Source organism: Rhodospirillum rubrum ATCC 11170 (genome assembly GCF_000013085.1).
GTDB classification, from domain to species: domain Bacteria; phylum Pseudomonadota; class Alphaproteobacteria; order Rhodospirillales; family Rhodospirillaceae; genus Rhodospirillum; species Rhodospirillum rubrum.
In genome coordinates this window covers 2,287,178-2,342,365 of record NC_007643.1, presented here as the reverse complement: position 1 = coordinate 2,342,365, position 55,188 = coordinate 2,287,178, and the positions used below count along the sequence as shown (strand labels likewise).

General features: G+C 65.9%; 54 protein-coding genes, 2 tRNA genes, 1 pseudogene and 1 riboswitch (2 of these 58 only partly in view). Of the genes and pseudogenes, 39 read left to right on the top strand and 18 right to left on the bottom strand.

The window, feature by feature from the left end; translation table 11 throughout:
* The 6 genes from cysE to mnmA all read left to right on the top strand — a co-directional run.
* Positions 1 to 570: the 3' portion of a serine O-acetyltransferase gene (gene cysE / locus RRU_RS10520; protein ID WP_269147104.1), read on the top strand. Its footprint begins 210 nt before the window's first position; only the last 570 of its 780 coding nucleotides appear in the window; its start codon lies off the left edge, out of view; the stop codon is at positions 568 to 570.
* A gap of 78 nt (positions 571 to 648) precedes the next feature.
* A complete protein-coding gene (locus RRU_RS10515) occupies positions 649 to 1,113 on the top strand; it encodes an Rrf2 family transcriptional regulator (RefSeq protein ID WP_011389781.1) in 465 nt (154 codons plus the stop codon).
* Positions 1,110 to 2,216 (top strand): cysteine desulfurase family protein, encoded by a 1,107-nt coding sequence (locus tag RRU_RS10510; protein ID WP_011389780.1) that lies wholly within the window; start codon positions 1,110 to 1,112, stop codon positions 2,214 to 2,216. Before RRU_RS10515 ends, RRU_RS10510 begins: the two co-directional genes overlap by 4 nt.
* Positions 2,217 to 2,296: 80 nt before the next feature.
* The gene (locus tag RRU_RS10505) at positions 2,297 to 2,626 is read left to right on the top strand and encodes a ferredoxin family 2Fe-2S iron-sulfur cluster binding protein (RefSeq protein ID WP_011389779.1); all 330 of its coding nucleotides are present in this window, start codon (positions 2,297 to 2,299) and stop codon (positions 2,624 to 2,626) included.
* A gap of 11 nt (positions 2,627 to 2,637) precedes the next feature.
* Complete coding sequence (locus RRU_RS10500; RefSeq protein ID WP_011389778.1) at positions 2,638 to 3,336, top strand: TenA family protein; 699 nt, start codon at positions 2,638 to 2,640, stop codon at positions 3,334 to 3,336.
* A 55-nt stretch (positions 3,337 to 3,391) separates the two neighbouring features.
* Entirely contained in the window at positions 3,392 to 4,525 is a 1,134-nt protein-coding gene (gene mnmA / locus RRU_RS10495) for a tRNA 2-thiouridine(34) synthase MnmA (protein ID WP_011389777.1), read from the top strand.
* 21 nt (positions 4,526 to 4,546) lie between these two features.
* On the opposite strand, the gene RRU_RS10490 is transcribed toward mnmA, so the two are convergent.
* Positions 4,547 to 7,018, bottom strand: coding sequence for a methyl-accepting chemotaxis protein (locus tag RRU_RS10490; RefSeq protein WP_011389776.1), 2,472 nt, complete (start codon positions 7,016 to 7,018; stop codon positions 4,547 to 4,549).
* Positions 7,019 to 7,469: 451 nt separating this feature from the next.
* Entirely contained in the window at positions 7,470 to 7,682 is a 213-nt protein-coding gene (locus RRU_RS10485; RefSeq protein WP_011389775.1) for a hypothetical protein, read from the bottom strand.
* Between the two features lie 169 nt (positions 7,683 to 7,851).
* Here RRU_RS10485 and RRU_RS10480 point away from each other — a divergent pair, with 169 nt between their 5' ends.
* From RRU_RS10480 to RRU_RS10470, 3 genes are all read left to right on the top strand, one after another.
* Positions 7,852 to 8,628: an endonuclease/exonuclease/phosphatase family protein gene (locus RRU_RS10480; RefSeq protein ID WP_207187480.1), complete on the top strand. Its 777-nt coding sequence runs from the start codon at positions 7,852 to 7,854 to the stop codon at positions 8,626 to 8,628.
* 443 nt (positions 8,629 to 9,071) lie between these two features.
* On the top strand, positions 9,072 to 9,353 hold the full coding sequence (locus tag RRU_RS10475) for a type II toxin-antitoxin system RelE/ParE family toxin (RefSeq protein WP_011389773.1): 282 nt from the start codon (positions 9,072 to 9,074) through the stop codon (positions 9,351 to 9,353).
* A gap of 13 nt (positions 9,354 to 9,366) precedes the next feature.
* A complete protein-coding gene (locus RRU_RS10470; RefSeq protein ID WP_011389772.1) occupies positions 9,367 to 9,666 on the top strand; it encodes a HigA family addiction module antitoxin in 300 nt (99 codons plus the stop codon).
* A 188-nt stretch (positions 9,667 to 9,854) separates the two neighbouring features.
* Here the strand turns inward: RRU_RS10470 and RRU_RS10465 are convergent, their stop codons facing one another.
* Positions 9,855 to 10,244, bottom strand: a complete 390-nt coding sequence (locus RRU_RS10465) for a type II toxin-antitoxin system HicB family antitoxin (protein WP_011389771.1) — start codon at positions 10,242 to 10,244, stop codon at positions 9,855 to 9,857.
* A gap of 141 nt (positions 10,245 to 10,385) precedes the next feature.
* Here RRU_RS10465 and RRU_RS10460 point away from each other — a divergent pair, with 141 nt between their 5' ends.
* Entirely contained in the window at positions 10,386 to 10,568 is a 183-nt protein-coding gene (locus RRU_RS10460; RefSeq protein WP_207187479.1) for a hypothetical protein, read from the top strand.
* Positions 10,569 to 10,694: 126 nt separating this feature from the next.
* Here RRU_RS10460 and RRU_RS10455 read toward each other — a convergent pair.
* From RRU_RS10455 to RRU_RS10445, 3 genes are all read right to left on the bottom strand, one after another.
* Positions 10,695 to 10,771 (bottom strand) — tRNA-Met (locus RRU_RS10455).
* A 73-nt stretch (positions 10,772 to 10,844) separates the two neighbouring features.
* Positions 10,845 to 11,183 (bottom strand): chaperone modulator CbpM, encoded by a 339-nt coding sequence (locus RRU_RS10450; RefSeq protein WP_011389769.1) that lies wholly within the window; start codon positions 11,181 to 11,183, stop codon positions 10,845 to 10,847.
* Positions 11,180 to 12,181, bottom strand: a complete 1,002-nt coding sequence (locus tag RRU_RS10445; RefSeq protein ID WP_011389768.1) for a DnaJ C-terminal domain-containing protein — start codon at positions 12,179 to 12,181, stop codon at positions 11,180 to 11,182. The genes RRU_RS10450 and RRU_RS10445 overlap by 4 nt, the downstream gene beginning before the upstream one ends.
* A gap of 298 nt (positions 12,182 to 12,479) precedes the next feature.
* Here RRU_RS10445 and RRU_RS10440 point away from each other — a divergent pair, with 298 nt between their 5' ends.
* From RRU_RS10440 to RRU_RS10420, 5 genes are all read left to right on the top strand, one after another.
* On the top strand, positions 12,480 to 14,084 hold the full coding sequence (locus RRU_RS10440; RefSeq protein WP_011389767.1) for an ABC transporter substrate-binding protein: 1,605 nt from the start codon (positions 12,480 to 12,482) through the stop codon (positions 14,082 to 14,084).
* 65 nt (positions 14,085 to 14,149) lie between these two features.
* Positions 14,150 to 15,130 (top strand): ABC transporter permease, encoded by a 981-nt coding sequence (locus RRU_RS10435; protein ID WP_011389766.1) that lies wholly within the window; start codon positions 14,150 to 14,152, stop codon positions 15,128 to 15,130.
* A gap of 4 nt (positions 15,131 to 15,134) precedes the next feature.
* Positions 15,135 to 15,965 (top strand): ABC transporter permease, encoded by an 831-nt coding sequence (locus tag RRU_RS10430; RefSeq protein ID WP_011389765.1) that lies wholly within the window; start codon positions 15,135 to 15,137, stop codon positions 15,963 to 15,965.
* Positions 15,962 to 17,644, top strand: coding sequence for an ABC transporter ATP-binding protein (locus tag RRU_RS10425; RefSeq protein ID WP_011389764.1), 1,683 nt, complete (start codon positions 15,962 to 15,964; stop codon positions 17,642 to 17,644). The genes RRU_RS10430 and RRU_RS10425 overlap by 4 nt, the downstream gene beginning before the upstream one ends.
* 7 nt (positions 17,645 to 17,651) lie before the next feature.
* Positions 17,652 to 18,818: a pyridoxal-phosphate-dependent aminotransferase family protein gene (locus RRU_RS10420; RefSeq protein ID WP_011389763.1), complete on the top strand. Its 1,167-nt coding sequence runs from the start codon at positions 17,652 to 17,654 to the stop codon at positions 18,816 to 18,818.
* A gap of 7 nt (positions 18,819 to 18,825) precedes the next feature.
* Here the strand turns inward: RRU_RS10420 and glpK are convergent, their stop codons facing one another.
* Together glpK and thiC are read right to left on the bottom strand one after the other, a co-directional pair.
* Positions 18,826 to 20,313 carry a glycerol kinase GlpK gene (glpK, locus tag RRU_RS10415; protein ID WP_011389762.1) on the bottom strand — a complete coding sequence of 496 codons (1,488 nt, stop codon included), beginning with the start codon at positions 20,311 to 20,313 and terminating at the stop codon, positions 18,826 to 18,828.
* 124 nt (positions 20,314 to 20,437) lie between these two features.
* Positions 20,438 to 22,303: a phosphomethylpyrimidine synthase ThiC gene (gene thiC / locus RRU_RS10410; RefSeq protein WP_011389761.1), complete on the bottom strand. Its 1,866-nt coding sequence runs from the start codon at positions 22,301 to 22,303 to the stop codon at positions 20,438 to 20,440.
* A 73-nt stretch (positions 22,304 to 22,376) separates the two neighbouring features.
* Positions 22,377 to 22,509: riboswitch (TPP riboswitch) on the bottom strand.
* A gap of 138 nt (positions 22,510 to 22,647) precedes the next feature.
* Here thiC and RRU_RS10405 point away from each other — a divergent pair.
* A complete protein-coding gene (locus tag RRU_RS10405; protein ID WP_011389760.1) occupies positions 22,648 to 23,685 on the top strand; it encodes a DMT family transporter in 1,038 nt (345 codons plus the stop codon).
* A 114-nt stretch (positions 23,686 to 23,799) separates the two neighbouring features.
* Here RRU_RS10405 and RRU_RS10400 read toward each other — a convergent pair whose 3' ends face one another.
* Complete coding sequence (locus RRU_RS10400; protein WP_011389759.1) at positions 23,800 to 25,023, bottom strand: CaiB/BaiF CoA transferase family protein; 1,224 nt, start codon at positions 25,021 to 25,023, stop codon at positions 23,800 to 23,802.
* Between the two features lie 12 nt (positions 25,024 to 25,035).
* Positions 25,036 to 26,223, bottom strand: a complete 1,188-nt coding sequence (locus RRU_RS10395; RefSeq protein ID WP_011389758.1) for an acyl-CoA dehydrogenase — start codon at positions 26,221 to 26,223, stop codon at positions 25,036 to 25,038.
* Positions 26,224 to 26,350: 127 nt separating this feature from the next.
* Between RRU_RS10395 and RRU_RS10390 the strand changes: the two genes are divergently transcribed.
* The gene (locus tag RRU_RS10390; RefSeq protein WP_011389757.1) at positions 26,351 to 27,265 is read left to right on the top strand and encodes a LysR family transcriptional regulator; all 915 of its coding nucleotides are present in this window, start codon (positions 26,351 to 26,353) and stop codon (positions 27,263 to 27,265) included.
* Positions 27,266 to 27,424: 159 nt separating this feature from the next.
* Positions 27,425 to 29,548, top strand: coding sequence for a YgiQ family radical SAM protein (locus RRU_RS10385; protein ID WP_011389756.1), 2,124 nt, complete (start codon positions 27,425 to 27,427; stop codon positions 29,546 to 29,548).
* Positions 29,549 to 29,559: 11 nt separating this feature from the next.
* On the opposite strand, the gene RRU_RS10380 is transcribed toward RRU_RS10385, so the two are convergent.
* Positions 29,560 to 30,483 (bottom strand): 2-hydroxyacid dehydrogenase, encoded by a 924-nt coding sequence (locus RRU_RS10380; protein WP_011389755.1) that lies wholly within the window; start codon positions 30,481 to 30,483, stop codon positions 29,560 to 29,562.
* A 288-nt stretch (positions 30,484 to 30,771) separates the two neighbouring features.
* Here RRU_RS10380 and RRU_RS10375 point away from each other — a divergent pair, with 288 nt between their 5' ends.
* On the top strand, positions 30,772 to 31,812 hold the full coding sequence (locus RRU_RS10375) for a lipid A deacylase LpxR family protein (protein ID WP_237703751.1): 1,041 nt from the start codon (positions 30,772 to 30,774) through the stop codon (positions 31,810 to 31,812).
* A 150-nt stretch (positions 31,813 to 31,962) separates the two neighbouring features.
* Here the strand turns inward: RRU_RS10375 and RRU_RS10370 are convergent, their stop codons facing one another.
* Positions 31,963 to 32,433 carry a 1-methylthio-xylulose 5-phosphate sulfo-lyase gene (locus RRU_RS10370; RefSeq protein ID WP_011389753.1) on the bottom strand — a complete coding sequence of 157 codons (471 nt, stop codon included), beginning with the start codon at positions 32,431 to 32,433 and terminating at the stop codon, positions 31,963 to 31,965.
* Between the two features lie 315 nt (positions 32,434 to 32,748).
* Here RRU_RS10370 and RRU_RS10365 point away from each other — a divergent pair, with 315 nt between their 5' ends.
* Together RRU_RS10365 and RRU_RS10360 are read left to right on the top strand one after the other, a co-directional pair.
* Positions 32,749 to 33,042, top strand: coding sequence for a BrnT family toxin (locus RRU_RS10365; protein ID WP_014626284.1), 294 nt, complete (start codon positions 32,749 to 32,751; stop codon positions 33,040 to 33,042).
* On the top strand, positions 32,984 to 33,298 hold the full coding sequence (locus RRU_RS10360) for a BrnA antitoxin family protein (protein WP_011389752.1): 315 nt from the start codon (positions 32,984 to 32,986) through the stop codon (positions 33,296 to 33,298). The genes RRU_RS10365 and RRU_RS10360 overlap by 59 nt, the downstream gene beginning before the upstream one ends.
* A 69-nt stretch (positions 33,299 to 33,367) precedes the next feature.
* On the opposite strand, the gene rlp is transcribed toward RRU_RS10360, so the two are convergent.
* The 3 genes and pseudogenes from rlp to lipB form a co-directional block, all read right to left on the bottom strand.
* Positions 33,368 to 34,492: a 5-methylthioribulose-1-phosphate isomerase gene (rlp, locus tag RRU_RS10355; protein ID WP_011389751.1), complete on the bottom strand. Its 1,125-nt coding sequence runs from the start codon at positions 34,490 to 34,492 to the stop codon at positions 33,368 to 33,370.
* A gap of 108 nt (positions 34,493 to 34,600) precedes the next feature.
* A complete protein-coding gene (locus RRU_RS10350) occupies positions 34,601 to 35,458 on the bottom strand; it encodes an alpha/beta hydrolase (RefSeq protein WP_014626283.1) in 858 nt (285 codons plus the stop codon).
* Positions 35,459 to 35,526: 68 nt separating this feature from the next.
* Positions 35,527 to 36,186: pseudogene (lipB, locus tag RRU_RS10345) on the bottom strand (lipoyl(octanoyl) transferase LipB); the annotation flags it as partial.
* A 169-nt stretch (positions 36,187 to 36,355) separates the two neighbouring features.
* Here lipB and RRU_RS10340 point away from each other — a divergent pair.
* The 11 genes from RRU_RS10340 (at position 36,356) to RRU_RS10290 (ending at position 46,535) form a co-directional block, all read left to right on the top strand.
* Positions 36,356 to 36,442 (top strand) — tRNA-Leu (locus RRU_RS10340).
* A gap of 89 nt (positions 36,443 to 36,531) precedes the next feature.
* On the top strand, positions 36,532 to 37,962 hold the full coding sequence (gene mgtE / locus RRU_RS10335) for a magnesium transporter (RefSeq protein WP_011389748.1): 1,431 nt from the start codon (positions 36,532 to 36,534) through the stop codon (positions 37,960 to 37,962).
* Positions 37,963 to 38,046: 84 nt separating this feature from the next.
* Complete coding sequence (locus RRU_RS10330) at positions 38,047 to 38,454, top strand: MerR family transcriptional regulator (RefSeq protein ID WP_011389747.1); 408 nt, start codon at positions 38,047 to 38,049, stop codon at positions 38,452 to 38,454.
* Between the two features lie 14 nt (positions 38,455 to 38,468).
* Entirely contained in the window at positions 38,469 to 38,906 is a 438-nt protein-coding gene (locus tag RRU_RS10325; protein WP_011389746.1) for a hypothetical protein, read from the top strand.
* A 24-nt stretch (positions 38,907 to 38,930) separates the two neighbouring features.
* Positions 38,931 to 39,350 carry an arsenate reductase (glutaredoxin) gene (gene arsC / locus RRU_RS10320; RefSeq protein WP_011389745.1) on the top strand — a complete coding sequence of 140 codons (420 nt, stop codon included), beginning with the start codon at positions 38,931 to 38,933 and terminating at the stop codon, positions 39,348 to 39,350.
* Between the two features lie 76 nt (positions 39,351 to 39,426).
* Entirely contained in the window at positions 39,427 to 40,269 is an 843-nt protein-coding gene (locus tag RRU_RS10315) for a TIGR02587 family membrane protein (protein WP_011389744.1), read from the top strand.
* Positions 40,270 to 40,280: 11 nt separating this feature from the next.
* Entirely contained in the window at positions 40,281 to 40,685 is a 405-nt protein-coding gene (locus tag RRU_RS10310; RefSeq protein WP_011389743.1) for a hypothetical protein, read from the top strand.
* 199 nt (positions 40,686 to 40,884) lie between these two features.
* On the top strand, positions 40,885 to 42,660 hold the full coding sequence (locus tag RRU_RS10305) for an N-acetylglutaminylglutamine amidotransferase (RefSeq protein ID WP_011389742.1): 1,776 nt from the start codon (positions 40,885 to 40,887) through the stop codon (positions 42,658 to 42,660).
* Positions 42,661 to 42,665: 5 nt separating this feature from the next.
* Complete coding sequence (gene ngg / locus RRU_RS10300; RefSeq protein WP_011389741.1) at positions 42,666 to 44,354, top strand: N-acetylglutaminylglutamine synthetase; 1,689 nt, start codon at positions 42,666 to 42,668, stop codon at positions 44,352 to 44,354.
* A gap of 83 nt (positions 44,355 to 44,437) precedes the next feature.
* The gene (locus RRU_RS10295; protein WP_011389740.1) at positions 44,438 to 45,601 is read left to right on the top strand and encodes an osmoprotectant NAGGN system M42 family peptidase; all 1,164 of its coding nucleotides are present in this window, start codon (positions 44,438 to 44,440) and stop codon (positions 45,599 to 45,601) included.
* A gap of 214 nt (positions 45,602 to 45,815) precedes the next feature.
* Positions 45,816 to 46,535: an Abi family protein gene (locus tag RRU_RS10290; protein WP_011389739.1), complete on the top strand. Its 720-nt coding sequence runs from the start codon at positions 45,816 to 45,818 to the stop codon at positions 46,533 to 46,535.
* Positions 46,536 to 46,665: 130 nt separating this feature from the next.
* Here the strand turns inward: RRU_RS10290 and RRU_RS10285 are convergent, their stop codons facing one another.
* Both RRU_RS10285 and RRU_RS10280 read right to left on the bottom strand, forming a co-directional pair.
* A complete protein-coding gene (locus tag RRU_RS10285) occupies positions 46,666 to 47,097 on the bottom strand; it encodes a DUF7606 domain-containing protein (RefSeq protein ID WP_011389738.1) in 432 nt (143 codons plus the stop codon).
* Positions 47,094 to 47,453 carry a NifB/NifX family molybdenum-iron cluster-binding protein gene (locus tag RRU_RS10280; RefSeq protein ID WP_011389737.1) on the bottom strand — a complete coding sequence of 120 codons (360 nt, stop codon included), beginning with the start codon at positions 47,451 to 47,453 and terminating at the stop codon, positions 47,094 to 47,096. Before RRU_RS10280 ends, RRU_RS10285 begins: the two co-directional genes overlap by 4 nt.
* 211 nt (positions 47,454 to 47,664) lie before the next feature.
* Between RRU_RS10280 and RRU_RS10275 the strand changes: the two genes are divergently transcribed.
* The 3 genes from RRU_RS10275 (at position 47,665) to RRU_RS10265 (ending at position 49,669) form a co-directional block, all read left to right on the top strand.
* Complete coding sequence (locus RRU_RS10275; RefSeq protein WP_011389736.1) at positions 47,665 to 47,871, top strand: DUF3126 family protein; 207 nt, start codon at positions 47,665 to 47,667, stop codon at positions 47,869 to 47,871.
* A gap of 105 nt (positions 47,872 to 47,976) precedes the next feature.
* On the top strand, positions 47,977 to 48,477 hold the full coding sequence (locus RRU_RS10270) for a YchJ family protein (protein ID WP_011389735.1): 501 nt from the start codon (positions 47,977 to 47,979) through the stop codon (positions 48,475 to 48,477).
* 58 nt (positions 48,478 to 48,535) lie between these two features.
* On the top strand, positions 48,536 to 49,669 hold the full coding sequence (locus RRU_RS10265) for a succinylglutamate desuccinylase/aspartoacylase family protein (RefSeq protein ID WP_011389734.1): 1,134 nt from the start codon (positions 48,536 to 48,538) through the stop codon (positions 49,667 to 49,669).
* Here RRU_RS10265 and RRU_RS10260 read toward each other — a convergent pair.
* Positions 49,659 to 50,663, bottom strand: a complete 1,005-nt coding sequence (locus RRU_RS10260) for a mitochondrial fission ELM1 family protein (protein WP_011389733.1) — start codon at positions 50,661 to 50,663, stop codon at positions 49,659 to 49,661. The genes RRU_RS10265 and RRU_RS10260 overlap by 11 nt on opposite strands.
* 159 nt (positions 50,664 to 50,822) lie before the next feature.
* Between RRU_RS10260 and RRU_RS10255 the strand changes: the two genes are divergently transcribed.
* From RRU_RS10255 to RRU_RS10240, 4 genes are all read left to right on the top strand, one after another.
* Positions 50,823 to 52,181, top strand: a complete 1,359-nt coding sequence (locus RRU_RS10255) for a TrpB-like pyridoxal phosphate-dependent enzyme (protein WP_011389732.1) — start codon at positions 50,823 to 50,825, stop codon at positions 52,179 to 52,181.
* Positions 52,182 to 52,483: 302 nt separating this feature from the next.
* Complete coding sequence (locus RRU_RS10250) at positions 52,484 to 54,346, top strand: thiamine pyrophosphate-dependent enzyme (protein WP_011389731.1); 1,863 nt, start codon at positions 52,484 to 52,486, stop codon at positions 54,344 to 54,346.
* A gap of 3 nt (positions 54,347 to 54,349) precedes the next feature.
* A complete protein-coding gene (locus RRU_RS10245) occupies positions 54,350 to 54,967 on the top strand; it encodes an indolepyruvate oxidoreductase subunit beta (RefSeq protein WP_011389730.1) in 618 nt (205 codons plus the stop codon).
* Positions 54,968 to 55,021: 54 nt separating this feature from the next.
* Positions 55,022 to 55,188 carry the beginning of a phenylacetate--CoA ligase gene (locus RRU_RS10240; RefSeq protein WP_011389729.1) on the top strand. The gene runs 1,147 nt beyond the window's last position, so only the first 167 of its 1,314 coding nucleotides appear in the window; the start codon lies at positions 55,022 to 55,024; the stop codon falls past the right edge of the window.

The following is a 55,188-nucleotide window of genomic DNA, read 5'->3' as shown; positions in this document are numbered from 1 at the left end:
AAGATCGTCACCGGCGTCGAGATCCATCCGGGGGCGACCATCGGCCGACGGTTGTTCATCGACCATGCGACCGGGGTGGTGATCGGCGAGACCGCCGAGGTCGGCGATGATGTGACCCTTTATCAGGGGGTGACCCTGGGGGGCACCTCGCTGCTGCCGGGCAAGCGCCATCCGACGGTTGAAGACGGCGTGATCATCGGCGCCGGGGCCCAGATCCTCGGGCCCTTGCGTGTGGGCGCCGGCGCCCGGGTTGGCGCCAACGCCGTGGTGGTGACCGAGGTGCCCGCCGATGCCACCATGGTCGGCATCCCGGCGCGCATCGCCAGCCGCAGCCTGCGCAAGGAGGATGGCGAATTCTGCAGTTACGGCATTCCCGAGGGGGTGCCCGATCCGATCGCCGGAACCCTGAACGGCCTGATGGACGATGTGCGCCGCCTGAACGCCCGCATCGCCGAACTGGAAGGCCGGCTTGACGAGACGGGGTCCGGGGTGGGGGACCCCCCCGCCGAACGCCGGGGCCCGGCCCTGGTCGAAGACCGCCTCAAAGACGGAGCGCGGGTTAATGGATAACAACGAACGCACGCCCAAGCGTGTGGTGAATGGCACCGCGCATCCATGCGCGCCCGACGTCTGAGAGGAATTTAAGTCATGAGGTTGAGCACGAAGGGTCGCTATGCGGTGATGGCCATGGCCGACCTTGCCGCCCATTCCGGGGGCAAGCCGGTGGCTTTGGCCGATATCGCCGATCGCCAGGAAATTTCCCTGTCCTATCTGGAGCAGCTGTTTGGCCGCTTGCGCAAGGGCGGGCTGGTCAAAAGCGTGCGCGGCCCCGGCGGCGGCTATCTTCTGTCGCGCGAGGCCGGAGATATGCGGATTTCCGATATCATCCTGGCCGTCGACGAACCGATCCAGACCACCCGCTGCTCGCCGGGCTCGCCGGCCGGCTGCCACAACAACAAGGGCCGCTGTATGACCCATGACCTGTGGGAAGAACTGGCCAATCAGATCTATCTTTATCTCAGCAGCGTCTCGCTTGAAGATGTCACCCAGCGCCGGGTCCTTGGCACCAGCGGCCTGATCGGCGAGATGCCCCCCATCGTCGCGGTGCAGTGACCCACGCCGGCGTCTATCTCGACCACAACGCCACCACGGCGCTGCGCCCCGAAGCGGTCGCGGCGATCACCGCCGCCCTGGAGGTTCTTGGCAATCCGTCGAGCATCCACCGCGACGGACGGCGGGCCCGCGCCCTGATCGAGGATGCCCGCGACGCCGTCGGCGCCCTTGTCGGCGCCCGGGCCGAGCGGGTGATCTTCACCTCGGGCGGTAGCGAGGCCAATGCCCTTGGTCTGCTGGGAAGCGGTCGTCGGCTGATCGTCGGGGCGACGGAACATCCTTGCGTGCTGCGCGCCGATCCGGCCGCCCTGCGCATCCGCGTCGATCGCCACGGCGTTGTCGATCTTGGCCATCTCGAGGCCTTGCTGCAGGCCGAGCGCAACCCGGCGGTGGTCGGGCTGATGCTGGCCAATAATGAAACCGGCGTCGTCCAGCCGGTGGCCGAGGCGGTGGCCCTGGCCCATGCCCATGGCGCCCTGGTCCATTGCGACGGGGTTCAGGCGCCCGGGCGCATGGCGCTGTCGCTGGCGGCGCTGGGCTGTGACTCGCTTGCGCTCTCGGGTCACAAGATCGGCGGGCCGGCCGGATCGGGCGCCCTGATCCTGGCCGAGGGCCACGAGGTGAGCCCCGGTTTGCGCGGCGGCGGCCAGGAGCGCGGCCGGCGGGCCGGAACCGAGAATCTGCTTGGCATCGTCGGTTTTGGCGCCAGCGCCGCCACCCTGGGCGCCCAAACGGCGGCCGAGTCCACGCGCCTTGGCGCCTTGCGTGGGCGTTTGGAGGCGGCGGTGACGGCGGCAGTCCCCGGGGTAGTGATTTACGGCGCCGGCGTCGCCCGCCTGCCCAACACCACCTGTGTCGGGCTGCCCGGCGTCGGCGCCGATCGTCAGGTGATGGCCCTGGATCTCGCCGGGCTGCGGGTCAGCGCCGGCAGCGCCTGTTCCAGCGGCACCCTGTCGGCCTCGCCGGTGCTGCTGGCGATGGGAGTGGGCGAGGACGCCGCCCGTCAGGCGATCCGGGTCAGTCTTGGCTGGACGACCACCGAGGACGAGGTGAGCGGCTTTATCGAGGCTTATGGGGCGATGGCCGCTCGTCTGACCGCGTGATTTCGTCCCCGGGGCCTTGCTCCCCGGGCTTGGGAGAGGTATATCGCCGGGCAACCTTTCGCATCCGCTCAGGAGTTGACATGCCCAAGGTCATTTTTATCGATCCCGATGGGGTTCGCCACGACGTCGAAGTCGCGGTCGGCTTGTCGGTTCTTGAAGCCGCCCACCAGAACAATATCGAGCTGGAAGGGGCCTGCGAGGGCTCTTTGGCCTGCTCGACCTGCCATGTCGTCGTCGATCCCGACTGGTATGGCAAGCTGCCCGAGGCCACCGAGGAAGAGGAAGACATGCTCGACATGGCCTTCGGTCTGACCCGCACCTCGCGTCTGGGCTGCCAGCTGATCATGACCGAAGAGCTTGACGGTCTGGTGCTGCGCCTGCCGACCGAAACCCGCGATAGCCGGGGCTAGGGACGCGGCCGATGAAGCGCTATCCAGGCGAGGCGGTGCCGGGGCTTATTCCCCAAGACAGCTTGTTCGCCCGCCTGCGCGGCGCCTGCGCGACGGAGTGGCAGGCCTATACCGGCCACGCCTTCGTGCGCCAGATGGGCGAGGGGTCGCTGCGCGAAGAGTGTTTTCGCCATTATCTGGGTCAGGACTATCTGTTCCTGATCCAGTTCGCCCGCGCTTACGCCCTCGCCGCCTATAAGGCCGAGGCGCTGGCCGATCTGCGGACGGCCGGCCTGGGAATGGCCGCCATCCTTGATGAAATGCGCCTGCATGTGTCGTTGTGCCAGCGCTGGGGGCTGGGCCCGGCCGATCTGGAAGCCCTGCCCGAGGCGCGGGCGACGATCGCCTATACCCGCTATGTGCTCGACAAGGGGCTGGCGGGCGACCTGCTTGATCTCCATGTGGCGTTGAGCCCCTGTGTGGTCGGCTATGCCGAGATCGCCCTGACCCTTCGCCAGAGTCTGAGCGAGGATCACCCCTACGCCGAATGGATCGGCGAATATGCCGGCGAGGCTTATCAGGGCGTCGCCCGTAGCGCGGTGGCAACCCTTGATCGCCTGCTGGTCGAGCGCGGCGGCATCGGCCGCATGCCCGCCCTGATCGCCACCTTCCGTCAGGCGACGCGCCTGGAAGCCGATTTCTGGCAGATGGGCCTGACTTTGAGCGCCTGACCCGTGACGAAGGGCCGCCGGTCGTCCGGCAAAACGCCCGCAAAGGATCAAGACCATGTCCCAGACGCCCCTTTCGCCCCCGCCGGTCGGCGGCCGTGTGGTCGTGGCCATGTCGGGCGGCGTCGACAGCTCGGTGACCGCCGCCCTGCTCAAGGAACAGGGGCACGATGTCGTCGGGCTGACCATGCGGCTCTACGACCACGGCAAGCCGCTGGGGCCGGGGGCGCGCACCTGCTGCGCCGGTCAGGATATCCATGACGCCCGTCGCGTCGCCGATCGCCTCGGCATCGCCCATTACGTGCTCGACTATGAAAGCCGCTTCCGCGAAGACGTGATCGAGCCCTTCGCCGCGTCCTATGGCCGGGGCGAGACGCCGATTCCGTGCGTTTTGTGCAATCAGACGGTCAAGTTCCGCGACCTGCTGGCGGCGGCCTTGGATCTGGGCGGCACAGCTTTGGCCACCGGCCATTACGTGCGCCGCCTGGATGGCCCCGAAGGCCCCCGGCTCTATCGCGCCGTCGATCCCGGCCGCGACCAAAGCTATTTCCTGTTCGCCACGACAAAAGGCCAGCTTGGCCGCCTGCTGTTTCCCTTGGGCGCCATGGCCAGCAAGGACGAGACCCGGGCCATCGCCCGCCGTCTGGGGTTGGCGGTCGGCGACAAGCCCGACAGCCAGGATATCTGTTTCGTGCCCGATGGCGATTATGCCAAGGTCGTCGAGCGCCTGCGCCCCGGCGTGGTCGAAGCGGGCGAGATCGTCGATCTGGACGGCACCGTGCTTGGTCATCACCCCGGGCTGATCCATTTCACCGTGGGCCAGCGCCGGGGCGTCGGCATCGGCGGCTCGGCCGAGCCGTTGTATGTGATCGCCTTGGATACAGCGACCCACCGGCTGGTCGTTGGTCCCCACGCCGCCCTGGCGCGGCGCGAGATCGCGGTCTCGGGCCTTAACTGGCTGGGCGAGGGCGAGGGGCCGGCCAGCGCCGGAACCCGGGCCCGCATCAAGATCCGCCACGCCTCGCCGCCCTTTCCCGGCCAGATCTTCCCCGGCGCGGCGGCGGGCGAGGCCCGGGTGGTGCTTGACGAACCCGCCCACGGCGTCGCCCCCGGCCAGGCCGCCGTCTTCTACGGCCTTGACGACAACGACGCCCGGGTGCTGGGCGGCGGCTGGATCGGCGCCAGCCGCTAGACCAAACCGCAGCCCCTCCGCCTATACCTCGCGCAGGTGGCTGAGGAAGCCGTCGACCTCCTTTTCCAACTGGCGGGCCGAGGCCGACAGGTCGTCGGCGGCGGCTTTGATGCCCTGGGTGTTTTCAAGGGCCTGCATGGCTTCGCTGGCGACCGAACCGATATGCAGGCCGACCTCGCGCGAGGCGATCGAGGCCTGTTCGACGTTGCGGGTGATTTCCGAGGTGGCCGAGGTTTGCTGTTCGGTGGCCGCCGCCGCGCCCGAGGCCTGTTCGCGCATGCCGATGACGATGTCATTGACTTCGGTGATCGAGTCCACGGCCTGACCCATCCATTGCTGCATATCGACCACCGTCGCCCGGATGGTATCGGTGGCCCGCGCCGTTTGATTGGCCAGGGCCTTGACCTCGCCGGCGACCACGGCGAAGCCCTTGCCGGCTTCTCCCGCCCGTGCCGCCTCGATGGTGGCGTTGAGGGCCAGCAGATTGGTCTGGCTGGCGATGTCGGTGATCAGGGCGATCACCGCGCCGATATCGGCGGCGGCTTTTTCCAGGCCGCGCACCCGGTCCACCGCCGTCGTCACCGATTCGGCGGCCTTGGTCGCCCCATTGGCGGTGAGCGAGATGGTGCGGGCGATTTCGCCTTGCGAGGCGGTCAGTTCGTTGGTCGCCGCCGCCACCGTCTGCATGTTGATGCCCATTTCCTCCGATGCCGCGGCGACGTTTGAGCTTTTCTGGCTGACGCCCTCGGAGATGCGGCGCATGTCTTCGGAATCATGGGACAGTTTCTGCGCCGAGTCGCTGACGGCCGAGGCCACCGAGCGCACCTTGCCTTCGAAATCATCGGCCATGCGCACATAGCGCGTGACGTCGGTCCAGTTCAACATCGGCCCGAGGAAGGCCCCGCCCTGATCGAAGATCGGGGTGACGTTGCTTTCGATGATCACGCCATCAAGGGTGAAGCGCTCTTTGAAGGGCATGGCCGACGGGGTGGTGGCGCGGCGGCGCATTTCGCCCGGCGACGGGTGGAACTCGTTGGCCGGGTGGCCCATCGCCTGGGCCGCCGACAGGCCGCGTCCCTTGAGAACATGATCAAGCAGCGTCCGCCCGGCGGCGTTCATATAGGTAATGGTCAGATCGGCGGGATGGCAGAGCAGGGTGGGGGTGGGCTGCAGCTCGACCATCTGCTTGAGCTTGAAGGCCTCGTCGACCGAGGTGCGCAGGGCGTCGGTCGCCCGCGCCATGGTGCCCAACTCGTCCTTGCGGGTCAGGCCGACGATCGTAATGTCGGTCTTGCCCCCGGAGATCTGGGAGATCGCCTGGGCGACGCGCACCAAAGGCCGCGAGATGCCGCCCGCCGACAGCCAGACCAGCCCGATGCCAAGAATGGCGACGACGACGCCAACGCCAAGCTGGGTGCTGATGGTATCGTTGGTGCGGCTCTGGATCTCGGTTTCAAGGGCGATGGCTTGTTCAAGCACGACGGCGCGTGGCACGCGGATGACCACCGCCCACGAGGTTCCCGTGCGGCCCATGGCGATCGGCGCCATGGCGACCAGCGATTTGGTCGCTCCATCGTCAACAGTCACCGCCTTGGTCGGATCGAACTTGGGGAAGAGCGCCGCCGCATCGGGATCGTTCTCGCCCAGCGGCTTGCCGATCGATTGCGGGTATTTGCTGTGGGCGACGACCAAGCCGTCGCCATTGACGATCATCACATCGTTATGATCGTCAAAGAGCGAGGCCGAGACGCTGACCGCCAGCTTCTGCACAAAAGACAGATCGTAATCCGCCCCGGCGACGCCTTGGAAAACCCCGCCGACGACGACGGGAACCGACATGGTGGCGAGAAAAACCGGCTTGCCCTGAACGATATAGGGCAGCGGCCCAACGATGCTTTCCTTGCCGGTGCGCTGCGGCCCCAGATACCACGCCCCCTTGACGATGCCATTGGGATGGCGGGCCTCGCTGTCGTATTCGACCAAGGGCTGGATGGCCAGGGTGCCATCGGCGCCGCGCGTCCAATAGGGCAAAAATCGCCCGGTCTTGTCCGATCCGGTCGCCGTGCCGTCAACGAACAGGGCGTCTTGGCCATCAAGCCCATCAGGCTGCCAAGCCGAATAAGTGCCGTTGAATTCCGGATTGTCCTTCAAGACGTTCAACAAGATGGCGTTGAACGCCTGACGTTGCGCCCGGGCCTGATCGGGGCTGTTGTTGGGGCCGTCTTCCAGGGCGCCGAAGGTGTTGGCGGTGGTGCGCGCGGCATCAAAAGCGCCGTTCAGCGTCGCCTTGATCGAGGCGGCCTGGGTGGTCGCCAGATTGCGCAAGATATCCTCGGCATTGGCGAGGCTCAGCGCGCCGGTGCGCTCGCCGACATAGGTCTGGGTGGTTTTCGACGAGTAAATGGAAAAAGAAATCAAAGTGGCGGCGGCGATGATCAGGCAGGCCCCCGACAGGCCTGAGATCTTCATCTGAATGGAATGGAGTTTTATCATGATTTCCCGCGCCTTTTTATGAGACAGACAGGACGGTATCCTGTGCTGGCGACCGGGCTTGCGAGAGCCCCGGGCGATCTCACGCATGCGCGATGCCACGGGAAAGGGCGGGTTATAACAGAGCGGTACTCAGCGCGCCCCTTTCGGCGCCTCGCCGAAAGCAAGCTTTCTTGCAAAATGCATCGCACTCTGGAGAAAGGCGGGAGCGGCGGCGGCGAGGCCGCCGCGACCGGGGTCGGGGGTTAGGGGGCGGCCGCGGAGGGTTGGCTTTCATACTCGGTCATCAGATGCGCGGGCTGAACCTTGAGCGCCGCGTCGCGGTCAAAGCGCAGCTACAGGGCGCCCAGACCGGGCAGCGAGAGGGCGGCGCCCTGCTGTTGGCCGTCTTGCATCAGCATGTAATCGGCCCCTCGTTCTGAATGACGTAATCGATGCGGCCCTTGGGCCCCGATCACACCTCGGCGAGGAAGACCTTGCCATCCCAGGGATGGTTGACCCCATGGCTTTTGATCAGCACGTGATCGCCCTTGGCCGTCGGCGCCACCTCGACCGTCAAGGTCTTTGGTCCCTGATAGGACTCGCCGTAAGCGGCCATCGGTTCGCCGGCCACGGCGGGAAGGGCGAGGGCGCAGAAGGCGAAGGAGAGGGGGAGGGGGGATCGCATGAGGGGGGCTCCTGTGGGGGATGGTCGAAACACTCGCCCATAAAAAGCCCCCCAAGCCCCCTTCGTCCATGTCTTTGCGGCGAAGGGGCTGGTTGATTTTCCCGAGACTCTCCCCTTCCGTGGCGGTAGGGACCAGAATAAGGCCTATGAGGTAGACGAAGATCTCCTCTTGGGTGATGGTGACCGCACGAGCGAAAGGATCTTCGTGCGCAAAATCGGAGAAAAGACCCCGCCCCTGATCCGGGTGGTCTGTTGGAATATCCTGCATGGCGGTGGGCGGCGGGTCGACGCCATTCTGACGCGGATCGTTCGTCATCGGCCTGATGTGCTTATTCTCACAGAGTTCCGTAACGATGCCTCGGGCCAACGGCTGCGGGCCGGTTTGAGAGACATTGGTCTTTGGTATGAACACTTTGTTCCTACTCATAAGACCTCCAATGGCGTGCTGATCGCCGCCCGGGACTATGTCGATGCGGTGCAGCCCCTCGATACCACGGTGCGAAAGCCCCATCTTTTGCTGGAAGGGCTGGTTGCGGGACTCTCGGTTATTGGCGTGTACATGCCGATGGGCGAGGCCAAGACGCCTTACTGGGAGGCGGTCGTCGCCGCCGCGCGGCGGCGCGAGGCCAGCCCGACGCTGGTCATCGGCGACTTCAACACCGGCAAGCACTTCATTGATGAGAAAGGGACCTCTCTGGTTTCCGCCCCTTTCATGAACCGCATGGAAGAGGCCGGGTTCGTCGATCTCTGGCGTGCCCGAAATCCCGAGGGCCGCGAGTTCACTTGGTTCAGCCACAAGGGAAACGGCTTCCGCCTTGACCACGCTTTCGCCTCGCCCTCGCTGGCCGCAAGGGTCACCGACGTCTTCTATTCCCATGCCGAACGCCTCGACCGCATTTCCGACCACTCGGCCCTGATCTTGGATATTCAGGCTTGGACCGAATGAAAAGGGGTCTAAACCGGGTCTGACCCCTTTTTCTTTGACCCCTTTTTCTTTGCGGCCCAAGCCGATTGGTCGGCCCTTCAGCGCGGGCAATTCTCGCTGCGCCTGTCGCTCGCCCTCGGCCGGGCCGACATCGTTGCCGGTCAACCCTTCGTCGTCACCGGCTTCCGCCCGGAAATCACCGCGGTGCGCTGATGGGCCCACGAGGTGAGCCACACCGTTGACGGGTCGGGCGGGTTCACCACCAGCATCACGGCCGAAAGCGCCGAGCCGGATAGCAAAGACAAGGGCGCGGACAAGGACGACGACGACGATTTCTAGCGGGCTGGTGAAAATCGATAAGGGTATGGAAACCCAATAAGGGTGCGGGAATTGATCTGTTTGAAACAACCCGCGCCGCGTATACACGCGTTGCAGTCTGAACCCGAGGCGGGTATAGTTGGCGCATGATCCGATCGTTCGCAGACAAGGATACCGAGGGGCTTTTTCACGGGCGTTTTGCCCGTAAGCTGCCCCACGATATCCAACGCATCGCCCAGCGCAAGCTGCGGCAGATCCATGCCGCCGAAGTGCTGACCGACCTGCGAGCGCCCCCGGGCAACCACCTGGAGGCCCTGCAACGGGACCGGGCCGGGCAGCACAGCATCAGGATCAATGACCAATGGCGCATCTGTTTTGTTTGGAAAGACGGCGGTGCCGAAGATGTTGAAATCGTCGACTACCACTAAGGAGATCAAGAACATGACCATCAGGGATCTCTCCCCCGTCCATCCCGGCGAACAGCTTCGGGAGGAGTTCATGAAGCCGCTGAAAATCAGCGCCTATAAGTTGGCCAAAGACATCGACGTTCCGGTTAGCCGCATCCAGGATCTGGCCGCCGAGCGGCGGTCCGTCACCGGCGACACCGCTCTGCGCCTCTCCCGATATTTCGGCACCACCCCGGAATTCTGGCTGAATATGCAGCGAGATTTCGACCTGGAAGTCGCCGAGATCGCCGTGGGCGATCAGATCATCGCCAAGGTGCAGCCCCGCGCCGCCTGAGGGGAGCGGAGCGAAGCGAATCACCGGCCTTGCCATCCTGATCCCGCGCGATCGTCCCTGGCCGACATTTCTCATTGCCGCATCGTAACCACTATCCGACATGCCGTGCTCCCTCCCGCAATGGCATGTCGGAAAGCTACCCGTAGGAATAAAGTTCGAGTCGTTTCAACCGCTTCGACGCTGAAACGTTACCCCTGGCGCAGCGCGCGATCCGCCGCCTGGGCGAGGAAGGCGCTGCGGCCGCGCGGGCCGGCCGTGCGATCGATGCGCGCCAGCAGCCCTTCTTCCAGCGTGACATTGACCCGCACCATGCGCCCCGGGCGATCGGCCGGGATCATCACCAAAGCCACGCGGTTCACCTCGGGGGCGTCAACCACCGCATCCGCCGGCGTCGGGTCGGCGATCGGTTGGCCAGCCTCGGCCAGTCCTTCCAGGTGCAGGGCCAAAGCGTCCTCGGCCATGGTGATCGCCTCGGCCACGGTTTCCCCACCGCTGACGCAGCCGGGAAAGTCGGGGAAGCTCACGCCGTAATCGGACTCGGGGTCCTTGTCGATAACGGCCAGATAAAAGGTTTTCATGGCACGTCTCCCTTAACGCAGCTTCAGGCCGGTAATGGCTTCGATACTTCGAAGGACACCGATGGAGAGGGCGAGTTTAGGGTGGGGGAGTTACCACCTGCGGGTGACGGGGCCCTGCGCGGCCGTCTGCTGTCGCCCGAGATGGTCGCCCTGGTGGTCGAGACTTACAACGCGGAGCGCCTGCGCGCGGAAGGCATGCTGCAGCGTGACAAGATGCGTGACGCGTTGCGGCGCCTCGAGCGCAAGATCAAGGCTACGGAAGGCTACGGCGGAGCTGGCGGGGCGCGAATACCGCGCTGGCGGTGGAGCATCTACGCGCCTTGATCGCCTGCATCGAGGTTTTCCCCGGCGAGGGGCGAGGGCAGAAAAACCTGAAGCTTCACGGGCACTTGGCCCAAATAGTAAACCTCGCCCGGCGTAAACCGGGCGAGGCTCTTCACACTGTATTGGTGGTAGCGGAGGAGGGACTCGAACCCCCGACACGCGGATTATGATTCCGCTGCTCTAACCAACTGAGCTACTCCGCCGTCGCTGTGGAGGACGGCTATTTACAGGGGGGCTGGCGGGGTGTCAAGGGTGACGTGCGGGTTTTTTGCGAAATCATCCCTCGCCCTGGCGGCGCTTGCCCAGGGCGCGTCGCAGGTGGGCGCGGCTGTCGGCGGGCAGGTCGTCGACGGCGCCGGCCAGGGTGCGCAATTCCTGGCGCAGGCCGTGGATCTGGTCGATCAGCGACAGCACCACCGGGATCGCCTCCTCGTTCAGGTCCATCTCGCTGCGCAGCTGCCAAATCAGGCGGACGCGGGCGAGGTCGATCTCGTCGAAGGCCGGGCCGGCTTCGCCCTGGGCGGGGGCGACCCAGCCCTCGCTGACCCATAGGCGCAGGTGGGTTAGGGAAAGCTGGCCGACGCTCGCCACCACGTCGCGTTCACTTAATCTCATGATGTCTTACTCCGACCCGCATGGGCCGTATGGGCGGCAGGGGTTGTTTGGGCCATGAGGGGGGCGCGGGGATCATAGGGGTGATCCTTGCGCCATTGGCTAAGGAAGTTCGCCAGGGCGCCGTCGATGGCCGGGGGCAGGGCGATTTTCAAGATCACCCGTTGATCGCCGGCCGGGCGATTGGCCGGATGAATGCCCTTGCCGCGCAGGCGCAGCACGTCGCCGCTGGTCGTCCCGGGGGGCAGGGTCATCGCCACCTTGCCGCTGATGGTTGGAACCTCGATTTTGCCGCCCAGCACCGCCTCGTCAAGAGTGATCGGCACCTCGATCACGATATCGTCGCCGTCGCGCTGGAAGGCGGGGTGAGGGGGCACGCTGATCTCGACCAGACCGTCGCCGGCCTCGCCGCCGTTCAGGCCCGGCGCTCCCTTGCCCTTCAGGCGCAGGATCTCGCCGTCGCGGGTTCCGGGCGGGATGGTCAGATCCAGCACCGGCCCATCGGGCAGGGTGACGCGCTTGCGCAGGCCATTCGCCGCGTCGAGGAAATCGAGGGTGAGGTGAAAGCGCAGGTCGCGTCCCGGGCGCGGCCCCTTGCGCCCGCGTCCCAAGCCGGCGGAAAACAGGTCGGAGAGGTCTTCGAAATCCTCAAAGCCGGCGGTGGTGCCATAGCCGCCGGTGGCCCCGGCATCGGCGTAATCGCGGTAATAATAGCGCGACGAGGCGCCGGAACCCGGCCCCCCTGGCGCGGAGGAGGGCCGCTCGGGGGCGCGTTCGGCGCCGCTGGCGTCGATCTCGCCGCGATCGAAGCGCGCCCGCTTGGCGCTGTCGCCAAGAATGTCATGGGCGGCCGCCAGCTCGCGGAAAGTGGCCGCGGCCTGCGGGTCGCCGGGATGGAGGTCGGGGTGCGAGGCCTTGGCCAGTTTGCGGTAGGCCTTGCGAATGTCATCGGCGGTGGCGTCCTTGCCGACGCCGAGAATGCGATAGGGATCCTTGCTCACGGCCGAGGCCTTGTTGGTTGCATCCGTGCCAACCGCGCCATGCGGGGACTTCGTCGTTCAATGTGGGCGGTGATACCGGCCTGTCAAGGCGGCGTCCCCGGGGGAACGCCCCCGACGTTTTTGCATTTTGAAAAGGGTTGCATCGGCGGCGGCGCATCGTCAGTATATAAAGATCATAGATTTTTAGCATTTAAAACTGGGGTGCCGTCCTCCCCCGCGATCGCCGACCGAATCATCCCCTTCCCCTGTCCCTCTCTCTGCCGCTTTTCCTTCTCTCTTTGTATGAAGGTTCCCCCCTATGTCCCTGTCCCGCAGAAGTTTTCTTGCCTCAACCGCCCTTCTGGCGGGAGCGGCGGCCCTGCCGCGTTTCTCCTGGGCGCAGGGCGCCCCGGCGCCGGTCGCCGGCGGCGTGTTGACCGCCCATCTCAGTTCCGAGCAGCGCATCCTCAATCCGGCGCTGCGCGCCTCGACGGGGGTCTATGTCATCACCAGCAAGATCATCGAATCGCTGGTTGATCTTGGCCCCGATGGCGCGCCGACGCCGGTTCTCGCCACGCGTTGGGAGGCCGCCGCCGATGGCAAATCGGTGACCTTCACCCTGCGCGAGGGGGTGAAGTGGCACGACGGCAAGCCCTTCACCTCGGCCGACGTTCAGTATTCGGCGATGGAGCTGTGGAAGAAGCACCTGAATTACGGCACCCAGCTTCAGCGCTATCTGGAAGCCGTCGACACCCCCGACGCCACCACGGCGATCTTCCGCTATAGCCGGACCATGCCGCTGCCCCTGTTGCTGCGCGCCCTGGCCGATCTGGGCTATGTCGTGCCGCGCCATCTGTTCGAGGGCACCAACGTTCTGGAAAACCCGGCGAATACGGCGCCGATCGGTACCGGTCCGTTCAAATTCGTCGAATACCAGCGCGGCCAGTATATCGTCGCCGAGCGCAATCCCGAGTATTGGCGGAAGGGCGAACCCTATCTCGACCGCGTCGTCTGGCGCTTCATCACCGATAAATCGGCCGCCAGCGCCGCCCTGGAAACCGGGCAGGTGCAGATCAGCGCCTATACCCAGCTCGCCCTGTCGGACATCGAACGCCTGGCCAAGGATTCGCGCTTCGAGGTGTCGTCGCGCGGCAACGAGGCCAATTCGTTCAACAATACGGTCGAGTTCAACCATCGCCGCAAGGAACTGGCCGATGTCCGCGTCCGCCGCGCCATCGCCCATGCCGTCGATGTCGATTTCTTCGTCGAGAACTTCCTCTATGGGCGCGGCAAGCGGGCGACCGGCTTCATCCCGTCGATTTCCCAGGCCTTTTATCCGGGCGGCGCCTTCCCCTATCCGTTTGACACCAAGAAGGCCGAGGCCCTGCTCGACGAGGCCGGCTATCCGCGCCAAAAGGGCGGCGAGCGCTTTTCGCTGCGCCTGTTGCCGATCCTGAACGGCGAGGATGTGCCCCAGTTCGCCACCTTCCTTCAGCAGTCGCTGGCCGAGGTCGGCATCAAGGTCGAGATCGTCCAGCTTGATGTCGCTGGCGCCCTGTCGGCGATCTACAAGGATTGGAACTTCGATCTGGCGACCGGCTGGCACCAGTATCGGGGCGATCCGGCGGTGTCGACCACCGTGTGGTTCCGCTCGGGTAGCCCCAAGGGCGCGCCGTGGACCAACCAGTTCGGTTGGGAATCGGCCGAGGTCGATACGCTGATCGACGATGCCGCCGCCGAGATCGATCCGGTCAAGCGCAAGGCCCTTTACGCCCAATTGGTCGATGTGATCAACGAAGAGTTGCCGGTGTGGTTCGCCACCGAGCGGCAATTCGTGTCGGTCACCAATAAAGTCGTCCAAAACCACCATAATATCCCGCGCTGGCCGTCCAGTGACTGGCATGATACCTGGATTGCCAAGTAGGATTTACCATCGGGGTCGGCGGGCCGCTTTCGGGTGGCCCGCCAGAGTGAAAATCGGACGATTTCATGAGCCTTTTCCTGTTCGCCCTGCGCCGGTTGGCGACAAGCATCCCCAGTTTGCTGATCATTCTGGTCGGCGTTTTTCTGCTGTTGCAACTCGCCCCGGGCGACACGGTCGACGCGCTGTTGGCCCAGATGGGCGGCGGCGATGCCCAGATCATCGAAACGCTCCGCCACTTCTATGGGCTTGACGCCCCGGTGGCGGTGCAGTTGGGGCGCTATCTGCTGCGCCTCGTGCAGTTCGACCTGGGCTATTCGGCCATCTACGGCAAGCCGGTGATCGATGTGATCGTCGAACGCCTGCCGGTCACCTTGCTGCTGATGGGCGCCTCGCTGGTGGTGGCGGTGAGCGGCGGCGTGGCCCTGGGCGTTCTGGCGGCGCGGCGGGTCAATAAATGGCCCGATACGCTGATCTCCACCCTTGGGCTGGTCTTCTACGCCACGCCGTCGTTCTGGCTGGGGCTGATGGCCGTGGTCGTCTTCGCCGTCAAGCTGGGCTGGCTGCCGCCGGGCGGCTTCGAGGAGGTGGGGGCGGGCTATCAGGGACTGACCCGGGCCCTGGATATCGCCCGCCATATGGCCCTGCCGACGATCACCCTGTCGCTGATTTTCCTTGCCACCTATCTGCGGATCATGCGCGCCTCGATGCTCGAGGTCTCCTCGCTCGATTTCGTCCGCACGGCGCGGGCCAAGGGGGTGGACGAGACCAAGATCGTCACCCACCACGTGCTGCGCAACGCCCTGTTGCCGATGCTGACCCTGATCGGCCTGAACGCCAGCACCATGCTGGGCGGATCGGTGGTGGTGGAAAGCGTCTTCACCCTGCCGGGCCTCGGCCGGCTGGCTTACGAATCGGTGGTGCAGCGCGATCTCAATACCCTGCTCGGCATTGTCTTGCTGTCGGCGGTTCTGGTGATCGTCGTCAATTTCATCGTCGACCTGCTGTATGCCCGGCTTGATCCGCGCATCCGCGCCAAAGGACACTGAAGCGATGGCCGCTTTTCGTCGCTATTTCCGCAATCCGTCGGCCGTGCTCGGGCTGGTCTTGCTGATCGCCGTCCTCGGTTTGGCGCTCAGCGCCGATCTGTTGTTCCCGCGCGATCCCCTGGCCCTGGCCGGACGGCCGCTGCAATGGCCGCTAGACAATCCCCGCTTCTGGCTGGGGACGGATAATTCGGGGCGCGATATCGCCGCCCAGATCTTCCATGGCGCCCGGCTGTCGCTGGTGATCGGCGTCGTCGCCACCTCGATCGCCATCGCGCTCGGCGTGCTGGTCGGCGCCCTGGCCGGCTATTACGGCGGGCTGGTCGATGACGCCCTGATGCGCATCACCGACGCCTTTCAGACCCTGCCGAATTTCCTGTTGCTGCTGCTGCTGATCGCGGTTTTCGGCTCGCGCATCGAAACCGTGGTGATCGCCATCGGCATCGTCTCGTGGCCGGCGCCGGCTAGGCTGACCCGGGCGGAGTTCCTGTCGCTGCGCGGGCGGGAATTCGTTCAGGCCGCCCGCCTTGCCGGCCTGCGCGACCTGCGGCTGATCTTCCGCGAGATCCTGCCCAACGCCCTGCCGCCGATCATCGTTTACGCCAGCGTGGTGATGGCGACGGCCATCTTGCTGGAAAGCGCGCTGGCCTTCCTTAATCTGTCTGACCCCAATGTGTCCTCGTGGGGCAATCTGATCGGCCAGGGCCGGGGGGTGCTGCGCAGCGAGTGGTATGTTTCGGCCATCCCCGGCTTTGCCATTCTTCTGACCGTTCTGGCGGTGTCGCTTGTCGGCCAGGGGCTGAACGACGCCCTTAACCCAAGGCTTGCCGACCAATGACCGCGCCGACCCTTCCCTTGGCCTCCCCCCGCCTGATTATCGACGATCTGCGCGTCGCCCTGCCTAAAAGCGCCGACCGTCCCTTCGCCCTAAACGGCATTTCGCTGACCGTCGGCGCCGACGAGATCGTCTGTCTGGTCGGCGAAAGCGGCTCGGGCAAATCGATGACCGCTGGCGCCATCATGCGACTGCTTGGGCCGTCGACGCCGATCACCGGCGGGCGCATCCTGCTTGAAGGCGTGGATCTGCTCGGCCTGTCCGAAGCGGCCATGCGCGCCGTGCGCGGCGCCCGGGTGGGGATGATCTTCCAAGAACCGATGACGGCGCTTAATCCGCTGCATACCATCGGCGATCAGATCGCCGAGACCTTCCGCACCCATGGCACGCTTGGCCGCGCCGAGATCGAACGCCGGGTGCTTGATCTGCTGGCCGAGGTGCTGATCCCCGATCCGGTGGCGGCGGCCAAGGCCTATCCCCACGAGCTGTCGGGGGGGCAGCGCCAGCGGGCGATGATCGCCATGGCCCTGGCCCTGGAGCCGGCGCTGCTGATCGCCGACGAGCCGACCACGGCGCTTGATGTCACCACCCAGGCGCAGATCCTCGCCCTGATCCGCGATCTGCAGCGGCGCAAGGGCACGGGCGTGCTGTTCGTCACCCATGATTTCGGCGTGGTGGCGGAAATCGCCGATCGCGTCGCCGTGATGCGCGGCGGCGAGGTGGTCGAGGAGGGGGCGGCCGCCCAGGTCCTCAACCATCCGCTCCATCCCTATACCCGGGCGCTGATCGCCGCCGTGCCGCCGCTGGTTCCGGCGCCGCCGCGGCCGGTCACCGGCCCGCCGTTGCTGCGGGTCGAGGGCCTATCGAAGACCTATCGCAGCGGCGGCTTCTTTGGCCGGGGCGGACGGGTGACCCATGCGGTCAAGGATGTGTCGTTCACCCTGCGGCGCGGGGCGACGCTGGGGATCGTCGGCGAAAGCGGCTCGGGCAAATCGACCCTGGCGCGCTGCGTCGTCCGCCTGCTGACCAGCGAAAGCGGCTCCATCCATCTCGACGACATCGATCTATCGGCCCTGACCGACAACGACTGGCACCGCGAAAGCCGGCGCATCCAGATGGTGTTCCAGGACCCCTATGGCTCGCTCAATCCCCGGCGGCGGGTTGGCGAGCTGGTGGCCCAGGGGCCGATCGTGCGCGGGGCGCCGCGCCGCGAGGTCGAAGCCCGGGTGCGCGAGCTGTTCGCCCTGGTCGGCCTCGACCCCAAGGCGGTGGACCGCTTCCCCCACGAGTTCTCCGGCGGGCAGCGCCAGCGCATCGGTCTGGCCCGCGCCCTGGCCCTTGATCCCGATGTGCTGGTCGCCGACGAGGCGGTCTCGGCCCTTGACGTCTCGGTGCAGGCCCAGGTTCTGGCCCTGCTTGCCGATCTGCGCGAGCGGCTGAATTTGTCGGTGCTGTTCATCACCCATGATCTGCGGGTGGCCGGACAGATCGCCGATGATATCCTGGTGATGAAGGATGGCGCCGTGGTCGAAGCCGGTCCGACCGCCCGGGTGTTCGCCGATCCCCATCACCCCTATACGAAAACCCTGATGGCGGCGGTGCCCGGACGGGCCTGGATGCCCCCGGTCACGGCGGCCGACCGGCGGGCCGACGACCCGGCGCCCGTTCCCCTTGGTCTTTAGGACGCTCATGGCTCCCCCTTCGCCGCCGCTGATGCTGACCACCGGCCCGGTCACCGCCTATCCCGAGGTTTCCGAGGCCCTGTCGCGACCGATCCTTTATGATGGCGACGACGCCTTTCGCGGCTATTACGCCCAGGTTCTGGCGATGCTGGGCCGGGTGATGGGCTTGTCCACGCCGCCGGTGATTTTGCAAGGCGAGGCGATCTTGGGCATCGAGGCCGCCGCCGCCGGACTGATCGGCCCCAAGGACGTGGTGCTCAATTTGGTCTCGGGCGTTTATGGCCAGGGCTTTGGCCGCTATGCCTTGCGCGCCGGCGCCGAGGTGATCGAACTGGCCGTGCCGTTTGACGCGGCGATCGATCCGGCGGACGTCGCCCGGAGCTTACGCGCGCGCCCCGATATCGGCGTGGTCGCCGTCTGTCATCATGACACGCCCTCGGGCACGCTCAATCCGCTGGCCGACATCGGCGCGGTGGTCGCCGCCCACGGCGCCTTGTTGATCGTCGATGCCGTGTCGTCCTTCGGTGGCATGGAGGTGTTTCCCGAGGCGGTGGCGGCCGATCTGTTCATCACCTCGCCGGCGAAATGCCTGGGCGGAACCCCGGGGCTGAGTTTGCTGGGCGTGTCCGATCGCGCCTGGGCCAAAATGCGGGCCAATCCCCAGGCGCCGCGCGGCTCGTTCCTCAGCCTGCTTGATTGGCAAGACGTTATCGAGGACGGCCGGACCTTTCCGGTCACGCCGTCGATCGCCGAGATCTATGGCCTGGAAGCCGCCCTTGCGCGCCATCTGGCCGAGGGCGAGCGGGCGGTCTGGGCCCGCCACGCCCTGACGGCGCGGGCGACCCGGGCGGGGATTCTGGCCCTGGGATTGGCGCTGTGGCCGACCAGCGAGGCGCTCTGTTCGCCGACCACCACGGCGATCCGCATCCCCGACGGCCTGTCGGACAAGGCCTTGCGCGATCATGCCCGCGACCGGTCGGGCGTGTTGCTGTCGCTGGGGCGGGGGGCGACGGCGGGCAAGGTTCTGCGCATCGGCCATATGGGCCCGGCCGCCCAACCCGATCACGCGCTGCGCGCCGTCGCCGCCCTGGCAGCGGCAGCCAGCGCCCAGGGGCTCGCCGTCGATCGGCCGGCGGGCGAAAGCGCGGTTCGCGCCGTGATCGACGGCATGTGATCGTCCGTTACCGCAGATCGCTGGCCACCCGGCGCACCGCCTGGACCCAGCCGGCGTACAGGCTTTCGCGGCGGCTGGCGGGCATATGCGGGGTGAACAGGCGGTCGCGGTGCCATTGGCCGCCAAGGTCGGCCGGGCTGGCGAAGACCCCCGCTCCCAGGCCGGCCAGGGCGGCGGCGCCCAGCGCCGTGGTTTCGATCACCCGCGGGCGTTCAACGGCGATGCCGGTGATATCGGCCAGGAACTGACAGACCCAATCATTAGCGACCATGCCGCCATCGACGCGCAGGGCCAGCGGCTTGGTGCCGCTGTCGGCGGCCATGGCATCGAGCAGGTCGCGGGTTTGATAGCCCTGGGCCTCCAGGGCGGCGCGGGCGACCTGTTCAAGCGAGGTGTCGCGCGTCAGGCCAAGGATGGCGCCGCGCGCCTCCGGGTCCCAATAGGGGGCGCCGAGGCCGGTGAAGGCCGGAACCATATAGCAGCCGCCCGTATCGGCCACGGCTTCGGCCAGGACCTGGGTTTCGGCGGCGCTGGAAATCGCCCGCAACCCGTCGCGCAGCCATTGCACCGCCGCCCCGGCGACGAAGATCGAGCCTTCCAGGGCATAAGTGCTCTGGCCATTCAGCCGGTAGGCCAGGGTGGTCAGCAATTGATTGCGGCTTTCGACGAAGGTCTGGCCGATGTTGAGCAGGGCGAAGGCGCCGGTGCCATAGGTCGATTTGATCATGCCCCGGGTGAAGCAGCCCTGGCCGACCATGGCGGCATGCTGGTCGCCGGCCATGCCGGTGATCGGGATCGGCGCGCCGAACAGCCCGGGCAGGGTTTCGCCAAAGCGCCCGGCGTTATCGACCACCCGGGGCAGCAGGGCGGCGGGGATGCGAAACAGCGCCAGAAGATCCTCGTCCCAACGGTTGGCGCGGATGTCGAACAGCAAGGTGCGGGCGGCGTTCGTGGCGTCGCTGGCGTGGACGGCGCCGCCGGTCAGCTTATAGAGCAGCCAGGATTCGACCGTGCCGAACGCCAGCTCGCCGGCTTCGGCCCGCCGGCGCAACACCGGATCGTGATCAAGCATCCAGCCGATCTTGGTGGCCGAGAAATAGGGATCGATCAGCAGGCCGGTCTTGCGCCGCACCAGCGCCTCATGGCCCTGGGCCTTCAGTTCGCGGCACAGCGCCGCCGTGCGGCGATCTTGCCAGACGATGGCGTTATGAACCGGCTGGCCGCTGGCGCGCTCCCACAGCACGGCGGTTTCGCGTTGATTGGTCAGGCCGATGGCGCTGATGGCATGGGCGGCGACATCGGCCCGGTCCAGCGCCTCGCGGGCCACCGCCAAGCTGTCTTCCCAGATCGCCGTCGCGTCGTGTTCAACCCAGCCATCGCCGGGGAAATACTGGACCAGGTCCTTTTGGGCCCGGGCGATCGGCTGGCCCTCGTGATCGAAAACGATGGCCCGGCTGCTGGTGGTTCCCTGGTCGATGGCAAGAAGAAAGGGCATGCTGGACGGTCCTGATCCGGGGCGGGGAAGCGGCGGGATGATCCGCCGCCTCCCCCATTTTCAAAAGAACGCCCGCCAGTTTACGCCATTTTCGCGCGAGGGCGAACGCCCTTGCCCCGGCTTCTTATCGCGCGGGTTTCCCCTCCCAGGCGAGGGCGTCGAGAGCTTGCGCATCAAGGTGGACCTCGCCGCCGCTGGCGCGGAAGGTCGCACTCATCTGGTCCAGTCCGGCCTGGGTCAGGGCGTCCGCCCCCTCGAGGGCGCCGTCGCGGATATCATGGCTGATCTTCATCGAACAGAACTTCGGCCCGCACATCGAACAGAAATGCGCCGTCTTATGGGCGGCATGGGGCAGGGTTTCGTCGTGGAAGGCCCGCGCGCCTTCGGGATCGAGGCCGAGGTTGAACTGGTCGCTCCAGCGGAAATCGAAGCGCGCCCTGCTGATGGCGTCGTCGCGCAGCTGGGCGGCGGGATGCCCCTTGGCGATATCGGCGGCATGGGCGGCCAGCTTATAGGCGATCACCCCGGCCTTGACGTCGGCGCGATCGGGCAGCCCCAGGTGTTCCTTGGGGGTGACGTAGCACAGCATGGCGGTGCCGAACCAGCCGATCATCGCCGCGCCGATCGCCGAGGTGATGTGGTCGTGGCCGGGCGCGATATCGGTGGTCAAGGGCCCCAGGGTATAGAACGGCGCCTCGCCGCAGGTGGCGAGTTGGCGGTCCATATTGGCCTTGATCTTGTGCATGGGCACATGGCCCGGGCCTTCGACCATCACCTGACAGCCGTGCTCCCAGGCCACCGCCGTCAAGGCGCCCAAAGTGTCGAGTTCGGCGAATTGGGCGGCGTCATTGGCATCGGCCACCGATCCCGGGCGCAGGCCGTCGCCTAGCGAAAAGGCCACGTCATAGCGGCGCAGGATGGCGCAGATATCGGCGAAGCGCTCATAAAGGAAATTCTCGCGGTGGTGGGACAAGCACCATTTGGCCAGGATCGAACCGCCGCGACTGACGATGCCGGTGGTGCGCGACGCGGTCAGCGGAATATGGGCCAGCCGCACCCCGGCATGGATGGTGAAATAATCAACGCCCTGTTCGCATTGTTCGATCAGGGTGTCTTCGAACACCGCCCAGTCAAGGCGGGTGGCGTCGCCGCCCACCTTTTCCAAAGCCTGATACAGGGGAACGGTGCCGATGGGCACCGGACTGTTGCGCAAGATCCATTCGCGGGTGGCGTGGATGGCCTTGCCCGTCGACAGATCCATCACCGTGTCGGCCCCCCAGCGGATGGCCCAGACCAGCTTTGCCACCTCGTCCTCGATCGACGATCCCAGGGCCGAATTGCCGATATTGGCGTTGACCTTGACCAGGAAGTTGCGGCCGATGATCGTCGGTTCAAGCTCGGGATGGTTGATGTTGGCCGGGATGATCGCCCGCCCGGCGGCGATCTCGGCGCGGACGAACTCGGGCGTGACATGGGCGGGCAGGGCGGCGCCAAAGGCCTCGCCGCCCGCCAACCGCGCGCAGGCCCCGGCCACGGCGCTGTCCCGGCCCAGGTTCTCCCGCGTCGCCACATAGATCATCTCGTCGGTGATCACTCCGGCGCGGGCGTATTCCAGTTGGGTGAAGGGGGTCTCATCGCGGCGGCGCAAGGGGGCGTAGGTCAGGGGAAAGGCCTCGAAATCGCCTTCACTCGGGGCGGGGCGGCCGGCCGTGACCGTGGAATTGCCCCGGGCGCTGGCCCAAGACGCCCGATGGCGGGCCAATCCCTGGCGCAGATCGATCGTCGCCTCGGGATCGCTATAGGGGCCCGAAGGGTCGGCCACCCGCACCGGGGCTTCGCCCGGGTCGGACAGGATGATCTCGCGAAAGGGCACGCGCAAATGGGGGGCGTCGGCCGGGCGGGCATAAACCTTGCGCGAGCCGGGAAAGGGCGCCGTGGCGCTGGCCAGCGGACTGGTGGGGGATAGGGAGGATAAAAACGGCGCAGTCATCGCTCTTCTCCGTCGAGAAAAAGGGCGGTCTGCTGACGGGGAGGAGGGGAGGGGGCCGCCGAAGGGAACGAGTGCGCCGGCCCGCGTTCCGTCCCTTCGCCGGCATGACCCGGATCAGGTTCGAAGGGTCACCGCGCGCCCTCGGGGAAAGCCCCCTTCAGCCATCGGTATCTCAGCCCCTTGCCGGGGCCCCCCTGGAACAGGTTCGGCAACCTTAAAGGGATTTTTGCCGATCGGCCACGATTTTTCTTAACTGCGGTCCGGCCGATCAGGGCTTGCGGATCGGCCGGCGATGGCGAAGATGGGGGCGGCCTCCCCCGCCATTCCCCTTCAGGACCCCCCTTATGGCCGTTTCTTCCGCTGCTCCGCGTCCGGGCGATCGTGCCGCCGGCGCTCCCGACGGCGCCCCTGACAGTGCCCCCGATGGCGCCCCCGATGGCGTCCATGATACGGCGCGCGGCGTCGCCTGGGTTCTGGTCGCCTGCGTCATCTTCACCCTGGTTTATGCTTCGGGCCGTCTGGCCGGCGGCGGTGTCGGCGGCCTGCAGATCATGGCCATCCGCTATGCCTCGGCCCTGGTTTGCATCGTCGGCTTCGCCTTGGCCCGGCGCGGCGGGGTGAGCGCCTGCCGCAGCCCGCGCCCCTTTCGCCATTTCAGCCGGGCGATGATGGGCGGCCTGGGCGGCGCCTGCCTGATCCAGGGGGTGACCTTGCTGCCGATGGCCGAGGCCTCGGCCATCGGTCTGCTGGACGGCGTCTTCTCGGTGATCCTGGGCATCGTGCTGCTGGGCGAGCGGGTGAGGCCCCTGCGCTGGCTTGGCGTGGCGCTGTCGCTGGTGGGGGGCGTGCTGGTGATCGCCGGACGGGCCGACCTCAGCGGCTTGCTTGATCACCTGCTGGCCGGCGGGGCGGTGTTCTATCCCCTGGCTGGCGCCGCCTTCGTCGCCATGGAACGCGTTCTCATGCGTCAATTGGCGCTGCGCGAGGGCAAGATGGCGATCTTGTTCCACGTCAATTTGTTTGGCACGCTGATCTTGATGCCGGTCGCCTTGATGACCTGGGTGCCCCTTGAGGGGCCGACGCTGGCCTTGCTGATCGCCTTCGGGCCGCTGGCCCTGCTGGGCCAGTTCTGCAATATCCGGGGGTTCGCCCTGGCCGAGGTCTCGATCACCGGACCGGTGTGGTATTCCTGGCTGATCTTCGCCGCCGCCCTCGGCTGGGTGATGTTTGACGAGGTTCCCGGGCCGGGCGTCATCCTGGGTGGCGCCGTTATCGCCCTCGGCGGAGTTTTCCTCTGCGCTTCGGGGCGCAAGCGGACCCCGGCCCTACCGGCCGATACCCTGGGCCCTTCGGAAACCCCCGGCAAGGCAGGGCGCGAATGACCCAAAAAAGCCCCCCTATCCGTCTTGAACAGGGGGGGCGCCGATGGTGACATTGCGCGATATGCGGCGCGTTCTGGGCGTGGCGATGTGGGGCGAGAAGCCTATCGCCACACGCTAAACGATCGCCTTTTGGCGTAGGGTGGTGATGTCCTCGGCGGTCAGCCCCAGAACGTCGCTGAGCACCCCATCAGTATGCTGGCCCAGCGTCGGCGGGCCGGCGGTGTGGGTGGGCGGGGTGGCTGATAGCAGCAAGGGATTGCGCACCATCGGCACCGTGCCGGCCTCGGCGTGGGTGCCATCGACGCGCAGGCCCCGGGCGATGACCTGGGGATCGGCGAAGACCCGATCCAGGGTATTGATCGGGCCGCAAGGCACCCCGGCGCTTTCCAGGGCGGCGATCCAGGCATCGGTCGAGCGGCTCGCCATCATCGGGATGATCTCGGCCAGCAGGGCGGCGCGATGGGCCACGCGGTCGCGGTTGCGGGCAAAGCGCGGATCTAGGGGCAGGTCCGGGCGCTGGCCGATCGCGCACAGGCGGGCGAACTGGCCGTCGTTGCCCACCGCCAGCATCAGATGGCCGTCCTGGGTGGCGAAGGCCTGATAGGGCACGATATTGGGGTGCGCCGTGCCCAGGCGGCCGGGCACGCGCTCGCCAACCAGGGCGTTGGCCGCCTGATTGGCCATGCAGGCGACCGCCGTATCCATCAGGGCGAGGTCGATGTGCTGGCCCTCGCCGGTGGCTTCGGCATGGCGCAGGGCGGCGAGGATGCCAAAGGCCGCATAGAGGCCGGTGAGGATATCGGTCACCGCCACCCCCACCTTCATCGGTCCGCCGCCGGCCACGCCATCGGGTTCGCCGGTCACGCTCATCAGCCCCGACATCGCCTGGATCATCGCGTCATAGCCCGCCCGTGGCGCATAGGGGCCGGTCTGGCCAAAGCCGGTGATCGAGCAATAGACCAGGGCCGGATTGACCGCCCGCAGGCTGGGCCAGTCCAGGCCGTATTTCGCCAGACCGCCCAGCTTGAAGTTCTCGATCACCACATGGCTGCGCGCCGCCAGGGCGCGGACCAAATCCTGGCCCTCGGCTTTGGTGATATCGACGGTCAGGGATTTCTTGCCGCGATTGGCCGCCAGGAAATAGGCGGCGTCGGTGGTCTCGCGCCCGTCCTCGTCCTTGAGGAAGGGCGGCCCCCACGACCGGGTGTCGTCGCCGGCGCCGGGGCGCTCGATCTTGATGACCTCGGCCCCCAGGTCGGCCAGGGCCTGACTGGCCCAGGGGCCGGCCAGCACGCGGGACAAATCAAGAACGCGAATGCCATCAAGGGCTGCGGCCATGGCTGGGATGCCTTAGAAGAAGGCCTGCAACCCGGTTTGGGCGCGGCCGAGGATCAGGGCGTGGACATCGTGGGTGCCCTCGTAGGTATTGACGCTTTCCAGGTTCATCACATGGCGGATGACGTGGAATTCATCGGCGATGCCGTTGCCGCCGTGCATGTCGCGGGCGACGCGGGCGATATCAAGCGCCTTGCCGGCGTTGTTGCGCTTGACCAGGGAAATCGCCTCGGGCCGCGCTTTGCCCTCGTCAAGCAGCCGGCCGACGCGCAGCGAGCCCAAAAGGCCGAGCGTGATCTCGGTCTGCATGTCGGCCAGTTTCTTCTGGATAAGCTGGGTGGCGGCCAGCGGCCGGCCGAACTGCAGGCGGTCGAGGGTATACTGGCGGGCGGCGTGCCAGCAGAACTCGGCCGCGCCCATCGCCCCCCACGAGATGCCATAGCGCGCCTTGTTCAGGCAACCAAAGGGCCCGGCCAATCCTTCGGCCAAAGGCAGCAGGTTGGCTTCGGGCACGACGCAATCATCGAGGACGATTTCGCCGGTGAGCGAGGCGCGCAGCGAGAACTTGCCCTCGATCTTCGGGGTGGAAAAGCCCTTCATGCCGCGTTCGACCAGGAAGCCGCGGATCTTGTCGTCATGGGCCTCGGATTTGGCCCAGACCACGGCGAGATCGGCGATCGGGCTGTTGGTGATCCACATCTTGGCGCCGTTCAGCCGATAGCCGCCGGCGGTTTTGGTCGCCCGCGTCTTCATCGAACCGGGATCGGAGCCATGGTCGGGCTCGGTCAGGCCGAAACAGCCGATCTTCTCGCCGCTGGCCAAGGCCGGCAGCCAAGTGGCCTTCTGCGCGTCGCTGCCATAGGCGTAGATCGGATGCATGACCAGCGAGGACTGCACGCTCATCGCCGAACGATAGCCGCTGTCGACGCGCTCGACCTCCCGCGCGATTAGCCCATAGGCGACATGGTTGACGCCGGGGCCGCCGTATTCCTCGGGGATGGTCGGACCAAGCAGGCCAAGCGCCCCCATCTCGGTCATGATCGCCCGGTCGAAATGTTCGTGACGGTTGGCCTCGACCACCCGGGGCATCAGCTTGTCCTGGCAATAGGCCCGGGCGCTGTCGCGGATCATCCGCTCGTCTTCGGCCAAAGCGCCGTCCAGGTCGAGCAGGTCATCCCAATTGGCAAGCGGAGATCGGGTCATCGCGGCGGCTCCTTACGGGCGAAAGCATGACGCCAGTGTGGGCGGGTGCTTGCCATAGGTCAAAAACAGAGTTTTTATGGGATCGATCATTTTTTGATATGGCAAGTAAGCAAGGGCGGCCCGGGCCATGGATCTGCGGCAGATGCGCTATTTCCTGGCCGTGGTCGACGCCGGGTCGTTTTCCGCCGCCGCCCGCGCCCTGCGCGTCGCCCAGCCGGCGCTGTCGCAAAGCCTGAAGCGGCTGGAAGACGAGGTCGGCGCCGCCCTGCTTCACCGCCTGCCGCGCGGCACCCTGCCCACCGAGGAGGGCCTGCTTCTGGCGGCCGAGGGGCGGCGGTTGCTTGCCGAGTGGGATGGCCTGGGCGGCCTGTTGCGCGCCCGGCGTGACGATCCAGCCGGCGATCTGGCGATCGGCATCCCAACCTCGCTGGGGCCGGTGGTCAGTCTGGCCGTCGCCCGGCTGGTCGCCCGGCGATTGCCCAAGGTGCGGTTGCGGCTGATCGAGGGGCTGTCGGGCCATATCATGGGCTGGCTGCGCGACGGCACGCTCGATCTGGGGCTGGTGTTCAATGGCGAGACCGGCGGCGACCTTGGCGTCGAGCCTTTGGCCAGCGAATGTCTGGCGCTGATCGCCCCGGCGGCCAGTTCGCTGCCCACGCCGATCCCCCTCAACGCGGCGGCGGCGTTGCCGCTGATCCTGCCCGGCCCGCCGCACGGTCTGCGCGACGAGGTGGAGCGCGCCTTCGCCAGTCGCGGGCTGGTCGCCAAGGTTTGCCTGGAGATCGACGCCCTTGATCCGATCAACACCCTGGTCGCCGAGGGCTTTGGCTATTCCATCTTGTCGCCGCGCGTCGCCCTGCAATCGACGGGGGCGGCGCTGGTGCGGGTGATCCCGATCATCGATCCGCCGATCACCCGCAGGATCGGCCTGGCCCAGGCCCGCCTGCGCCCGCCCAGCATCGCCCTGCGCCACGCCCTGCCGTTGCTGCGGCCGCTGATCGGCCGGCTGGTGCGCGACGGCGCCGGGGTCGGGCTAGAATAATGATCTAGAGAAGTATTCTAGAGCGAATTTTCAGAGATAAGGCGGTGGCGCTGCGGGCCGTGCTTTGTTTCCGCCGCGCCTTAGGGTAAAACTCGCCCCCAGCAAGCGTTTTTAAAGTATCCGGCGGCGGGGGGGCGTCCGCGGGAGCCGGAGGATAGAGTGGAAGCCGCCAAAAGCCTGTTTTCCTATAAGCCGTTCTGGGCCAAGCGCCTGGGCACGGCGCCTTTTTTGCCGATGTCGCGGGCCGAGATGGACGCGCTTGGCTGGGACGCCTGCGACATCATCGTGGTGACCGGCGATGCCTATGTCGATCATGCCAGCTTCGGCATGGCGGTGATCGGCCGCGTTCTTGAAGCCCAGGGCTTCCGCGTCGGCATCATCAGCCAACCCGATTGGACCAGCGCCGACCCCTTCCGCGCACTGGGCCGGCCGACGCTGTTCTTCGGGGTGACGGCGGGCAACATGGATTCCATGGTCAACCGCTATACCTCGGACCGCAAGATCCGCAAGGACGACGCCTATACCCCGGGCGCCGAGGGTGGGCGCCGCCCCGATCGCGCCGTCACCGTCTATTCCCAGCGTTGCCGCGAGGCCTTTCGCGATGTGCCGATCGTGCTTGGCGGCATCGAGGCCTCGCTGCGCCGGGTCGCCCATTATGATTATTGGTCCGACAAGGTGCGGCGCTCGGTGATGCTTGATTCCAAGGCCGATATCTTGCTGTTTGGCAATGCCGAGCGGGCCTTGATCGAGTTGGCCCACCGCTTGGCCAAGGGCGAGGCGATTTCGACCATCCGCGACCTGCGCGGCACCGCCTATATGCTGCCCAGGGTTCCCGAAGGCTGGGCGGTGCTTGACGCCAGCGATGTCGATGCCGACAGCGGCGCCATGCCGCGCGGTCCCCTAGGGGTGCCTGCGGTCATCCGCCTGCCGTCCTACGAGGTGGTGCGCGACGATCCGGTGCAATACACCCACGCCAGCCGCGTCGGCCATCTGGAAAGCAATCCCGGCCATGCCCGGCCGCTGGTCCAGGCCCATGGCGACCGCGAGGTCTGGCTCAATCCGCCGCCGCTGCCCCTGGAAACCGGCGAGATGGACCGGGTGTTCGAACTGCCCTATGCCCGCGCCCCCCATCCGTCCTATGGCGGGGCGCGCATTCCCGCCTGGGAGATGATCCGCTTCTCGGTCAATGTCATGCGCGGCTGTTTTGGCGGCTGTTCGTTCTGCTCGATCACCGAGCACGAGGGCAAGGTGATCCAAAGCCGTTCGGAAGGCTCCATCCTGCGCGAGATCGAACAGATTCGCGACAAGACCGAGGGCTTCACCGGCGTCGTCTCCGACCTGGGCGGGCCGACGGCCAATATGTGGCGGCTGAATTGCAGTGACCCCAAGATCCAGGCGGTCTGCCGGCGCTGGTCTTGCGTCTATCCCGATATCTGCAAGAACCTGGAAACCGATCAGACGCCGCTGGTCGATCTGTATCGCAAGGCCCGCGCCATCCAGGGCGTGAAGAAGATCACCATCGCCTCGGGCCTGCGCTACGATCTGGCGGTCAAGACCCCGGCCTATGTCAAGGAACTGGTCACCCACCATGTCGGCGGCTATCTGAAGATCGCCCCGGAACATACCGAGGACGGGCCGCTGGCGCTGATGATGAAGCCGGGCATGGGAGCCTATGATCGCTTCCGCGCCCTGTTCGAGACCTTCAGCAAGCAGGCCGGCAAGCAGCAGTTCCTCATCCCCTATTTCATCGCCGCCCATCCGGGAACCACGGATGAGGATATGATGAACCTTGCCCTGTGGCTCAAGCGCAATCACTTCCGCGCCGATCAGGTGCAAACCTTCCTGCCCTCGCCGATGTCGCTGGCCACCGCCATGTACCACGGCGAGCGCAACCCCTTGAAGCCGGTGCGCCGCGACGGGCCGGTGGTGGCGACGGCCAAGGGCCTGCGCCAGCGCCGTCTGCACAAGGCCTTCTTGCGCTACCACGATCCCGAGAACTGGCCGATGCTGCGCGAGGCCCTGCGCCAGATGGGCCGTACCGATCTGATCGGCATGAGCAAGAAGCACCTGATCCCCGGCCACCAGCCCACCGGCACCGGATTGGCCGGCGGCGAGGGGGCGCGGGCCGGGCGCAAGAACGGTGCCCAAACCTTCCTTACCCAGCAAACCCGCCAGGGCCAAGGCCCCTATGACCCGACGCGCGGCGCCCCGTCCTGCCCGCGCGACGCGGCGCCGGGCGCCAAGCCCGGCCGGGGCCGTCCCCGGCGCTCGACCGGGCGCTGAGGGAGCGTTTTTTAATACCCCCGGTCACGGGCGACCAGACCGGGGGGTGTTTCGCCGCGCTCCACCGCCTTGATCACCCGGGCGACCTGGGCGGCGGCCGGGTCGGGCAGGGTTTCGGCGGCGAGATGCGGGGTCAGGCTGACGGCGGGATGGCGGCGCAAGGGGCTGTCGGCGGCCGGGGGCTCGGGGTCGGTGACATCCAGAACGGCGGCGCGCAAGGCGCCCGCGTTCAGGGCGGCGATCAGCGCCGCCTCGTCGAGGGTCGCCCCCCGTCCGAGGTTGATCACCACGGCGCCCGGGCGCAGGGCGGCCAAGCGCCGCTCATCAAGCAGATGGCGGGTTTCCGGCGTGGCCGGCAGCAGATTGATGACGATCTCGCTGGCCTTCAGGAAGGCTTCCAGGTGATCGGCTCCGGCAAAGGGGCGCACGCCCGGATAGCCCTGGCCGCGGCGCGACCAGCCATTGACTGGAAAGCCGGCGGCGAGCAGGCGATCGGCGACCACCCGGCCCAGGGTTCCAAAGCCGAGGATGCCGCAAGGAAGGTCAGAGGCCGGGCGATAGGGGCGTTTTTCCCACAGGCCGGCCCGGGTGGCGGCGATGTGGCGATCAAAGTCGCGCTGGAAATGCAGGGCCCAATGCAGGGCGTATTCGGCCATCTGCGCCCCCATGCCGGCGTCTTCCAGGCGGATGATCTCCACCCCTTCGGGCAGGCCGGCGGCCAGCAGGTGATCGACTCCGGCGCTTAGGGTGATCACCCTTTGCAGGTTGGGCAAGTGGGGAATGATCGCTTCGCCATGGCGCCAGCAGATCAGGGTGGAGACGCTAGCCGGATCGACATCGGGCCAGACGGCCAGCGGGCGCGGCGCCAGGGCGCGGTGCAGCGCCGTTTGCCAGATCTCTTGGGGAAGTGTCGGGCCGTTGAAAAGAATCGTCATGACAGTCCTTGAGGCGGTCCAGGCTTGGGGGAGGGGGGGAACGGCGGTAGGATCAGCAAATCACCCCGACTGAGCGCTGTCTAGCGGCTGGTCGGCGGTGCCGGGATAGGGCATGCGGGCTTATTCAAGATTTTTCGCAACCACGAGCCATTCAAGGCGTTTTCTTTTGCGGCGCGAAAGAGCATCTTCTTGCCGTCATGCCGCCTTTTTGCGGTCTCCACCCCCGTTCCTCCCGTCACCCCCCAGACCTCTTCCAATTTGTGGAGTTCGCGTCCGATGATGCGCCCGATGTTTTCCCTTCTAGGGGCCGCCGCACTGGGCTGCGCCGTGGTCGCCGCGCCCGCCAGCGCCGCCGATCCGACCGAACAGATCGATCCCGATACCGGTACGCCGTCCTATTATCCCAAGTGGGATGACGGCACGCTGTCGATTCAGGTTGAAAACGACAAGTTCGGCTTTTCCGGGACCGACCAGCATTACACCAACGGCCTTCATGCCACCTGGTTGTCGGGGACCGGCGATATGCCGATCTGGGCCCAGGAAGTCGGCAACGCCTTGCCGTTCTTTCCGACCAATTCGATCAAGCGCTACAGCCTGAGCTTTGGTCAGAGCATTTTCACGCCGTCCGACACCCAGGCCGATGATCCCGATCCCGATGATCGCCCCTATGCGGGCTGGACCTATATCGGCCTGGGCTATCTGGCCGAAACCGGCAATACCCTTGACCGCCTGGAAATCGACTTGGGCGTGGTCGGTCCCTGGGCCCTGGGCGAAGAGACCCAGAACAACTTCCATAGCCTGATCGGCGTCGATACGGCCAAGGGCTGGGGCTCGCAATTGCATAACGAGCCGGGCGCCGTGCTCTATTACGAACGCATGTGGCGGGCCTTGGGCAGCTTCAAGGCCGGTGGCCTGGGCTTCGACTTCTCGCCCCATGCCGGCGCCGCCCTGGGCAACGTTTATACCTATGCCGCCGGTGGCGGCACCGTGCGGGTCGGCTTCAACCTGCCCGATGATTACGGCCCGCCGCGCATCCGCCCCAGCCTTCCCGGCTCGACCCAGTTCGAACCGACCGGCGGTCTGGGCGGCTATCTGTTCGCCGGCGTCGAAGGCCGCGCCGTCGCCCGCAACATCTTCCTCGATGGCAACACCTTCCGCGACAGCCCCAGCGTCGACAAGAAGATCTTCGTGGGCGACGTTCAGGCCGGCGTGGCGGTGACCCTTGGCAATACCCGGGTGACCTATACCCAGGCCATCCGCTCGCCCGAATTCGACGGTCAGGACAAGCCCGATATCTTCGGATCGATCAGCCTGTCCTATCGCTTCTAGAGCAGATCCCTTAGCATTCTGAAGCAGACTGCGACAGAGATTTGCTTAAATATCAGCATGTTAGAGCGGTATGCGCGGACTTTGGTTTCACGCGCGCCGCTCTAACCCTCCGGGCGCCCCGGCCGGCGATCGTCTCCCGGCCGGAGCCCCTTATCCCGCCAGCCCGTCAAGGAAGGCCGCGACCGCGTCGTCGGCGCGCAGCATCGCCAGATCGGCCTCGGTCGGCAGCTGGGGCTTGTCGCGTTCGGCGTTGACCATGCATAGGAAGCCCAAGGCTTCGTCGGCTGGGGCGCGGAACTGGTGCCAGCTCCACCCCGGAATCGTCACCAGATCATAAGGCGCGACCGCGCTCACCGCCCGGCCGACCATGGCATGGCCCCGGCCCTTGAGGATCATCACCCCATGGGCGTGCTGGTGGCGCTCCAGGGTCGAATGACCGCCCGGCCCAACCTCGAAATAGCGCAGCTCGCCGGTCAATCCATTGCCCGAGAACAGCACCTGACGGGTGACCGAGCGAAAGGGCGCGCTGCCTTCCTCCTTATAGGCGAGCAGATCGACGCCCGGCCAGCGATACTGGGATTGAAAGGGCCGAAAGGGCCGGTCGTCGTTCGAATCACTCATGAATGGGCTCTCCATCATTTTTCACCGGCGGAGTTCCTGACGGATAACGGCGGGAGATGCGGATTTTTCGATCGGTCAGGTGGAAAATCGCCGCGTTTTTTGACAGGACTTCAAGGGTGATTTACGTTTGTATATACAGGGCAGGGATCTGCCTGCGCTAGGGGCCTGGTTATTTTGTCATATCGTCAGAGTGATGCTCTCTTTCTCTTATAAGGACGCTCTTCCCTTCCTATCAGAAAGGTGCGGCCAGATCATGAAGGATCAAAAACATTTTTGGTTATTTCTAAATAAAGTTTCATTTTAGAGTCTCCAAAAATGGAATTTGAGTGGGACGAGAGTAAAAATAAAACAAATATAGTTAAGCATGGCATTGATTTTGAAGATGCCATCTTGATATGGAATGGGGTCATTGCAACGGCTCAAGGCAAGAAAATTGGTAATGAAGATAGATTTATTGCTTTTGGAGAGGTGAACTCTCGGGTTATCGCGGTTGTTTACACGTGGCGTGGTACGGTATGTCGGATTATTTCAGCACGAAAGGCGCAAACACGTGAGCGAAGAACGTATTACGCGACGCTCGCTGGCGTCGCCAAAAACCAAGGAGAGTGATTGGTCTCGCTTCGATGTCCTGACCGATGCCGACATCGAAGATGCGGTCACAGCCGATCTTGATGCGGCACCCCTTGCCGACGAGGCGTGGTTCGCGCAAGCGGCGATTGTCGAGCCTCCCCTTAAAGAAGCCGTAAGTATCCGCCTTGATAAAGACGTCCTGGCGTTTTTTAAAACCACCAGCACCCGCTATCAAACCCGTATCAACGCGGTTCTGAGGGCGTATATGGAAAGCGAGTTGAGGTCAAAACGCTGACCTTTTTCTAGCGTGGACCAAATCCCTTGGCGACCTTGACCAGAGTGGGACGAGGCTTCGCTTTATTCTCTACGGCGCCAACCCGCAGCCTCGGCTTGCGGCCCCGGCCACCGAGGCGACGAAGGCGGCGGTTTCTTCGGTCAGGCGGTCGCGGGCTTCAAGCAGGTTGCCACCGATCAGCACGATGACATCGGGGCCATAGGTCGCGATCATTTCGGGAACGCGGGCAAGGCTCATGCCGCCGGCCGGCACCGGCAGGCTGGCATGCAGGCCGCCCCAGGGGCCAAGCGCCGCCTCGGCCACCGCTTGGCAGGTGTCGCGGGAATAGCCAAAGCGGCCGCCCGAATTGGGAAAAATCACCGCATCGGCGCCAAGCAGGCGGAACAGCTTGCCGAAATGGGCCGGCGGGGCGATGCGCGACGGTCCGGCCAGGGTGGGATGGGCGAAGAAGGCCGCCCCGGGAAATTCGCGGACCACCGCGTGAAAGGTCGAAGGGCCAACGATCATCGGCGCGATCAGGAAGGTATCGATCCCATGGTCAAGCCCGGTGCGCACTTGGCTACGCAACTGATCAAGGTGGCCCGACAGGCTGGGCAGGTAGCGGGTCTGGCCGCCGGTCTGGCGGTTGACCTCGTCGACGGCCGCGGCCACCGCGCCGACCCGCGAGGCGAAGGGCGCATAGGCCTGATCGGCCATGCCGTGATCGTCCTTGATGAAATCCAGGCCGCCCAGCGCCATGCGCCGCGCCAGATCGGCCAGACGGTCGGGCGGCAGTCCCTGGGGCTTGAGCGCCGAACAGGTCAGCGCCCGATCGGCCGAAGCCCCAACCCGGGCGCGCAGGCCGGCCGCGCCGATATTGGGCCCGCCGAAGCTGGCCAGAAGATCGTCGGGCAGATCGATATCAAGCAAGACGGTGTCGTCTTGCAGCGAGGTGTTGCCAAACAGCATGTTGAAAAGCTGACCGGCATCGCCGCCGATGGTGGCGGTCGACAGGGCGAGTCGCACCTCGAAGCAGTCCTCGCCGCGCTCGGTGATCTCCTCGACCACGCCGACGATGCCGTCGAGAACCGCCGGGTCATCGATGGCCGAGAGCGGCATTTCAACGCTCTGCTCAACGGCGATTCCCTTGGCCCGGGCCTCGATCGACGCCGCCGTCGCCTTTACCCGATAGGTCGCGCGCAGTCTGTCCGTCATGCGATGTCTCCCGCGGCCCGCCGAAGGGTCCGATCATCAGAACGCTTGTGGAGAATTCGCAAGAACGCTCCGATCCAGATGGGAAATATCGGGTGAACGGCCGCCCGGTCAACCGTCGTGTCGGGGCGCGGGCTTTTCCAGGCCTTTTAGAAAGGCCGCCAAGGGCACCGTCAGCGCCTTGTCGCGGAAATAGCGGGTCAGGCCCAGAACCACCCCGGCATGGTTGGCGTCGGCCAGGCGCACCGTCCTATGATCCACGCCCTTGGCGGCCAAGGCTGCTTCCATGGCGTCGGTATGATAGGGGCCGACGACGGTGTCGCGCAGGCCGGTGACCAGCAGGGCCGGGGGCGAGGCGGCGGTGATATGGCTCAAGGGTTCGACCACGGTGGGGTCGGTTTCGTGGCCGAAGACCCGCTTGGTCACCTCGACGTCATAGGGGAACAGGTTATAGGGGCCGGCCAGACCGACGAACCCGCTGACCATCGCCGGATCGGCCCGCGCCGCGCGCAGCCACTGCGGATCATAAGCCACCATCGCCGCGTTATAGGCGCCGGCGGAATGGCCCATCAGCACCAGGGTGCCATTGGTCGGCCCCAGAATGTCGCGGGCCTGCTCCGACCTTGTCCAGGCCACGGCCTGGGCGGTGTCCTCCACAAAGGCGGGGAAGCGCACCTCGGGGAACAGCCGGTAATCGGGAATGACCGTGATCCAGCCGAGCGCGGCCAGGGTATCGGCGATAAAGGCGTAGTCGCCGCGCGCGCCGCTTTGCCACGAGCCGCCATAGATCCATACCGCCACCGGCCGCCCATCGGCCGGCGCGGCGGCGACGGGCACATGGACATCAAGCCTTTGGCGGGGGTCGGGACCATAGGCGACATTGGTTTGCGACCGATAGCCATCGGACGGAATGATCGCGTTCAGCGTTCCCACCGTACAGGCGGCGAACAGCGGCGAGAGCGCGGTCATGAGCAGAGCGCGCAGAGGAGGAGAGGGCGCTTTCATGGCCTATACTACGCATATTTGGCGCGATTGGTTCACGTCGAGGTCAAGCTTTCCGTCGGGCAGGGCCCAAATACCGCATCAAAGCTGCGCATCAAAGCGGAATCAACCTCTTGGAGTGTCGCCGTCTGGCCCAGATCCCACAGGCTGGTCACCCCGTGGTCGCTGATGCCGCAGGGCACGATGCCCGAGAAATGCGACAGATCGGGTTCGACGTTGAGGGCGAAGCCGTGGAAGGTGATCCAATGGCGGACCCGCACGCCGATGGCGCCGATCTTGTCCTCGCGTCCGCCGCCGCGCGCCACCCAGATGCCGACCCGGCCCTCGCGGCGCTCGCCCCGGATATTGAACTCGGCCAGGGCGCGGATCATCAGCTCTTCCAGATTATGCACGAAGCAGCGCACGTCCTTGCCGCGTCGACGCAGGTCGAGCATCACATAGCCGACGCGTTGGCCGGGGCCATGATAGGTGTATTGGCCGCCGCGCCCGGCGGCATAGACCGGAAAGCGATCGGGGCTGAGCAGGTCGGCCGGATCGGCGCTGGTCCCCGCCGTATAAAGCGGGGGGTGTTCAAGCAGCCAGACGCATTCCCCGGCCCGATCCTCGCGGATCTTGGCGATGCGGTCGTCCATGAAGGCCAGGGCTTCGGGGTAGGAAACGGGGGTATCGGCGAAACGCCACTCCATAACGACGGGATCCTTCGAAAAAAAGTGCGAGGCGTGAAAGAAAAGGGATTGCCGAGGTCCAAGGGGTTTGCTATTTCATCCGCCCTCGCAGGGCAAGAAGCGAAACGCCAAAAACCAGCGAGACCAGGGCTCCCGACCTCAAGGGGATGTCCCTTTCTACCGACGACAAGTCCACGATGCGGTCGTGGCGGAACTGGTAGACGCGCAGCGTTGAGGTCGCTGTGGCCGAAAGGCCGTGGAAGTTCGAGTCTTCTCGACCGCACCAATAAAGACTGACCAAGGGGCCCGTCCGGCGCAATGCCGGCGGGCCCCTGTCACGTCCGGGATCGCGATGTAAAAAAGCGGGAGTCGGCAATGGCCGGACTTGGCGATCGGGAAAAGACGGGCGATCGGGACAAGACGCAAGACGACGCCGCCCCGGCCGAGGATGGCTTCGGCCTGTCGCGCGACCAGATCGAGGCGGTTCGCGCCGCCCTGGATGACGAGGAGGCGGCACGCGGGGCCGAGACGGCGCGCGCCCTGGTGCTGCGCCTCCACTACGCCGATCAGGCCGACCTTGTCCAAAGCCTGCCCGCCGAGGATCGCCGGGCGCTGATCGGCGCGCTCAAGGGCGCCTTCGACCCCGAAATCCTGCCCGAGCTCGATGACTACGTCCGCGACGAGGTGATCGAGACCCTGGGCTATCAGGATCTGGCCCAGGCCCTGGCCGAGCTTGATTCCGATGACGCCTTGTATGTCGTCGCCCAGCTTGACGAGGCCGAACAGGCCGCCGTCCTCGAACGCCTGCCCGTGGCGACGCGGGCGCTGATCGAACAGGGCCTGTCGCTGCCCGAGTATTCCGCCGGGCGGCTGATGCAGCGCGAGCTGGTGGCGGTTCCGGCCTATTGGTCGGTCGGCGAGACCCTGGACTACCTGCGCTCGGCCCCGCGCCTGCCCGAGGATTTCCACGAGATCTATGTCGTCGATCCGCGCCACCGCCCGGTCGGGCAATTGCGCTTGTCGACGCTGCTGCGCAGCCAGCGTTCCATCCGCCTGCGCGACATCATGGACGCCGAGATGCCGCCGCTGTCGACCACCGCCGATCAGGGGGAGGTGGCTCGGCTGTTTCGCGATCGCAACCTAATGAGCGCCCCGGTGATTGACGTCTCGGGCCGTCTGGTCGGGCGGATCACCGTCGATGACGTTCTTGACGTGATCGAGGAGGAGGCCGAGGACGACATGCTGCGCCTGGCTGGCGTCGCCGAGGTCGACCTCTATCGCGCCGTCGTCGATACGGTGAAGGCGCGGGCCTCGTGGCTGGGGGTCAATCTGATCACCGCCATTCTCGCCTCTCTGGTGATCGGCCTGTTCGAGGCGACCTTGCAATCGATCGTCGCCCTGGCCGTTCTGATGCCGATCGTCGCCTCGATGGGCGGCAATGCCGGCACCCAGGCGCTGACCGTCGCCGTGCGCTCGCTGGCCACCAAGGAACTGACGCCATCGAACGCCTGGCGGATCATCGGCAAGGAATTTCTGGTCGGCATCCTCAACGGCGTCGTTTTCGCCGTGCTGATCGGGGCGATCGCCTGGATCTGGTTCGATCGCCCGGAAATCGGCTTGATCATCGCCGCGGCGATGGTCATCAATCTGGCGGTGGCCGGCCTGTCGGGCATCGTCATTCCCCTGGCCCTGGAGCGCATGCGGATCGATCCCGCCATCGCCTCGGCGGTTTTCCTGACGACGATCACCGATGTGGTCGGTTTTTTCGCCTTCCTCGGACTGGCCTCGCTGTTCCTGATGCCCTGAGAGGGACGGGTCCGCCGCCGGGGTGTGTTTTGGAAGCGATCAAAGTTCTCGACGCTGACTTGCCCTTTACGTAAAGTATGGTCCATGACCAAGAGCCGTGACAGTTTCTCCATCGCCGATCTCGCCGCCGAGTTCTCCGTAACCCCGCGGGCGATCCGTTTCTATGAGGACAAGGGGCTGATCACCCCGGCCCGCGACGGGATGCGCCGCATCTATTCGCCGCGCGACCGGGTGCGGCTGATGCTGATCCTGCGCGGCAAGCGCCTGGGGTTTTCGCTGAAGGAAATCCAGGAGATCATCGATCTGTATGATGCGGAGCCGACGGGCGAGGCTCAGTTGCGCCGCCTGATCACCACCTGCCAGACCTCGCGCGCCGCCTTGCGCCAGCAGATGGAGGATATCCGCATCACCATCGACGAGATCGAGGCCGTGGAAGCCCAATGCCGGCAGGCTCTGCTGGAAGGCCCGCGTTCGCGCAAGGCCGTGGGCTAGGGAGACGAAGCGCCATGCCTGAAGGATCCTTGCCCGGCCTCGAGGTTGACACCTGTTTCCTGCGCCGCCTGACGACTCTGGCCCGGGGACGCGGCCTGTCGGTCGATCCGCGCGCCGTGGGAACCCGCCATGGCTTCACCGGCGATCCGGTCTCGCTGGCCACCGTGCTGGCGGTCGCCGCCGAGATCGGTCTTCCCGCCCGCCACCATCGCCTGGACTGGCGGGGTCTGGGGGCCTTGCGGGACGCTTTGCCGGCCTTGATGATCTTTCGCGACCAATCGACGGCGATCCTTGATGGCTTCGAGGGCGAGGAGGCCGAGGGCGGCCCCGCCGCCGTGCTGGTGCGCGAGGACGGCGACGACGACGAGCCGGGGGAGGTAACCCGCCTATCGCTCGATCGCGATGATCTGGGCCCGCTGTGGTGCGGCGACCTGCTGGTTTTCGATATCTGACGATTTGGCGGCGAGGGCAAGGCGATGGGCGTCACCATTTATCATAATCCGGCCTGCGGAACCTCGCGCAACGTGCTGGCGATGATCCGTCAGAGCGGCGAAGAGCCCCGGGTGATCGACTATCTGAAAACGCCGCTGTCGCGGGCCGAATTGGTCGATCTGATCGCCGTTCTGGCGATCCCCGTGCGCGATTTGCTGCGGCGCAAGGGCACGCCCTTTGACGCCCTCGGGCTTGAGGATCCGGCGCTGTCCGACGACGCCCTGATCGACGCCATGGTCGCCCATCCCATCCTGATCAATCGGCCGATCGTCGTCACCGCCAAGGGCGCGGCCTTGTGCCGGCCTTCGGAAGCGGTTCTGGCCATCCTGCCCACTCCCTTGGTCGGGTCCTTCACCAAGGAGGACGGCGAGGTCGTTTCCGCCCCCGCCCCGTCCACCCCTTGAGCTTTCGCCGCCTTCGGGAACCTTTTGCCCGGCTTTGGCGTCACCCTTGGCCAATCACGGCGAGGGGGGCGCGGGCATGGTCAAGGGGGACGGCGACGGGGAAACGGCGGAATCGGCTTTGGCGGCCTTGCCCGTGCCCCTGGGGCGGGCCTTCGCCGGCGCCCTGATCTTTTCCCTGCCGATGCTGATGACCATGGAAATGTGGTCGCTGGGCGCGTCGATGGATCCCTTTCGTCTGGCCCTGTTGCTGGGGGTCTCGGTGCCGCTGCTGATCGGGCTGGGGCGGATCGCCGGCTTCCGCGAAACCTCGTGCTGGAGCGATGACATCGCCGACGCCTTTGTCGCCATGGTGGTCGCCACGGTCACGGCGATCGCCATCCTGGCGGTTTTCGGCGCCCTGGGTCCGGGCATGTCGGCGCGCGAGATGATCGGCAAGGTCGCCCTGCAAGCGGTGCCGGGCAGCATCGGCGCCCTGTTGGCGCGCAGCCAGCTTGGTCAGGAAAGCCCCGAGGACGGCGAACCGCGATCGACCTATTTCGGCGAGGTGTTCCTGATGGCGGTCGGGGCGCTGTTTCTGTCGTTCAACATGGCGCCGACCGAGGAAATCATGTTGATTTCCTATGGCATGGGGGCTTGGCAGAAAATCGCCCTGATCCTCGCCTCGCTCGCCATCATGCATATCTTCGTTTATGAGGTCGGTTTTTCCGGTCAGGAGGCCCCCGGTTCCGAAACCGGCGGCTGGAGCCTGTTCGCCCGCTTTTCCGTGGTCGGCTATTGCGTGGTGCTGGCGGTCAGTTTGGCGGTGTTGTGGATTTTTGGCCGCACCGATGGCCTGGGGCTGGAACAACTGCTGGGGGCGACCATCGTTCTCGCCTTCCCCGGGGCCATCGGCGCCGCCGCCGCCCGCCTGATCTTGTGAGGGGAGAGGCGATGAGCCCGGCCAAGCGCCACGGCCGTCCCAAGGGCACCTCGATCCCCGAATGGATCCTGGCCGCTTTGGGGGGAACGCTGCTGCTTGCCGCCCTGGCCTATCTGACATGGTGGGGCCTGACCCATCCCGAGCGCCGGCCCGAGCTGCGGGTCGATGTCCTTGGGGAAAGCCGCGAGGCCGGCGGCCACCATACGCGCTTTCGCGTGCGCAACGACGGATCGGGCACCGCCGCCACCGTCACCGTCGTTGGCATCGTCAGCCAGGACGGCCGCGAGATCGATCGCAGCGAAACCACCCTTGATTATGTGCCCGAACGCTCGGAACGCGAGGGCGGCCTGATCTTCCCACCCCTGGAGGCCGGCCAGGAAATCCGTTTGCGGATCGAGGGCTATTCCGATCCGTGAGGGAATTTTCCGATTAAAAAACCGAATTTCCATAAAAAACAGGGGAACCTTGGTGGATTATGGGCGTTGGAAATGATTAGAAAACGCGTCTCGCTGCGTTTTTGTTGGATTTTCTATAAAAAATCGTCGGATACACCAATAATTACTAAGAAATCATACCTGTATTTCTCTGGCGATTGTTTGTTGTATTGGAATTCTTATGTGTGGAGTGTGTGGAGAAATCCGGTTTGACGGCCAGTTCGCCGGAACAACCGCCGTAGACCGGATGACGGCCAAACTGGCGCCCCGTGGTCCCGATGACGGAGGTATCCTGGTCCACGGACCGGTGGCGCTTGGGCATCGCCGGCTTAGCATCATCGATCTTTCGCCCAAGGCGGCTCAGCCGATGGTCGATTCCGATCTTGGTCTCAGCATCGTTTTCAACGGCTGCATCTATAATTATCCGGCGCTGCGCTCCGAGTTGGAGGCCCTTGGCTACCGGTTTTTCTCGGGCGGTGATACGGAGGTCATCCTCAAGGCCTATCACGCCTGGGGAACGGCTTGCGTCAAGCGCTTCAACGGCATGTTCGCCTTCGCCATTCACGAACGCGACAGCGGCAAGGTGGTTCTGGCCCGGGATCGCTTCGGCATCAAACCGCTGTATCTGGCCGAGGTCGACGGCGGTTTGCTGTTCGCGTCCTCCTTGCCGGCCTTGCTGGCGACCGGACGCGTCGATAAGGCGATCGATCCGCTGGCCTTGCGGTTCTATATAAGCTTTCACGCCGTGGTGCCGGCGCCGCGCACCATCCTCAAGGGCGTGAGAAAACTGCCGCCGGCGACCTTGCGCGTTGTGTCGGCCGATGGCTCCAGCTTTGACGAGGTCTATTGGCGGCTTGATTTCCGCGCCTTGCCCGGAGAGGACGGTCGCTCGGCCAAGGACTGGGAGGATGGCCTGTTCGAGGCGGTGCGGGCGGCGGTGGCGCGGCGGATAATCGCCGATGTGCCCGTGGGCGTCTTGCTTTCGGGCGGGCTGGATTCCAGCCTGATCGTCGGTTTGCTGGCCGAGGCCGGACAAAGGGATGTGGAAACCTTTTCCATCGGCTTTGAAGAGGCCAACGGTGAAAAGGGCGACGAGTTTTTCTATTCCGACCTGATCGCCGAACGCTACGCCACCCGCCACCACAAGATCTTCATTCCCGAAGCCGACATGATCGCCGCCTTGCCCGGGGCGATCGCCGCGATGTCCGAGCCGATGGTCTCCTATGACAACGTGGCGTTCTATCTGCTGGCCCGCGAGGTGTCCAAGCGGGTGAAGGTCGTTCTGTCGGGCCAGGGCGCCGATGAGATCTTTGGCGGCTATCACTGGTATCGGCCGCTTGTCGGCTCGACCGATCCGGTCGCCGATTACGCCGCCCATTTCTTCGACCGCACCCCGGAGCGGCTGGCCCGCCACCTTTCCCCGGCTTGGCTGGGGACGACCGACGAGGCGCGGGCCTTCGTCGCCGCCCATTTCGCCGAGGACGGAGCCCCTGATCCGGTCGATAAGGCGCTGCGCCTCGATAGCACCGTCATGCTGGTCGAGGATCCGGTCAAACGCGTTGACAACATGACCATGGCCTTTGGCCTGGAAGCCCGCGTGCCGTTTCTCGATCATCAACTGGCCGAATTCGCCGGGCGCATTCCCTCGTCGCTCAAGCTGGCCCAGAACGGTAAGGGCATTCTCAAGGAGGTCGCCCGCCGGGTGGTTCCCGCCGCCGTGATCGATCGCGAGAAGGGCTATTTTCCGGTGCCGGGGCTGAAATACATCGAAGGATCGCGCCTGGATTATGTGCGCGATGGCCTGTCAAGCCGGGCGGCGCGCCAGCGCGGCCTGTTTCGCGAGGACTATCTGGCCAGCCTTTATGAAAATCCGCGCGACGCCATCACCCCCTTGCGCGGATCGGAGCTTTGGCAGGTCGGGCTTCTTGAACTTTGGCTGCAAGAGCATGGGATTTGAAGACCATGGACGATCTTTCCCACGAGTTCAAAAAAGAGGCCTCGATTGATTGCGGCTGGGGCCGGCTGGTCTTTGGTCAGACCTTCGACGGCCCCGGGCGTCTTGCCGAGGTGATGCGGACCGAGGGACCCGAGCGCCGCGACGTGGCGATCTATGTGCGCGATCCCCATGTGGTCTTGGCGATGGCCCCCCACGAGATGTTCCTTGATCCCTCCCATACCTATCGTCTGGATCTGGCGCGCTATCGGCCAAGCGCCCGTCAGCCCCATGGCTTCACGATCCGCCCTTTGGCCGGGCCGGGCGATGTCGATGATATCAACCGCATCTACGCCGCCCGTCATATGGTGGCGGTCCGCCCCGATTTCTTCGAGGGGCCGCTCGCCAGCCGCGGGATCACCCTGTTGGTCGCCGAGGAGGGCGCCGGCGGACGGATTATCGGCACGGTGATGGCCATCGATCATGGCCGGGCGTTTGGCGATCCCGCGCGCGGCTCGTCGTTCTGGTGCTTGGCCGTGGATCCCCAGGCGATCCATCCCGGCATCGGCGAGGCCCTGGTTCGCGCCGCCGTCGAGCAACTGGCTGGCGCCGGAGCCACCCATACCGACCTCACGGTCATGCACGATAATGATCAGGCCATCGCCCTTTATGACAAGCTGGGCTTTGAGCGCGTCGATTTTTTCACCATGAAGCGCAAGAATCCGATCAACGAACGCCTGTTTACCGGTCCGGCCCCCGAGGCGAGGCTCAACCCCTATGCCGAAATCATCGTGACCGAGGCGCGGCGCCGGGGCATCGACGTGAGGGTCACCGATGCCGAGGGCGGGTTTTTCCGCCTGTCCTTTGGCGGGCGCTCGGTTCACTGCCGGGAAAGCCTCAGCGAGTTGACCTCGGGCGTGGCGGTCAGTATTTGCGACGACAAGGCGGTGACCCGGCGGCTGGTCGAAGCGGCGGGCATTTGCGTGCCCGAACAGATCGAGGCCGGGGATGGGGCGGCCGTTCGCGCCTTCCTCGCCCACCATGGCAGCGTCGTCGTCAAGCCGGCGCGCGGTGAGCAGGGGCGGGGGATCGCCGTTGGTCTTGATACGGCCGAGGCGGTGGACGCGGCGATCGTCACGGCCGGGCGCTTCTGCGAGCGGGTGCTTGTCGAGCGCTGCGCCGCGGGCGAGGATTTGCGGCTGATCATCATCGACTTCCACCTTGTCGCCGCGGCTCTCCGCCGGCCGCCGCGGGTGACGGGCGATGCCAAAACGACGCTGCGCGACCTGATCGCCGTGCAAAGTCGGCGGCGGGCGGCGGCGACCGGGGGGGAATCCTCCATTCCACTTGATGATGAAACCGTGCGCTGTCTGGCGGCCAGCGGCTTCACGCTTGAGGACGTGCCGGTCGAGGGGTGCGATATCGTCGTCCGGCGCACCGCCAATCTGCATACGGGCGGCACCATTCACGACGTGACCGACGAGGTTCATCCCGATCTGGTCGCGGCGGGGATCCGGGCGGCGCGGGCCATCGATATCCCGGTCGTCGGCATCGATCTGCTGGTGCGGTCGCCGCGCGCGCCCGATTATGTGTTCATCGAGGCCAATGAGCGACCCGGTCTTGCCAACCACCAGCCCCAGCCGACGGCGGAACGCTTCATCGATTTGCTGTTTCCCAATTCGGTCCCGGCGGCGGTCCGCCAAGCCTCGATGATCTAGATGTTTGAGAGGGAAGCAAATCGTCGTCGCGCTCTGATTCCGAGCGCTCGGGATTTGCTTAAACGGATGCGAAGGGATTTTTCATGACGCGTCTGGCGATCGATACGGACTATCTGGCCCGGACTCTGGTTCGCTTGTTAGCCACCCCCAGCCCGACCGGCTATACCGATACCGTCGTCCGCGAAACCTGTGCCGAGTTGGAAAGCCTGGGCCTGACCCCGACCCTGACCCGACGGGGGGCGGTTTGCGTGGTGTTGCGCGGACGGGAAGCCCGGCCGGCCCGCGCCATCGTTTCCCATCTCGACACGCTGGGCGCTCAGGTCAAGCAGCTCAAAGACAACGGCCGCCTGGAACTGGTGCCGATCGGCACCTGGTCGGCGCGCTTCGCCGAGGGGGCGCGGGTCACGGTGTTCACCGATCGCGGCGCGGTTCGCGGCACGATTTTGCCGCTGAAGGCCTCGGGCCACATCTTTAACGAAGAGATCGACAGCCTGCCGATCGGCTGGCCGATGACCGAGTTGCGGGTCGATGCCCGGGTTCATAGCAAGGCCGATCTGATCGCCCTGGGTATCGAGGTTGGCGATATCGTCGCCATCGACCCCCAGCCGGAATTCCTAGCCAACGGCTATATCGTGTCCCGCCATCTTGATGACAAAGCCGGGGTGGCGCTGATGCTCGCGGCTTTGAAGGCCCTGACCGCCCATAACGAACCGCCGCCCGTCGATGTCCATTTCATCTTCACCATCGCCGAGGAAGTCGGCGTCGGCGCGTCTTCGGCGCTGACCGATGACGTCGCCTCGGTGGTCGCCGTCGATAACGGCACCAGCGGACCCGGCCAGAACTCGGCCGAATTCGGCGTTACCATCGCCATGGCCGACCAGACCGGCCCCTTTGATTATCATCTGACCCGGGCGCTGATCCGGCTCTGCCGCGACGAGGACATCATCTTTCGCAAGGATGTGTTCCGCTACTACCGCTCCGACGCCGCCTCGGCGGTGGTCGCCGGCCACGATGTGCGCAACGCGCTGGTCACCTTTGGCATCGACGCCTCGCATGGCTATGAGCGCATCCATATGCACGCCCTGCGGTCGGTGGCCGAATTGCTGAGCGCCTATGCGCTGAGCCCGGTGGAGATCCGCCGAGACGCCGTGGAGACCGCCCGCGGTCTGGCCGGCTTCACCCGCCAGCCACCCCCCGAACCCATCGCCGAGGACCTAGCCGTTTCGCAAGAGGGCCCTCTTGCGTGACGTGGGGCGTCAAGACGCTTTTGTGGGGCGGTGGTATGGGTCCGGCCCCGCTTGAGAGGGAAAAAAGCGGACGTCGATACCAAACAAGATTACAAGTTCTTGTGGTCCAAGGGGGCTTTGGCATGGGGGAGGGGAAAACGTCTCAGCCCTAAAAAAGCTGAGCCCCGGGCGCATGCCAATGGCAGAGGCGAACCCAGGGCCTACGGGGGGTAATATGGGCGACCAGGAGTTCGTGGTCAAGAGCGCCTTCTCGTATTCCGATGCGGTGATCGACGCCTTGGAGACGTCGTTGTCGCCGGAACGTATGGAGACCTACGCCAAACGGTCGGGCAATGATCGCGAGAAGGCTGTTCGCCTTTATACATGGAACACGGCGATCAGCGCGGCCTTCTATGGGCCCCTTCAGGGGTTGGAAGTCGCCTTGCGTAACGCGTTGCATCGCGAGCTTGCGGAAAAATACGGCACCAATTGGTATGATAATCCTGCGGCGGGGCTGGATGACGGAACGCTTAAGCGCCTATCAAGGGCTCGATCGGAGCTGCGCCGGGGCAGATACGCCGATGATCCGTCCCATATGGTGGCGGCGCTTTCGTTTGGGTTTTGGGTCGCCCTTCTGGGGGCCGGCGGGCGGACGCCCGATGGAGGGAAGGCCAACTACGAAATGACCATCTGGCGTTCTGGCGTATTCCGGTCTTTTCCTCACGTCCGTCTCAGTCGTAAAGCTGTCCATGAGCCGCTCGATTATCTACGGACGTTTCGTAACCGGATCGCGCACCACGAACCCATTTTCGATCGGCATCTAGCCGCCGACTATGACTCCCTGCTGCGCGTCGTCGGGTGGATCAATCCCAAGACACGGGACTGGATCGAGCATCACAGCCGCGTACCGACGCTTCTTGCGCAGTCGGCCGACGACCCGGGACTGACATTCTAGAGTGGTGTGGGTGAACTCCGCTCTAAGCGCCGTTTTCGGGAAACAGGGCTATGAAAAAGAGAGGGGGGAGGTGAAGCGTCTGGCGGCTTTTTGGGGAACATTTTCGCCGCCCGTCTCCACGGGCAATCCCTCAGCGGGTGGCGACCGCCATTTGGTGGACGGCGCAGTGTTTGGCCAGGATCAGGGTGATGGGGCGCTCGACGCCATCGATCACGGCGCGGTCGTCACGGCTGAGCACGCCGCCATTGGCGTTGAGCACGTTTTGCGGCGAGAGCGCTTCGATCGACCAGCGATAGCCATCGCCGGAGAAGCTGACCGAAAGCAGATCGTCGGCGGCGGTGTCATCGCGTTTGAGCGCCAGGGTGCGGTCCTCGAAGGCGACATTGGCGGCGACCGGCCTTTCGCCTTCGAAGCTATAAAGCACCGTCAGATCCTGCTCGTCGCGGGCGCCGCAGGAATATTGAACGGCGGTGCGCGAGGGGGTGCGGTCCTCGTCGGAACCGGCGCAGGCGGCAAGGGCCAGACAGGGGCCGAGCAGGGCAAGGGTGAAAAGCGGCTTCATGGCTGGCAGCATTCCTGGGCAAGGGGCGCGGGCGAGCTGGCCGGTTCGCCCGAGGCGACCTGCCGCGCCGCCTCGGTGGCGGGGATTTCAGCGCAAAACACCACCCTGACGCCACGCGCCTCCATGCGCGAGACGAAATGTCCGCCGGCCCCGGCGGTCACCACGACATCCAGGTCATACAGCGGATGGGGGCCGTCATCGCCGAAGGCGTGAAGAACCTTGTCGGGGGGAAGCTCGAGCCGGCTGGGCGCGCCGAGGGCGCCATCGGCCGAGGTCTCGAAGATCAGGAAATGCCGCGCCCGCCCGGCGTGGCCCGAGACGGTGAGGAAATCCTGGCTGCTGATGCCGATGCGCAAGGGAAAGGCCTCCCGGAAGGATCGATCCGCTGAAAGAATGCGCTTTCATCGGAGTGGCGCAAGGAAATTTCTGAAATTCGCCGCGCGTCGGCGTTGTTCTTGGCGGCGGATCGGCCTAAAACGCGCCCTGCGCCCGTCGACCGGCTTGTCCCCAGCAGGGGCCGGGGCCAGATGGCAGGGCATTTATCCCCCCCCTTCAGGGAGCATCCCGATGACCGCCGCCGAAATTCGCAAGGTCGAAGCCTATCTCCGCCGCACCTTCGCCACCGAGGCTTTGACCCTGACGCCGCCGCCCAAAGCCGGTGGCTCGTGCGAGGTCCTGCTCAAGGGCGAGTTCATCGGCACGCTGAACCGCGACGAGGACGAGGGCGAAGTGTCCTATGCCTTCAACATGGTGATCCTCGACCTGGATCTGTGAGCGCGCTATCGTTCCCAAACATAAAGTGAGGGCGGCGGCGCCCAAGCCGGCTTCGGCGCGGCGCCTGTCCGCTCGCGACGGTTTTTCCAAGAGAGGTATCTTACCGTGACCCAGGCGACCGACTGCCCCTGCGGCTCGGGCAAGGCGCTCAGCGCCTGCTGTGGCCCCTTGATCGATGGTCTTGCCGTGGCGCCCACCGCCGAAGCCATGATGCGCTCGCGTTATGTCGCCTTCAGCCAGGGCAACGCCGAGTATCTGCGCGCCACTTTGGCGACCGGCCACGACGATGATTTCGATCCCGAGGAAATCCGCGCCACCGCCAAGAACGCCCATTGGCAGGGCCTGGAAATCCGCAAGGTGACCGAGGGCGGCGCCGACGACGACGAGGGAACGGTCGAATTCATCGCCCGTTTCAAGATCGGCGGCCGGTCGGTGCTGCACCACGAACGCTCGCATTTCCTGCGCGAGGACGGTCAGTGGCGTTGCGCCGATGCCGAGATGAACCCGACCGAGCCGCCGCGCTCCGTCGTCAAGATCGGCCGCAATGATCCCTGTCCCTGCGGGTCGGGCAAGAAGTACAAGAAGTGCTGCGGGGTCGCGGCCTAATACCCCAACGGCGGCCAACGGCCTGAGGCCAGCGGTTTGAGGAAAGGGATCTGCCAGTATGGTTGAACGGATCTCCCTGCCTTTGCCCGGACCGACGCCGGGCACCAGCCGCGCCCTTGGCGGTCTGCGCTATGGCCGGCGAGGGGCGCGGCCCAAGGCCTATCTTCAGGCGGCGCTGCATGCCGATGAACTGCCCGGGGTGGTCGTTCTTGACCACCTCGCCCGGCTGCTCGACCGGGCCGAGGCCGAGGGGCGGATCACCGGCGAGATCATCCTTGTGCCGCTGGCCAATCCGATCGGCCTTGGCCAAAGAATCGGCGGCATGGCTTTCGGGCGCTTCGATCTGGACGGCGGCGGCAATTTCAACCGCCATTACGGCGATTACGCCCCGGCGGCCCTGGCTGTGGCCGAGGACCTTGGCGCCGACCCTGGGGCTGATGCGGCCCGGGTGCGCGAGGCCCTGAGCGCCGCTTGGGCCGGGACCAAGCCGCCACCCGGCGAGGTCGCCGCCCTGCGCCACACCCTGCAGGGGCTGGCGCTGGACGCCGATCTGGCCCTTGACCTGCATTGCGATCTGGACGCCGTGGTTCATCTCTATGGCGCCACCGCCGATTGGCCGGCGGCCGAGGATATCGCCCGGCTGCTGGGGGCGGAGGCGGTGCTGCTGGCCGATCACTCGGGCGACCAGCCCTTCGATGAAAGCCTGTCGGGGCCGTGGACCGCCCTGGCGGCGCGGCGCGGCGCGCCTTTGCCCGGGCGCTGTCTGGCCTTGACCGTGGAACTGCGCGGGGCGGCCGAGGTCGATGACGCTCTGGCGGCCAAGGATGCGCGCGCCCTGGCCGAGGTGTTGACGCGGCGCGGCCTGATCAGCGGCGCGGCCGCGCCCTTGCCCGAATGGCGGGGCCGGGTCTGCCCTTTGGCCGCCGTTGACATGGTGGCCGCGCCGGTCAGCGGCGTGATGATCTACAGGCGCCCCGTCGGCGCGATGGTCGAGACCGGCGAGGTCATCGGCGAGATCCTTGATCCCTTGGCCGAAGGCGCGGCGCGGCGGGTTGGCGTGCTGGCGGGAACGAGCGGCCCGATCTTCGCCCGGCTGTCCGATCAGCGTTTGGTGCGCGCTGGCGATATCGTCTGCAAGATCGCCGGCCAGGAGCCCTTGGCCCACCGCACCGGCACTCTGCTTACGGCGTGAGGCCCAGGGCCTCGCGGCGGCGGGCGAGCAGGGTGCGGACGATGGCGGCGCAGCGCGCCGTTTCATCCAACGGCGCCGGCGGGGCCCAGGGCTCGAGGGTTCCGGTGAAGGGGCGGGCATAGCCGCGGTCGCGCATCAGGGCATGGAAGCGCTTGAAGCGCCTGGAGCCGCCTTGCAAGGCGATGGTGTAAACCGGCTTGCCGGAAAAACACGCCTCGGACACCATCGAGACGCTTTCCTCGGTCACCAGCAAAACATCGGCCAGGGCGAGCATGGCGAAATAGGGGTTGTCGCCAACGCCATCCCAGACCAGGGCGCCCAGCGGCTCCAGGGTTTCGCGCAAGATCGCCGCATTGGCTGCCCCGGTGCGCCGCGAGGGCGTGACCACCAGGCCGACGCCGCGCGCGGCGACCAGATCGGCCAGTTGTCGGGCCAAACGCCGGGTGTCCTCGGCTTCCAGGCGATAGGCGCCGCTAGTGCCGCCAACCAGCACGGCGACCAGCGGCCGGGGCAGGGCGGCGAAGCGCGCCCGGAAGCGCTCGGCCGCTTCGGCGAGTTTGGCCGGGGTGATCTTGTGCAAGGCGCCCAGGCTTTGCACGACATTGGCCGCCGCCACCCCATCGTGTTCGGGGGCGATGACCAGATCGAAATTCTCGAAGGGAACCAACGGGTTCTGGATATGGACCGTCAGGGTGCGTCCGCCAGAGGCCCGGCGCAGCGCGATCGACAGGGCGCCGCTGCGCCGGCCGCTGGTGACCAGCACCTCGGGCCAGGGCGGGGTGAAGGCGTCGGAACCGGGACCGCAAAGCGTCTTGATGCCCAAAGGCGCCGCCCAATGGGTGGGCAGCCAGCGCCAGGGCTTGGGCACATGGATGACCTTGGCGACCACCGGCAGGCCGATGGCTTCGGCCAGACCGATCGCCTGATTGGTCATCCCGGCTTCGCCGGTGGTCACCGCCCAGGTTAGCGGCGCCAAGGCGGGCTGATCGCTCATAGGGGTCCTCGCTGGAATCGCCCGGTGCTTTTCCGGCGCACCCTATCCCCCGGGCCGGGCCCGGGCAAGACGATGGTTTCGCGCTCGCGCTTTGCAAGCCCGGCCTCGGAGGGGTAGAACGGGCCGTCCGACGCCTATCCGTCCAAGGGAAATAACGAGATGACCGAGAGTACCAAATACCTGCTGTCCGAAGATCGGTTGCCCAAGGCCTGGTACAATCTGGCCGCCGATCTGCCCGTGCCCCTGCCGCCGCCGCTCAACCCCGGAACGCTGAAGCCATTGGTCGCCGATGATCTGGCGCCGATCTTCCCGCGCGCGGTGATCGAGCAGGAGATGAGCGCCGAGCGCTGGATCGATATCCCCGAACCGGTGCGCGAGGTGTATCGCCTGTGGCGGCCGTCGCCGCTGATCCGCGCCCGGCGGCTCGAGCGCGCCCTTGATACCCCCGCCCATATCTACTTCAAATACGAAGGCGTGAGCCCGGCGGGCAGCCATAAGCCCAATACCTCGGTCCCCCAGGCGTTCTATAACCAGCAAGAGGGCGTCAAGAAGCTGGCGACCGAAACCGGCGCCGGCCAATGGGGCTGTTCGCTGGCCTTCGCCGGATCGCTGTTCGGCCTGGAAGTCCAAGTGTTCATGGTCAAGGTGTCGTTCAATCAGAAGCCCTATCGCCGGGCGCTGATGGAAACCTATGGCGCCACCTGCATTCCCAGCCCCTCGCCGCTGACCGAGGCCGGCCGCGCCATTCTGGCCCGCGACCCGGAGTCCAACGGCTCGCTCGGCATCGCCATTTCCGAGGCGGTCGAGGTCGCCATCGCCCATGACGACACCAAATACGCCCTGGGCAGCGTCCTCAATCACGTCTGCCTGCATCAGACGGTGATCGGCGAAGAAGCGCTGTTACAGATGGAGATGGCCGGCGACGAGCCCGATGTGGTGATCGCCTGCACCGGCGGCGGCTCGAACTTCGCCGGACTGGCCTTCCCCTATATCCGCGAGAAGATCAAGGGGCGGTCGATCCGCATCGTCGGCGTCGAACCCCATTCCTGCCCGACCCTGACCAAGGGCCGCTATGCCTATGATTTCGGCGATACGGCCAAGCTGACGCCCTTGATGAAGATGCATACCCTGGGCGCCACCTTCATGCCGCCCGGCTCGCATTCCGGCGGCCTGCGCTACCACGGCATGTCGCCGATGGTCAGCCACGTCAAGGAACTGGGCCTGATGGAGGCGCGGTCCTATCACCAGACCGAATGCTTCGCCGCCGCCCTGCAATTCGCCCGCAACGAAGGCATCGTTCCCGCACCCGAGTCTTCGCATGCGGTTAAGGCCGCCATCGACGAAGCCTTGCTGGCCAAGGCCGAAGGCAAGGCGCGGACGATCCTGTTCAATCTGTCGGGCCACGGCCATTTCGACATGCAGGCCTATACGGATTATTTGGCCGGAAAGCTCAAGGACCGGGTGTTCGACGACAGTCTGCTTGACGAAGCCTTGGCCGATCTGCCGGTTATCGACTGATCCCGATCGCCGGTTTCGGCGTGAAAGCCTCGCCCCCCGGGAGCCCTTGATCGGCGGCTCCCGGGGGGCTTTTTTTCATAAGACCTTAATTTCTTTATAATTTTACGCCAAAAGCGGGTGGCCTTCCGGGTGTTGGTAATATTCTTGCGCAATCTATGGTCTTGGGAGTCGCGATCCACTGAAAATGGCTCTCAACGGCGAATTTTCAATCACAGAGGCCCTACTTGGCGCAAGGTTAAGGTTGTTGGCTGGGGGGAAACTGTTTAGTCATAGGCGATGAAGCTCCAAGGCATAGGGGGAGTATGCCCGTGACCGTTCTCAACCGGGTTCTTGCCGGAACCCGCCCGCTGATGTCGGGCAATGAGGCCGTTGCCCGCGCCGTCTGGGAATCCGGCGCCGCGCTCGCTTCGGCCTATCCCGGCACGCCATCGACCGAGATTCTCGAATCCCTGGCCCTGTACCCCGATATCGTCGCCCAATGGGGCGTCAACGAGAAGGTGGCGCTAGAAACCGCCATCGGCGCCTCGCTGACCGGGGCGCGGGCCTTCTGCGCCATGAAGCACGTCGGCCTCAACGTCGCCGCCGACGCCTTGATGAGTCAGGCCCTGGCCGGGATCCATGGCGGGCTGGTGATCGCCGTCGCCGATGATGTCGGGCTGTCGTCAAGCCAGAACGAGCAAGACAGCCGCTATTGGGGGCGCTTCGCCCATCTGCCGGTGCTCGAACCCGCCGACGCCCAGGAGGCCTATGCCTTCACCCTGGCGGCCTTCGCCCTATCGGAGCGCTTCCACACCCTGGTCATCCTGCGCCTGACCACCCGGGTCTGCCACGTCAAGGCCCTGGTCGCCACCGGCGAGCGCCAACCCCACGCCAGCTTAGGCTTCGCCCGCGATCCCAAGCGCTGGGTGATGCTGCCCGCCCATGTGCGGGGGATGATCCCGGTGCAGATCGCCCGCGACGCCGCCCTGGCCGCGCATGCCGAGGAAAGCCCGCTGCTCTGCGAGCTCGAAGGCGATGATCCCAGCATCGGCATCATCGCCAGCGGTCCGGCGGCGCTGTCGGCGCGCGAGGCCTTTCCCGAGGCGCCGCTGCTCAAGCTTGGCCTTGGCTATCCTTTGCCCATCGAGCGCATCCGCGCCTTCGCCGCTGGCGTTGGCAGGCTTCTGGTGGTTGAAGAGACCGAGCCGCTGGTGGAAACCGAACTGCGCGCCCAGGGCATCGCCGTCACCGGCAAGGATCTGCTGCCGCGCTATGGCGAGCTGTCGGTGGCCGTGCTGCGCGGCGCCCGGGCCCGCTTGCGCGGCGAGGCGGCGCCGGCGGTGGCGGCGCCCATTGATGTGTTTCCCCGGCCGCCGACCATGTGTCCGGGCTGTCCCCATCTGGCGCCGTTCTATTGCCTGTCGCGCTTACGCGGGTCGCTGCTGATCAGCGGCGATATCGGCTGCTACACCCTGGGCGCCGGCCAGCCCTGGCAGGCGATGGACGCCTGCACCTGCATGGGCGCCTCGCTGACCCTGGCCAATGGCATGGCGGTGGCCAAAACCGGTGACGACGCCGAGAAGGCGGTGGTCGCGGTGATCGGCGATTCCACCTTCTTGCACATGGGCATGCAGGGCCTGCTCAATCTTGTCTACAACCGGGCCAATGTCACCGTTCTGCTGCTCGATAACCGCACGGTGGGGATGACCGGCGGCCAGGAGCATCCGGGCACCGGCTTTGATATCCACGGCGATCCGGCGCCCCGCGTCGATTTCGTCGCCCTGGTCCAGGCGCTGGGGGTCAAGGCCGAGCGGGTTCACAGCGTCGATCCCTATGACCTGCCCGGTTTGTTCAAGCTGATCCGCAGCGAGACGGCGGTCAATGATGTCTCGGTGATCCTGACCAACCGTCCCTGCGTGTTGACCGATCGCCACCATTCGCGCCCGGCCCTGGGCGTGGTCGAAGCCGAGTGTACCGGCTGCGGCGGATGCCTGCAGGTCGGCTGTCCGGCGATCCAGGTGGTGCGCCGCGATCGCGTGATGACGCCAAGCGGTCGGGAAAAGGAGCGGGCTTTCGTCACCATCGACAGCGCCTTTTGCACCGGCTGCAACGCCTGCGTCGGGCTGTGCGCGCCCAAATGCATCCAGCCGCTGGCGGCGATGTCTGAACGCTGCGAAGGGGTCTGAGCGATGAGCGTGACGAATATTCTGCTCTGCGGCATCGGCGGCCAGGGCGTGCTGACCGCCGCCGAACTGTTGGCCCAGGCGGCGGTGGCCGAGGGGCATGATGTCAAGAAGACCGAGGTCGCCGGCATGGCCCAGCGCGGCGGGGTGGTCACCTCGCATCTGCGCTTCGGCCCCCGGGTGCTCGCTCCGGCCATTCCGCCGGGCGAGACCGATCTGCTGATCGGCTTCGAGGTCGCCGAGGCCCTGCGCTGGTGTGGCGAGCTGCGCGCCGGGGGGCGGGCGGTGGTCAGCACTCTGCGCGTCAAGCCGCCGGTCGTCCACCAGGGGCTGTTTGCCTATCCCGAGGATCCGGTCGGCCAATTGCGCGGGCGGATCAAGGGGGTGCTGGCGATCGACGCCCGCACCCTGGCCGAGGATCTGGGATCGATGAAGCTGATGAACACGGTGATGCTGGGCGCGGTGGCCGACGATCTGCCGATCGCCGCCGAAACGCTGCGCGCCCAGGTGGTCGCCCGTTTCCAGGCGCGCAAGCCGGCCCTGGCCGAGGTCAACGGCCGGGCCTTCGATGCCGGACGGGCGGCCGCCCATCGGGCGCGCGCCGAGGATGCGGCGGCCGAGTGAGCTTTTTGCGGGCGGCGCGGGGGAAAGGCGCCGCTGATCTTTGAGGGGGGACCGATGCATATTTCCAACGATGGCTATATGTTCGCGAAAGATCGCGAGACGATGCCGCGCGAGCACCTCGCCGGCCTGCAATTCGCCCGTCTCAAGGACACCCTGACCCGGGTTTACGCCAGCGTTCCCCATTACCGACGGGCTTTCGAGGCCAAGGGGGTCTCGCCCGA

Coding starts and splice junctions, on each gene's coding strand:
- RRU_RS10515 (WP_011389781.1), top strand. CDS start 649: ATGAGGTTGAGCACGAAGGGTCGCTATGCGGTGATGGCCATGGCCGAC.
- RRU_RS10505 (WP_011389779.1), top strand. CDS start 2,297: ATGCCCAAGGTCATTTTTATCGATCCCGATGGGGTTCGCCACGACGTC.
- RRU_RS10500 (WP_011389778.1), top strand. CDS start 2,638: ATGAAGCGCTATCCAGGCGAGGCGGTGCCGGGGCTTATTCCCCAAGAC.
- mnmA (WP_011389777.1), top strand. CDS start 3,392: ATGTCCCAGACGCCCCTTTCGCCCCCGCCGGTCGGCGGCCGTGTGGTC.
- RRU_RS10490 (WP_011389776.1), bottom strand. CDS start 7,018: ATGATAAAACTCCATTCCATTCAGATGAAGATCTCAGGCCTGTCGGGG.
- RRU_RS10485 (WP_011389775.1), bottom strand. CDS start 7,682: ATGCGATCCCCCCTCCCCCTCTCCTTCGCCTTCTGCGCCCTCGCCCTT.
- RRU_RS10475 (WP_011389773.1), top strand. CDS start 9,072: ATGATCCGATCGTTCGCAGACAAGGATACCGAGGGGCTTTTTCACGGG.
- RRU_RS10470 (WP_011389772.1), top strand. CDS start 9,367: ATGACCATCAGGGATCTCTCCCCCGTCCATCCCGGCGAACAGCTTCGG.
- RRU_RS10465 (WP_011389771.1), bottom strand. CDS start 10,244: ATGAAAACCTTTTATCTGGCCGTTATCGACAAGGACCCCGAGTCCGAT.
- RRU_RS10460 (WP_207187479.1), top strand. CDS start 10,386: ATGGTCGCCCTGGTGGTCGAGACTTACAACGCGGAGCGCCTGCGCGCG.
- RRU_RS10450 (WP_011389769.1), bottom strand. CDS start 11,183: ATGAGATTAAGTGAACGCGACGTGGTGGCGAGCGTCGGCCAGCTTTCC.
- RRU_RS10440 (WP_011389767.1), top strand. CDS start 12,480: ATGTCCCTGTCCCGCAGAAGTTTTCTTGCCTCAACCGCCCTTCTGGCG.
- RRU_RS10435 (WP_011389766.1), top strand. CDS start 14,150: ATGAGCCTTTTCCTGTTCGCCCTGCGCCGGTTGGCGACAAGCATCCCC.
- RRU_RS10430 (WP_011389765.1), top strand. CDS start 15,135: ATGGCCGCTTTTCGTCGCTATTTCCGCAATCCGTCGGCCGTGCTCGGG.
- RRU_RS10425 (WP_011389764.1), top strand. CDS start 15,962: ATGACCGCGCCGACCCTTCCCTTGGCCTCCCCCCGCCTGATTATCGAC.
- RRU_RS10420 (WP_011389763.1), top strand. CDS start 17,652: ATGGCTCCCCCTTCGCCGCCGCTGATGCTGACCACCGGCCCGGTCACC.
- glpK (WP_011389762.1), bottom strand. CDS start 20,313: ATGCCCTTTCTTCTTGCCATCGACCAGGGAACCACCAGCAGCCGGGCC.
- thiC (WP_011389761.1), bottom strand. CDS start 22,303: ATGACTGCGCCGTTTTTATCCTCCCTATCCCCCACCAGTCCGCTGGCC.
- RRU_RS10405 (WP_011389760.1), top strand. CDS start 22,648: ATGGCCGTTTCTTCCGCTGCTCCGCGTCCGGGCGATCGTGCCGCCGGC.
- RRU_RS10400 (WP_011389759.1), bottom strand. CDS start 25,023: ATGGCCGCAGCCCTTGATGGCATTCGCGTTCTTGATTTGTCCCGCGTG.
- RRU_RS10395 (WP_011389758.1), bottom strand. CDS start 26,223: ATGACCCGATCTCCGCTTGCCAATTGGGATGACCTGCTCGACCTGGAC.
- RRU_RS10390 (WP_011389757.1), top strand. CDS start 26,351: ATGGATCTGCGGCAGATGCGCTATTTCCTGGCCGTGGTCGACGCCGGG.
- RRU_RS10380 (WP_011389755.1), bottom strand. CDS start 30,483: ATGACGATTCTTTTCAACGGCCCGACACTTCCCCAAGAGATCTGGCAA.
- RRU_RS10375 (WP_237703751.1), top strand. CDS start 30,772: ATGTTTTCCCTTCTAGGGGCCGCCGCACTGGGCTGCGCCGTGGTCGCC.
- RRU_RS10370 (WP_011389753.1), bottom strand. CDS start 32,433: ATGAGTGATTCGAACGACGACCGGCCCTTTCGGCCCTTTCAATCCCAG.
- RRU_RS10365 (WP_014626284.1), top strand. CDS start 32,749: ATGGAATTTGAGTGGGACGAGAGTAAAAATAAAACAAATATAGTTAAG.
- rlp (WP_011389751.1), bottom strand. CDS start 34,492: ATGACGGACAGACTGCGCGCGACCTATCGGGTAAAGGCGACGGCGGCG.
- RRU_RS10350 (WP_014626283.1), bottom strand. CDS start 35,458: ATGACCGCGCTCTCGCCGCTGTTCGCCGCCTGTACGGTGGGAACGCTG.
- mgtE (WP_011389748.1), top strand. CDS start 36,532: ATGGCCGGACTTGGCGATCGGGAAAAGACGGGCGATCGGGACAAGACG.
- RRU_RS10330 (WP_011389747.1), top strand. CDS start 38,047: ATGACCAAGAGCCGTGACAGTTTCTCCATCGCCGATCTCGCCGCCGAG.
- RRU_RS10325 (WP_011389746.1), top strand. CDS start 38,469: ATGCCTGAAGGATCCTTGCCCGGCCTCGAGGTTGACACCTGTTTCCTG.
- arsC (WP_011389745.1), top strand. CDS start 38,931: ATGGGCGTCACCATTTATCATAATCCGGCCTGCGGAACCTCGCGCAAC.
- RRU_RS10315 (WP_011389744.1), top strand. CDS start 39,427: ATGGTCAAGGGGGACGGCGACGGGGAAACGGCGGAATCGGCTTTGGCG.
- RRU_RS10310 (WP_011389743.1), top strand. CDS start 40,281: ATGAGCCCGGCCAAGCGCCACGGCCGTCCCAAGGGCACCTCGATCCCC.
- RRU_RS10305 (WP_011389742.1), top strand. CDS start 40,885: ATGTGTGGAGTGTGTGGAGAAATCCGGTTTGACGGCCAGTTCGCCGGA.
- ngg (WP_011389741.1), top strand. CDS start 42,666: ATGGACGATCTTTCCCACGAGTTCAAAAAAGAGGCCTCGATTGATTGC.
- RRU_RS10295 (WP_011389740.1), top strand. CDS start 44,438: ATGACGCGTCTGGCGATCGATACGGACTATCTGGCCCGGACTCTGGTT.
- RRU_RS10290 (WP_011389739.1), top strand. CDS start 45,816: ATGGGCGACCAGGAGTTCGTGGTCAAGAGCGCCTTCTCGTATTCCGAT.
- RRU_RS10285 (WP_011389738.1), bottom strand. CDS start 47,097: ATGAAGCCGCTTTTCACCCTTGCCCTGCTCGGCCCCTGTCTGGCCCTT.
- RRU_RS10275 (WP_011389736.1), top strand. CDS start 47,665: ATGACCGCCGCCGAAATTCGCAAGGTCGAAGCCTATCTCCGCCGCACC.
- RRU_RS10265 (WP_011389734.1), top strand. CDS start 48,536: ATGGTTGAACGGATCTCCCTGCCTTTGCCCGGACCGACGCCGGGCACC.
- RRU_RS10260 (WP_011389733.1), bottom strand. CDS start 50,663: ATGAGCGATCAGCCCGCCTTGGCGCCGCTAACCTGGGCGGTGACCACC.
- RRU_RS10255 (WP_011389732.1), top strand. CDS start 50,823: ATGACCGAGAGTACCAAATACCTGCTGTCCGAAGATCGGTTGCCCAAG.
- RRU_RS10250 (WP_011389731.1), top strand. CDS start 52,484: ATGCCCGTGACCGTTCTCAACCGGGTTCTTGCCGGAACCCGCCCGCTG.
- RRU_RS10245 (WP_011389730.1), top strand. CDS start 54,350: ATGAGCGTGACGAATATTCTGCTCTGCGGCATCGGCGGCCAGGGCGTG.